The organism is Halorubrum sp. T3 (assembly GCF_000296615.1).
In the GTDB taxonomy this organism is placed as follows: domain Archaea; phylum Halobacteriota; class Halobacteria; order Halobacteriales; family Haloferacaceae; genus Halorubrum; species Halorubrum ruber.
Genome location: NZ_JH815330.1, coordinates 224463 through 280639, shown reverse-complemented (window position 1 = coordinate 280639; position 56177 = coordinate 224463). Strand labels below are relative to the sequence as shown.

Here is a 56177-nt window from a genome sequence, read left to right as displayed (position 1 = left end):
GGTAACGGGAATTCGGGTCGAGAACCTCAATAGCGATACGATATTTAAAAAGCGCGAACGGGGAAGGTGACGACTGCTTATAAACGATCGACGCGGTGGCGCGTGCCGACGAGCGCCCGGAGGGTGCGAGTCGCACGCGCGAGGGAGTCAGTCGCCGGAGCGAAGCGACGGCGACTGACGAGGCTGGGGAGGTGAGAGGTGCGGTGCGGGGTGGGACTCAAAGGGGCAGGCGCGAAGCCGCCGCAGACGACGCAAGCACCGCAGTGAGTGAGCGAAGCGAACGAACGAGGAGCGCAGCGAGTGTGCGGCGGCTTCGCGGCTGGGGCTTTGGCGGTCCTCGCCGTCGGCCTAGTAACGGCTATTTATAAGCGAGCCGTTGAGGCTTCGGCGGTGCTCGCCACCGATCCGCCGGCGTTCATTTATAAACAAATGTTTCCGCTGAGATCCTATTTTCAACAGAAACGGCCGGTTGATGAGGAGTGCGAATCAGTCACGTCGTAATTTCTTAGTTTTCCGGGCCTGGAAAGGCGGATCGTGAATGGTCCCCGTCGACACCCGAACCCTCCTACTGGGTGAGGATCGAAAACGAGCGAGACAGTGGAGTATCGGTGCCGGAATACTCTTCGTCGCGTCGATCTCCTACTTCGCGGTGGTAAGGACAGTAGGCTTTCCTCAGATCCATTTGCTGCTGTGGTGGCAGGGGTACGCCGTGCTGCTCACGGGGTTCGTTGCGGTCCAAGCGTACTCAAACGGGGGGATCGGAGTGAGTTGGTTGCTCGTGTTCGCTGCGGTCGCCGGGGTCATCCTGAACTACGGTGGTATCGCGTTAACTATGGGGAGACCGGGACTGCTACGGCTCATCGGATACGCCATCATCGGAAGCGCAGTTGCTGCGGCGATCGTGGGGACGCTCGGATTTGCCATCGGAACCGCGGTCCGACGAATTACGGGATAGGCTCTCTGTACTGAATAGTCTACGTTTGATACTTTCAGGGTTGCGCGACTGAATCGATCGCAAGACCGCGCTCGCTTCCTGATCGGTAGCGGGAGTACGTGTAGTACGTCGAGAGAGAGGCCGTTTATAAAGAGAATTGGGGCGCTTCTGTCAGCTGTTTGTTAGTTACTGACGCTACCGCGGCGAGTGCCTCCAAAGCCCCAGCCGTGAGGGCGTCGTACGCTCGCTGTCGTTCGAAAGGCGCTTCGCGCCTTTCGTGATGACGAGACGCCGAAGGCGTCTCGAACCACGCTCCTCGGTCGCTCACTCCGTTCGCTCCCTGCGGTGCTTTCGTCGCCTACGACGCCCTCACGGCTGCCCCTTTGAGTCCCGCCCCGCACAGCACCGCACAGCCTCACGCCTCCCCAGCCTCGTCAGTCGCCATCGCTTCGCTCCGGCGACTGACTCCCTCGCGGGCTGGCTCGCGGCCTCCGCTTCGCTCCGGCCGCTCGCAGGCGCGCCACCGCACCCCATTTATAAGCGCTCGTCGCCGTCGTTCGTGGTTAGTTAGATACGACATCGCGGCCGCAGATCTGCGATACCTACTCCCGAAATCGCTCGTCGCTACGTCTGTACGACCGGCGGGGGGGACGTATACCACTCACTGGAGATTTCAACGGATCCAAGTGAGCAGGTAGGCCTCAGAACCTCTCACCGCAGCACCGTCGATTATTTATAAACGACAGCGTCCAGGGAACGCCCGACCTCACTCCAGCACGATCAGCACGTCGCCCATGTCGACGCTGTCGCCCTCGCCGACGTGGACGCTCGCGACGGTGCCGCCGCGCTCGGCGACCACGTCGTTCTCCATCTTCATCGCCTCGAGGACGCAGACCACGTCGCCGGCGGCGACCTCGTCGCCCTCGTCGACGTCGACCGAGAGGATCGTCCCCTGCATCTCCGCGTCGATGGCCTCGCCGCCCTCCGCGACATCGACTCCGTCGTCGCCGCCGTCGTCGGACTTCGCCTGCGGCGGACGCTGCTGGCCGCCGCTCCCGCCGCCACCGCCGCCCTCCGGCACCGGAATCGCGGGCGCGCCGCGCTCCTCTAACTCCACGTCGAAGCGCTTGCCGTTCACCTCGACGGTGAACTCGCGCTCGGTGACCTCCTCGTCGTCGCCGTCGCCCGCGGCGGACGACTCGGTCCCCCACTTCTCCTGCGCCTCGGCGACTAACTCGCGGTCGAGATCCTCGTCGAGGTACTTCGTCGTGTGCGTCCCGTCGACGAAGCGCTCGTCGTCGAGCATGAGCCGGTGGAAGGGGACGATGGTGACGACGCCGTCGACGTCGTACTCCGCGAGCGCGCGCTTCGAGCGCGCGAGACACTCCTCGCGGTCCGGGGCCCAGACGATCAGCTTCGCGATCATCGAGTCGTAGTCGGTGACGAGCTCGTCGCCCTGCCGGAGCGCGTCGTCGACGCGGACGCCGATCCCGCCCGGCGGGTCGTACGTCTCCAGCGACCCCTCGTTGGCGGGCTGGAACTCGTTCGCGGCGTCCTCGGCGTTGATTCGGAACTCGATCGCATGACCCTCAAGCTCCACGTCGTCCTGCGAGACAGAGAGCCCCTCGCCGCTCGCGACCCGCAGCTGTTCCTTGACGATGTCGATCCCCGTCAGCGCCTCCGTAACGGTGTGTTCGACCTGAATCCGGGTGTTGACTTCGAGGAAGTAGAACGGCGTGTCCGGGCCGAGCGGCTCCGACGGGTCGCGGTCGGGGTCCTCCTCGACGAGGAACTCGACCGTCCCGGCGTTGGTGTAGTCCGCGGCGGCGACGCCCCGGCGGGCCGCCTCCCCGATCTGCTCGCGCAGCTCGTCGGAGAGCGCGGGAGAGGGCCCCTCCTCGATCACCTTCTGGTGGCGGCGCTGGAGCGAGCAGTCGCGCTCGCCGAGGTGGACCACGTCGCTCTCGGTCACCGCGGCGTCGACGTCGCCGCTTCCGCCGTCGGACCCCGCGGCCGCCGGGTCGTCGGCGACGATCTGCACCTCGACGTGGCGGGGGGTCTGGAGGTACCGTTCGAGGTACACCGAGTCGTTCGAGAAGTACGCCTCGCCCTCGCGTTTCGCGGATTCGAGCGCCTCCTCCGCCTCGTCGGCGCTCTCGACGACCTTCATCCCGCGGCCGCCGCCGCCGCCCTCGGCCTTGATCGCGACCGGGTAGCCGTGCTCGTCGCCGAACTCCGTGACGGCCTCGACGTCGGTGACCGGTTCCGTCGTCCCGGGGACGATCGGCACGTCGGCGTCGTCCATCACGCGTCGCGCGTGCGTCTTCTCGCCGAGCCGCTCCATCGCGTCGCTGGCTGGGCCGATCCACGTGACCCCCTCTGCGGCCTCGACGCGGGCCGCGAAGTCGGCGTTCTCCGCGAGGAACCCGTACCCGGGGTGGATCGCGTCGGCGCCGGCCGAGTGCGCCGCCTCGACGACGGCCTCGCCGTCGAGGTAGGAGTCGGCCGCGCGTGCGGGCCCGACGTTGTACGCCTCGTCCGCATACCGGACGTGGCCGCCGTGCTTGTCGGCGTCGCTGTAGACGGCGACGGTGTCGACGCCGAGCTCCTCACAGGCGCGCATCACCCGGACCGCGATCTCGCCGCGGTTCGCCACGAGAACCTTATCGAACATTCCTGTCGGTTCTTCCACGAACTGCTACCAAACTCTGTCGGTCCGTGCCGAGACGAGCGCCCGGTCCGTGCCGAGACGAGCGATCGGTCCGTGCCGAGACGGATAACCGGCCTATGCCGAGACGATTAAGGGGACCGCGGGCGCCACGATGAGGTATGCTCGACGCGGGAAACCCCTACGTGCTGCCGTCGGTGCTGGTCGGCGCCGCCGTCTACCTCGGCCTCACGGTCGCCACCGACGCGTCGCTGCCGATCCGGGTCGGTGCGCTCCTTGTCTTCGTGGCTGTCGTCCCGGTGGTCCTCAACCGACTGCTCGGCGACCGAGGCGAACCGAGTGACCCCGGCGACGGTGACGAGTCAGCCGCCGCGACTGCGAGGGAGGACGCCGGCGACGACGGGCCGCGCTGAGCGACCAAGAGAGACGTTACCACAGGTATATATGTCAGCGGACGTATCTCCGAACGCGCCCTGAGGCAGGGCCGGGTCGACGGCGCAGCGGTTCGACGCCGCGCTGTCGGGGGAATGTACGCGGCCGGACGCCCTCGCGTCCGGCAGCTCTGTTCGACGTGTCGAGTGCCCGACCAGCGACTGGTCGACAAGGAGAGTGTCCGAACGAAAGACGGGAGCGACGCGACCGCGACTCAGAATCGGTCGCTGCGACCGGCCGCGGTCCACGGGTCCGTCGGCGCGTCGGCGGGGACGCGCACCCGTCGGCGGTGGAGCCGGTCGATCCGGTCGGCGAGCCCCCAGCGGTCCTCCTCGCGCCCCTCCTCCCCGTCGCTCGCGGCGGCCGCGGCGGCGAGTTCGCCGTCTCGGAGGTGCGCGGCGACCGCGGCGGCGATGGCGGCCGCCTCGTCGTCGCCGGCGTCGTCCGGGATCGAGAGGCCGGCAACCGGGAGACCGCCGTCGGCGCTCTCCCCGTCGACCGCTTCGTCGTCGGCCGCCATCAGATCGGGATGTTGCCGTGCTTCTTGGCGGGCTGGTCCGAGCTCTTCCCCTTCAGCATCTTCAGGTCCTCGATCAGGCGGGCGCGCGTCTCGGTCGGCTCGATGACGTCGTCGACGAAGCCGCGGTCGGCGGCGGTGTAGGGGTTCGCGAACTCCTCGCGGTACTCGTCGATGAGCTCCTGTCTGCGCGCGTCGGGGTCGTCGGCCTCGGCCAGCTCCTCGCGGTAGAGGACGTTGACCGCGCCCTTCGGCCCCATCACCGCGATCTCCGAGGTGGGCCACGCGTAGTTGACGTCGCCGCCGATGTGTTTCGAGGACATCACGCAGTAGGCCCCGCCGTACGCCTTCCGGGTGATGACGGTCAGGAGGGGAACGGTCGCCTCCGAGAAGGCGTACAGCAGCTTCGCGCCGTGGCGGATGATCCCATTGTGTTCCTGATCCGTGCCGGGCATGAAGCCGGGCACGTCCTCGAAGGTGAGGATCGGGATGTTGAACGCGTCACAGAAGCGGACGAACCGCGCCCCCTTCTGGCTCGCCTCGATGTCGAGCGTGCCGGCGTTCACCCGGGGGTTGTTGGCGACGACGCCGATCGAGTGGCCGTCGAGGCGGGCGAAGCCGACGACGATGTTCTTCGCGAAGTTCTCGTGCACCTCGAAGAAGGAGCCCTCGTCGGCCACGCTGCCGATCACGTCCTTCATGTCGTACGGCTTCCGGGGGGCGTCCGGGACGATCTCCGCGAGCTCCTCGTCGGCGCGCTCCGGGTCGTCCCACGGCTCGACGCGCGGCGGGTCCTCCACGTTGTTCGCGGGGAGGTACGAGAGCAGGCGCGCGATGTCGTCGAGCGCCTCCTCCTCGCTCTCCTCGGCGAAGTGCGCGACGCCGGAGGTCGACGAGTGCGTGACCGCGCCGCCGAGCTCCTCGAAGCTCACCTCCTCGCCGGTGACCGTCTCGATGACGTCCGGCCCGGTGATGAACATGTGCGAGGTGTCCTTCACCATGAACGTGAAGTCCGTGATGGCGGGCGAGTACACCGCGCCGCCCGCGCACGGCCCCATGATCGCCGAGATCTGTGGGATCACGCCCGAGGCCTCCGTGTTGCGCCGGAATATCTCCGCGAAGCCGCCGAGCGAGGCGACCCCCTCCTGGATCCGGGCGCCCGCGGAGTCGTTGAGGCCGACGACGGGCGCGCCCACGTCCATCGCCTTGTCCATCACCTTGCACACCTTCTCGGCGAACACCTCGCCGAGCGACCCGCCGAAGACGGTGAAGTCGTGCGCGAACACGAACGTCTTCCGGCCGTTCACCTCGCCGTAGCCGGTCACCACGCCGTCGCCCGGGATCTGCTGTTCCTCCATCCCGAACGTGTGGTTGCGGTGGGTGCGGAACCGGTCGAACTCGTGGAAGGTGCCGTCGTCGAGGAAGTAGTCGATCCGCTCGCGGGCGGTCATCTTCCCCTTGTCGTGTTGCGACTGGATCCGGTCTTCGCCTCCGCCCTTGGCCGCCCGCTCGCGGCGCTCCCGAAGGTCCTCGATACGGTCGTCCATCGTCACGGCGGACCACCCTGAGTCATTACCTCGTCGGTCGGACAGCGGCGTCAAAAGGGTTCCCCTATCCGACGTTTTGGCGTTCGACGCGCGTCGAAGCCGAACCGCGGATCCGACGGCGAACAGACGGAACCGCGCTCGACGGCGCGACCGCCGCGGAGCGGCCCTGTCGCCGGTTCACACGGTGAGGGTCGGTTCGACGCTTTTAAACCTCCGATGGACCTCTCTCCGATGAGACAGGCTTCGCCTGTTTCACTGACCCGTAGGAGCGACCTGCGTACTACGGAGGTGAAAATGGCAGACACAATACAAGAGGCCGTAACCCTCGCACTCGACGATGCGCCCGAGCGGAACTTCCGCGAGACCGTGGACATCGCGATCAACCTGCGAGACCTCGACCTCAACGATCCGTCGAACCGTATCGACGAGTCCGTCGTGCTGCCGGCTGGAACGGGGCAGGAGACACAGATCGTCGTCTTCGCGGAGGGCGAAACCGCCGTCCGCGCAGAGGAGGTCGCTGACGAAGTGCTCGACAGCGACGACCTCGAAGACCTCGGAGACGACGACGACCGCGCTAAGGACCTCGCCGACGACACCGACTTCTTCGTCGCCGAGGCCAACCTGATGCAGGACATCGGTCGGTACCTCGGTACCGTCCTCGGTCCGCGCGGGAAGATGCCTACCCCACTACAGCCGGACGACGACATCGTCGAGACCGTCAACCGGATGAAGAACACGGTGCAGCTCCGGTCGCGCGACCGGCGCACGTTCCACACCCGCGTCGGCGCCGAGGACATGGGCGCCGACGCGATCTCGGACAACATCGACGTCATCATCCGGCGACTCGAAGCAGACCTCGAGAAGGGCCCGCTCAACATCGACGGGATCTACGTGAAGACCACGATGGGTCCCGCGAAGGAGGTGCCCGTATGAGTTCGGTCCGCAAGACCGAGACGATCCCGCAGTGGAAACGCGAGGAGGTCGCCGAGCTCGTCGAGTTCATCGACTCCTACCAGTCCGTCGGGATCGTCGGCGTGGCCGGCATCCCGAGCCGGCAGCTCCAGGCCATGCGCCGGGAGCTCCACGGCTCGGCGGCCGTCCGCATGAGCCGCAACACGCTCACGAACCGGGCGCTCGAGGAGGTCGACGACGGCGTCGAGCAGCTGACGGAGTACGTTAGCGGCCAAGTGGCGCTCGTCGGCACCAACGACAACCCGTTCGGCCTCTTCAAGCAGCTCGAAGCCTCGAAGACCCCCGCCCCGATCAACGCGGGCGAGGTGGCCCCCAACGACATCGTGATCCCCGAGGGCGACACCGGCGTCGACCCGGGGCCGTTCGTCGGCGAGCTCCAGACCGTGGGCGCGTCCGCCCGCATCATGGACGGCTCGATCAAGGTGACCGAGGACTCGACCGTGCTGACAGAGGGCGAGGTCGTCGACGACGACCTCGCGAACGTCCTCGTCGAGCTCGGTATCGAGCCCAAGGAGGTCGGCCTCGACCTGCGCGCCGTCTACTCCGAGGGCGTCCTCTTCGAGCCCGACGAGCTCGAACTCGACGTCGACGAGTACGAGGCGGACATTCGGTCCGCCGCGGCCGCCGCGCGTAACCTCTCTGTCAACGCCGCGTACCCGACGGCCGCCACCGCCGGCACCCTTCTCGCGAAGGCGTCCGGCGAGGCGAAGTCCGTCGGCCTGTTCGCGGAGATCGAGAGCCCGGACGTCGTGCCCGACCTGATCGGGAAGGCCGACGCCCAGCTGCGCGCGCTCGCAGCCCAGATCGACGACGAGGAGGCGCTCCCCGAGGAGCTCCAGGGCGTCGAGGCCGCGCCGGCACCGGAGCCGGCGGCCGACGACGCCGACGAGGAGGAGGAACAGGCGGACGACAACACGGAAGACGCCGAGGAGACCGACACCGACGACGACGCCGACGACGACGGCGACGACGGCGGCGAGGGACTCGGCGCGATGTTCGGATAACACGAGGTACACACCAATGGAATACGTTTACGCTGCGCTCATCCTGAACGAGACTGGCGAAGAGATCAACGAAGACAACGTCACCGGCGTGCTGGAAGCCGCCGGCGTCGACGTCGAGGAGTCCCGCGTCAAGGCGCTCGTCGCCGCGCTGGAGGACGTCGACATCGAGGAGGCCATCGAGACGGCCGCCGCGGCCCCGGCCGCCGGCGCGTCCACCGGTGGCTCTGCGGACGCCGACGCGTCCGCCGACGAGGCGGACGACGACGACGATGACGACGACGAGGCCGAGGCCGCCGACGAGGCGGCCGACGACGACGAGGAAGAGGGCGACGGCGGCGAAGGGCTCGGCGAGCTCTTCGGCTGAGCCGGCGCGCGACTCCCCGACGCCGACCGCGTCGACCGATCACCGATTTTTCGCGACGCGCCAGTATCCGGAGTGATAACGTCGTCCGCGATTTTATATACCGATCTCGGGAACGGAGAGTCGATGAAGATCGTCGATGGCGACAAGGCGGAGTGCGACCGGTGCGGGTCCGTGTTCCCGCTCGCGGACGTCTCCCTGTTGGAGAAGGAGACCAACCGCGACTACGAGCGGGTGCTGTGCGAGGAGTGTCTGAAGATCGTCGGCGTGCCGCGAGGGTACACCCTGCGGCGGGACATCACGCACCTCGCGACGTGAGCGCCCCGCGGGCGGGACGCCCATCGAAGTCCTTTTTTAGCGGCGACGGGAAGCCGCACTCATGGAAATCGACGCGGAGCTCCGTCGGCAGATCGCGGTCTCGCTGGCGGCGGCCGCGGTGTTCATCGTCGGGCTGATCGCCATCGGGGTCACCTTCGGCGGGTCGACGGTCCTTCCGGAGGCGGGAGCGATCGCGCTCATCGCGCTGTTGGCCGGATTCGTCCTGCTGATGGCCGGGGTCGGGACGTACCTGATGCGCGCGAAAGACGAGTCGTAGTCCGCCCGGGCCGTCGCCGCTCTCTTAAATTGTCTTCCGCGTTCGGCGCGCGGCGTTCACGCTTCGTCTGCTCTGTCAGTCTTCCTCCGCCTTCTCAGTCCTCCTCCGTTCCCTCAGTCCTCCTCCGACCCGTCAGCCTCGCGTCCGTCCCGCCAGTCGGTCACGTCGTCGGCGGCGGCCACCCGCTTCTCGTAGTACGAGAGGGGGTCAGCCGCGACCTGCATGTGGTCGTCCTCGTTGTGGCAGATCCCGTAGTTCGCGAGCGTCTCGCAGGTCGGCGGGGGGTACTGGGTCCCCCGGTCGTCGGTCAGGTACTCCGTCTGGTAGCGGATCCCCTCGGCGTCGAGGCTCGTGTCCGCGCAGAACGCGACGACCTCGTCGGGCGTCATGCCGATGCCGACGAGGAACGCCATCAGCGCGAACGACTCGGCCGCGGAGAGGGCGGCGTCGCGATCCGCCTTCTCGATCAGGTTCGTCATACACGGCGGGAACAGCGCGGGAGCGACGACGTCCGGCGGCTCGGCGTACGTCCGCTCGGAGAGCAGCCGGCGGAGGTCGGCGACCCGGGACTCCAGCGCCGCGGCGATCTCCTCGTCGGCGCCTAGTTCGAAGGGGAGCCCCTCGGCGACCCGGGCCTCGACGGCGGCCTCCAGCGCCGCGAGCAGCTCCTCGCGGGAGACCCGCACCGCGCCGTCGGCGAGCGCGCGGTTGACGAGCCGCCACGAGTCGCCCCACTCGGGGGAGGTGAGCCGGAGGTACGGGCCGACGTCGATCCGGTAGTGGTCCGGGTCGCGGTCGGCGCCGGTCGTGCTGCTCGCACCGCCAGCCGTCCCGCTACCCGCGCCGCGGACGCCGGCCGGCGCGGTCGCGTCCGGGCGCACGGCGTCCGCGAGGTCGAACTCCGCGAGCAGGTCGTCGAGCCCGACCGTCGCGGACGACACCGACCGCAGCTCGTCGTCGGTCTCGAGGTCGCGGCGGACCCGCTCCATGGCGGTCGCCGCCTCCGCGGCCGCGTACTTCTCGATGGCGGGCTCGGAGTCGAGCAGCGAGACGAGGATCCGCGCGATGGGGTACGAGAGCAGCTCCGCCTGCGTGTCGGCCGCCGACTCGCCGGGGAAATCGCCGCTCTCGGCGGCGACGGTCCCCTCAAGGAGGGCGCGTTCGACGCGCTCGCGGGCGCGCTCGACGGCCGGCGCGTCGGCCGCGACGAGCTCCGGCAGCGACACCGCGGCCTCGGCGACCGCCTCGCGGGCGCTCGCGAAGAACGGGTACTTGGCGTCGAGCGCGTCCATGTCGGCCCGAGGTAGTGAGGGCCGGCGAATAAGCGGTGCGGTCCGCGGGCGGTCGCGTCGCGGTGGCGGGGGACGCGGTCGGGTCGCGGGGGGCGGAGGCCGCGGACGGGCGGACCGCCGTCGGCCCGCGACGGGACCGAGGACTACTCCTCAGGCTCCTCGACGGCCGCGCCCGGCGCGTTCGACTTGACGCTCTCGAGCCCCTGTTTCGCCTTCTGCTTGGAGGCGTACCCCTGCCCGCTGTCGGAGATGATGTTCCCGTTCTCGTGGCGGAGCCGCCAGCGGTACTCGTCCGCGTTGTCGCGGAACAGCTCGAAGGTCGCGTCGCTGCCGCCCTCCTCGGGCGGCTCCTCGTCGCGCGAGACGTCGACGACGTGCGCGCCCGGCGCGTTCCGCTGGACGCTCTCGATCCCCGAGCGGGCGTCGCGCTTGTCGGCGTACCCCTCGCCGCCGTCGGCGACGATGTTGCCGTTGTCGTGGCGGAGCCGCCAGCGGTACTCGTCCGCGCTGTCGGCGTACAGCTCGAACGTCGCCTTGCTCGCGCTCGCGTCCTCGTCGATCGCGGCCGCCTCGTCGGGCCACTCCATCTCGACCTCGAAGTGCACCGTCCCGTCCGCGCGCTCCAGCTCGACCTCGACATCGCCAGTCGCGGCGGGCTCTACGGTCACCGTTCCCCCCTCGTCGACCGGCACCGGCTCACCCCGTCCGAGCGCTCGGGCGATCCGCCGAAGGTACGTGGCTAACCCCTGTCGGCTCCGCGACCGCCTCGACTCGTGGATGGTGTCGTCGGACATGCGCGAGAAGCGTCACCGCCGCGAAACAAAAGTGTACGCCCGAACACGGGCGTCTCGCGTGCCAGCCCGGTTGTTCGGCGTCCGACGGTCACGCCGCGGGGTCGGCCGCGTCCGGCCGCTCCGCGATGATCGTCTCGCCCGCGCGCACGCTGTCCCCCTCGGCGACCAGCAGGTCCTCGCGGCTCACGGCCGCGGGCAACACCACGTCGGCGCGGGAGCCGAACGAGACGTGGCCGACGCGGTCGCCGCGCTCGACGCGGTCGCCGGCCTCGACCGACGGGTGGATCCGCCGGGCGAACCAGCCCGCGATGACGAGCAGCTCGTACTCGCCGCAGTCGATCGCCACCTGCTCGTTGCGGTCCGACTCCTTGTCGAACGCCGGGCGGTTCGCGCCGGGGCGGTGGCGGACCTCGCGGACCTCGCCCGCGAGCGGCGCGCGGTTGACGTGGACGTCGGTGACGTTCATGAACACCCCCACGCGGAGCCGCGAGCCCTCCTCGCGGACCACGGAGACGGTGCCGTCGGCCGGAGAGACGACCGCCTCCTCGCCCGTCGGCGGGTCGCGCTCGGGGTCGCGGTGGAACCAGAGGACCCCGACCGCGAGCGCGACGAGCGCGGCGCCGACCGGCGGGACGAACGGCAGCGCGACGGCGCCCGCGAGCGCCGGGACGAGCGCGAGGTCCCACGCGGCGTCGACCACCGGGAACGGGAGGAGCCGCGAGAGCGGCGGCGCGCGGCTCACGGCGCCACCTCCGCGTCCCGCAGTTCGGGCGAGAGCTCGGTTCGGCCCGCCGCCCACGCCGCGAGCAGGTGGACGAGGTGGGTCGTGTCGTCGAGCCCGTCGGACATGTCGAGGTCTGCCTCGCCGGCGAGCGCGTGGAGCCGCGCGAGGTCGTCGCCGCCGTACTCGGAGCCGGCGCGGGCGACCCGGAGCGTCTCGCGGAGCAGCTCCCCCCCGTCGTACCCCTCGTCGAGGAGGTCGTCGAGCGTCGAGCGCGCGTCCTTCAGGTCGCCGCTCCGGGCGTCGGCGAGCGCCTCGCGGAGCGCGTCGTCGTCGCCGACCTCGCCGAGCGTCTCGTAGGCGGTCGACATGGTGATCTCGCCGCCCTCGACCGCGGTCGCCTGCGCCGAGAGGATCGCCTCGCGGAGGTCGCCGCCGGCCGCGCTGGCGACGAACTCCAGCCCGTCGCCGTCGTAGTCGACGCCCTCGCGGCCGCAGATCGTTTCGAGGACGTCGATCGTCTCGTCGGTCGTCGGCGAGCGCACGCGGACCGGGAAGCAGCGCGACCGGATCGGCGCGATGAGCTTCGAGGGCTGGCGGGTCGCGATCACGAACTGGGTGGTCCGGTGGTGCTTCTCCATCACGCGGCGCAGCGCCTGCTGGAAGTCCTCGCGGATCGCCTCCGCGTTGTCCAAGAGGATCGTCTTGTACTCGCCGGACATCGGCGCGTACGACGCCGACTCCTTCAGCACGCGGTTTATCATGTCGCGTTTCGCCATCGAACTCCGACCGGCGAGGAACCCCTCGAACCGCGGGTCCGTCCGGATCTCCTTTTTCGTGCGGCCGAAGAAGTCGGCGACGTTGATCTCGATCAGGTCGGCGTCCGGGTCGGCGTGCGACGCGTCGGCGAGCGCCCGCGCCGCCGCGGTTTTCCCGACCCCCGGCGGCCCCTGAACGACGAGGTTCATCGGCTCGTTGACGGCCCGACGCAGCCGGTCGCGGGCCTCGTCCTGCCGGATCTCGTCGAGGTCGGGCGCGTGCGTGTCTATCCACAGCGGTCCGTCCATGCCGTGTGGGTCCGGTCCGGGCGCTCAAGAATCGGTCGGTCGGCGCGCCGCCGCGGGCGTCCTACCGCCGCTTCGCGCGCTCGACGGCCCGGCCCCAGAGGTACGCGGCCACAAGGAGGCCGTACGCGAGGACGAACGTGCCGGCCAGCGGCCCGAGACGCGACAGGGTGAACAGCGCGCCGCCGACGCCGACCGTGACGACGAGCGCGGTGAACCCGAGCGTCCACCCGAAGAAGTAGGCCGCGTGCCCGGCCACCGGTCGGAGGGCCGCCGGCGAGAACGCCCGACGGAGCGACCCCTCACGGCCGTAGGTCGTCAGCGATATCGGGGCGAGGTACGTGCCGGCGATGCCGAGGAAGAGGACGGCCGTCGAGCCGGCGAGGATGCGACCGACGGGCGCGTCGGCACCGGGCTCCAGCGTGACGACGCCGTAGAGCGTCACGAGGAGGGCCGCGAACGGAACGCCGAGGAAGACTAAGCAGACGGCCGTCCCGCCCAGCGACCGGCGAACGAGCGTCCGCCCGTCCGAGAGGAACGCCGGGATCGAGTCGCCGCGTTCGCTGGCGGTCAGGACGCGGACGAGGTAGCCGACGACCGGCAGCGCCGGGAGGACCGGGACGACGACGGACAGCGCGAACAGCAGCCAGACGGCGAGGAGGGGCCGCTCCCGGGCGTCGCCGGCGATCGGGTACGTGACGGCGGCGATCGAGGGGCGCATGGGTACGCTCATCCGCCGGACCGTAGTATGCCCGTCGGTCCGACGCCGGCGGACCGGGAGTAAAGAAGTCCAATTACGCCGCCCGGCCGCACGCGACGGGGCGCTTCAGAAATAGTTCTAAAAGAATGAGTAAGTATATATGGCAATCATCCATTGTACACCGTGAAGTACCATGACAGACCAAGACAAGCGGTTATCGCGGCGACACTTCGTCGGAGCGACGGGGGCGGCGACCCTCGCGGGGCTCGCCGGCTGTTCCGGCGGCGGCGACGGCGGTGACGGAAGCGACGGCGGTGACGGGTCCGACGGCGGCGACGGTGGAAACACGCTGGAGATCCTCCACGCGTGGACCGGCGGCGACGGCGCGCGCGCCGCGGAGGCGCTCGTCGCGGCCTTCGAAGAGGAGTATCCCGACATCGAACACGAGTTCAACCCGATCGGCGGGGGCGGGAACCAGAACCTCGACGCGGTCGTCGCGAACCGGCTCCAGAACGGCGACCCGCCGAGCTCCTTCGCGAACTGGCCCGGCCCGAACCTCCAGCGCTACGAGGGCGTGCTGGGCGAGGTCGGCGACGTCTGGGAGTCCGAGGGCTTCGAGGACGTGATGGTCCAGGAAGCGGTCGATCTCCACCAGTACAACGGCGCGTACCGCGGCGTCCCGCTCGGTTCGCACCGCCTGAACTGCCTGTTCTACAACACGTCGGTCGTCGAAGAGGCGGGAGTCGACCCCGACTCGCTGACGAGCGTGTCGGCGCTGATCGACGCGCTGGAAACGGTCCAGAGCGAGACCGACGCGATCCCGATGACCCACGGCGCGAGCGGCACCTGGACGACGACCCAGCTGTTCGCCTCGACGATGCTCGGGCAGGAAGGGTACGACGCGTACATGAACTTCCTCGACGGGAGCCCCGACGAGGCGGCCGTCCGCGCGACCTTCGAGTCGCTCGCCGAGATCCTCGGGAACTACATCAACGAGGACGCCTCCTCGATCGGGCTCACGGAGTCCAACCAGAACATCATCGAGGGCAACGCGGCGTTCATCCACCAGGGGAACTGGGCGGCCGGCGCCTACCGGAACGCCGAGGACTTCGACTACGGCGAGGACTGGGGCTTCAAGACGTACCCCGGCTCGGAGGGCATGTACATGCTCCACTTCGACTCGTTCCTCTACCCCTCGGACAACCCGAGTCCGGACGCGACGGAGCAGTTCATGGCCTTCGTCGGGAGCGAGGCCGCGCAGGTCGCGTTCAACCAGTATAAGGGCTCGATCCCGACGCGGACCGACGTGGACATGAGCGAGTTCGGCCCGTACCTCCAGGAGACGCAGGAAGACTTCGCGAACGCCGACCAGCGGCCGCCGAACCTCCAGCACGGGCTGGGCGTCCCCTCGGGGACCATGACGACGCTGAACGACGTGATCTCCAGCGAGTTCTCCGGACCGTACAACGTCGACGCCGCGACGGAAGGCTTCGTCGACGCGGTCTCTAACTGACTCCGGTCCACGATGCGACCGGATTTCGGCGGTTTCGGCACACGACGAACCATATGACACGGAACACTGACACCGGCGACGACAGTGGCGACGCATTTCCCGACGGCGGCGTCGCCGAGGGCGGGCAGCGCTCCGGATTCAGCCCGATCTCGGCGCTGAACGAACGCTTCGGCAGCGACTTCGTCGAGTCGTCGCAGTTCTGGCTGCCGCCGTTCCTGCTGGTGGGTCTCTTCGTCTACGGCGCGATCATCTGGAACCTCCTGATATCGCTGACGGATTTCACCGGCTTCGGGACCCCGGACTACAGCGACTTGGACCTCGAGATGTACAGCCGCGCGTTGGCGGACAGCGGGTTCATCGACGCCGCGATCAACACCTTCATCCTGCTCGTCGGGTTCACCCTGGTGACGCTGGCGCTCGGGCTCGGGCTGGCGATCCTGATCGACCGGAACATCCGGTTCGAGAACACGTTCAGGACGATCTACCTGCTGCCGATGAGCCTCTCGTTCGTCGTCACCGCCCAGTTCTGGGCGTGGATGTTCAACTTCAACAACGGGGTCATCAACATCGTCATCACGTCGCTCGGCTTCGGCCGGGTCGACTGGATCGGGAACCCCGACATCGTCCTCTGGGCGGTCATGTTCGCACTGATGTGGCAGTTCGCGGGGTACGCGATGGTGGTGTTCCTCGCGGGCCTGCGGGCCATTCCGAACGAACACTACGAAGCGGCGAAGGTGGACGGCGCCTCGACGGTCAGGATGTACTGGCGCGTGATCATCCCCCAGCTGAAGGGGTCGACGATCAGCGCCTCGGTCGTCCTCATGGTGTTCGCGCTGAAGGCGTTCGACTTCCTGTACTCGCTCGTCGGCGGGTACCGACCGCCGAACGGGGCCGACATCCTCGCGACGAAGATGGTCCGCGAGGCGTACGCGAACCTGAACTGGGCGTACGCCTCGGCGGTCGCCATCACCCTGTTCCTGATGACGCTCGGAATCGTCGGTCCGTACCTCTACTACCAGTACAATCGGGGGAACCTATGAGCAACGACGCACGAACCGACGGCGGCACGGCATCGGCGACGGACACCGGCGCGTCAGCGGGGGCGCTCGCCGGAATCGACGGGTACCGAGTCCTCCTGTATCTCGGGCTGCTCGGGATGTTGACGTTCTTCTTGATTCCGATCGAGTCGGGGCTCGTCACCTCGTTCAAGACGTCGAGCGGCGTCTCCGGCTCCCTCCCCTTCGCCCCGCCCACGGGGAGCACGTTCACCCTCGAGAAGTGGCAGTCCGCGTTCGACGCGCTCGGACGGGGACTGATAAACAGCGCGCTGTACGCGATCCCGGCGACGGTCATCTCGGCGCTGCTCGGGAGCTTCGCCGCCTACGGGATCACGCAGTCCGACTGGAAACAGAAGTACAAGGCGCCGGTGCTCGCGCTGTTCGTCGCCGGGATCTTCATCCCGTATCAGGCCGTGCTGGTCCCGCTTTCGCAGTTCTGGTCGATGGTCTCGCTCCAGGACTGGTTGGGATTCGTGTGGGCGCTCGGGATCAACGACGACTACGCCGGCGTCGTCGAACTGATCGTCACCCACGTGGCGTACGGACTGCCGATCTGTACCGTCCTGTTCAGGTCCTACTACAAGAACATGAGCGAGGAGATGATCGAGGCCGCGCGGTTAGACGGCGCGTCCATCCGCCGGATCTACCGCCGCATCGTGCTCCCGCTTTCGGGACCGATGTTCGCGGTGGTCCTGATCTACCAGTTCACGCAGATCTGGAACGACCTCCTGTTCACGCTCGTGTTGGTCCAGACGGAGTCCAGCGCGGCGGCGCCGATCGTGTTGATCCTCGCCGGACTGGGCACGTCGCTCGAAGGACAAGACTTCGCGCTCCGAATGGCGGGCGCGTTCATCGCCGCCCTGCCGACGCTCGCGGTGTACATCGCGTTCGGCGAGGAGTTCGCCGAGGGGGTGGCGACATGAACGCCGCCGCCCGCCAGCAGCTATCCATGACTCGACAGCAACCACACAGCCGACCGGAGGTATCGCTATCAAACCGTCGCGCCGTTCCGCGGGGGCGATAGCATGGGGACGCTCGAACTCGACGGCGTGACCAAGGTGTTCCCCGACGGCGACAGCGAGGTCGTCGCCGTCGACGACGTCGACATCGAGATGCGCGACGGCGAGTTCCTCGTCGTCGTCGGCCCCTCGGGCTGCGGCAAGTCGACGACGCTCCGGATGGTCGCGGGGCTGGAGACGGTCACCAGCGGCGAGATTCGGCTCGCCGGGAACGTCGTCAACGACGTGAAACCGCAACACCGCGACATCGCGATGGTGTTCCAGTCGTACGCGCTGTACCCGCACATGACCGTCGAGGGGAACATGGCGTTCGGCTTAGAGGAGTCGACGGAGCTCTCCGACGAGGAGATCGAGACGCGCGTCACCGACGCCGCGGAGACGATGGGTATCGCCGAACTGCTGGACCGCAAACCCTCCGACCTCTCCGGCGGCCAGCAGCAGCGGGTGGCGCTCGGGCGAGCGATCGTCCGCGACCCGGAGGTGTTCCTCATGGACGAGCCGCTCAGCAACCTCGACGCCAAGCTCCGGTCGGAGATGCGGACGGAGCTCCAGCGGCTCCAGAGCGAGCTCGACGTGACGACGATGTACGTCACGCACGACCAGACCGAGGCGATGACGATGGGCGACCGGATCGCGATCCTCAACGCCGGCGAGCTCCAGCAGGTCGCGACGCCGCTGGAGTGTTACCACGAGCCGGCGAACCGGTTCGTCGCCGGGTTCATCGGCGACCCGTCGATGAACTTCTTCGACGTCGAGCGAGACGGCGACACGCTCGGCGGGTCCGTGTTCGACTACCCGCTGTCGGCGTCGACGCTCGACGACGTCGGCGACGTGACCGACCTCACCCTCGGGGTCCGCCCCGAGGACATCTCCGTCGCCGGCGACGCGGCCGGCGACCACGCGTTCTCCACGGTCGTCGAGGTCGTCGAGCCGATGGGCGACGAGAACACCGTCTACCTGCGGTTCGAGGACGCTCCCGAGGGCGAGACGTTCATCGCCACCGTGAGCGGCCTCCAGCGGATCTCGGTCGGCGACGAGGTCACCATCGAGATCCCGGAAGAGGCGATCCACCTCTTCGACGGGAACACCGGCGAAGCGGTCCACAACCGCGATATCGAAGAGTAACGCGTCGGTACCGCGGTCCGACCCGTCGGGCGGTGCCGACGGGCTCTGCGGTCACTCCCGGATTCGTTCCACTTCTCGCCGGACGCCCTCTCGTACCCTGTCGGCGACGTCGCCGCCCGGGTCGTCGACGGTCTCGGCGTCTTCGGTCTCCAAGAGGCGGTCGAGCTTGCGCTCGAACTCCGTCTCGTCGATCTCGCCGCGCGCGTAGCGCTCGCGGAGGGCGTCGAGCGCGGGGTCGCCGGTGGCGTCCGCGCGGTCGTCCGGGTCGTCGTCCGGGACCGGCTTCGTCAGGGTGTGGAGGACGGGAAGGAGGATAGCGAGCCCGAAGAACCACACGAGCGGGAGCCACCACCAGACGCCGGTGAGGAGGGGGGCGGCGACGCCGGCGCCGACGACGCAGAGGGCGAACATCCGCCGCCAGCGGTGGCGGAGGTTCCACGCGATCCGGCCGGGGAGTCCGGTCATGGTCGGGCCGACGCCTGCGAGGCTCAAAGCGGTTTCGTCGGCCGGTCACTCCTCGTCGAGGCCCTCGATCACCAGCCGGTCGCCCGGCTCGACGCCGTGGCGCTCGCTCCACCCCCGCGGGGCTTCGAGGACGTACCGCCCGGTTCCCTCGTAGCGCGTGAACGGTCGTGACTCCGGTTCCGCCTCGTGGATCCGGGTGACCGTCCCGTTCGCGTCCGCGAAGACGATGTCGATGGGGAACGCCATGTCGCGCATCACGTAGGTGCGCTCGGCGCTCTCGCCGTGGACGAACAGCATCCCCTCCCCGTCGTCGAGCGCTTCGGTCGCGGAGAGGCCGACGTACTGCTTCACGAACCCGTCGGCAACCCGTGCTTCGACGGTCGCGAGCGTCTCGCCCGTCTCGCCGTCGACGGCCTCGACCGTGGTCGTGTCGTAGCCGGTGATGAGGAGGGCCGGGTTCGTCGCGGCGACGGCGGCTCCGAGGAGGCCGACGAGCGCGAGCGCGGCCACGACCCCGACGAGGCGGCGGTTCACGGTCGGGGTTCGCGTCGCGGAAGGAAATCGTTTTCCGCTCTCGGCGGGTTCAAACGGGTGAGGGCTCGTGGTCTAGCTGGTTATGACGCGGCCTTTACAAGGCTGAGATCGGCGGTTCGAACCCGCCCGAGCCCATTTCTGGGACGAACGAAGTGAGTCACAGAAATGTCTGCGAGGGCGCGGTTCGAACCCTATCGGTCGCGCGCAGCGAGCGAAGCGAGCGAGCACGTCCGATTTCGGTTCGAACCCGCCCGAGCCCACTGTTGCTGTCGCGAGCAATTTCGCGAGCGACAGCAACGTGCGTGTTTGAGGGCGGGTTCGAAGCAGGGAACGGAGCGAGCGGTGCGAGGTGCGAGCAACGCGAGCACCTCGGCGGCGAGCGGAGTGAGTGAGGTTTGAACCCGCCCGAGCCCATCTCCTGGGCGAGCAACTTCGCGAGCTACAGGTACGGAGAGGCCGGTTGGAACGCCTGGAGAAGTTACCGGAACTGACTCCCAAGGGTTGCCTGTCCGTGACCGTCTGCGTCCCCGTCGATCGACTCGGACTCGTTGTACGGGGAGTGCGTCACGGCGTATCCGCTCTCCGTCTGCTCGACGCCGTCGATCGTATAGAGTTGGAGGGGTTTCTCCTGTTTCGTCGTGACCGGGAAGTCGTAGTTTTCGGCGTCGTATTTGAACTCCTTACCGTCTTCCAAGCGCTGCTCGACGAACTCCTCGTGGTCTCGAACCCGTTTCGACACCGTGGCGTGAGCGAGTTCCGCGACGTCGGCGACCTCCGCGTCGAACACCTCCGTGAACTTCTCTTGGAGCTCGTACCCGACGGAGTTCCGAGCGGCGATCATCGCCGCCAGCGAGGTCGTCCCGGTCCCCCAGAACGGGTCGAGCACTGTGTCTCCGTAGACGCTGTACATGTTGATGAGCCTGTACGGGACCTCCAGCGGGTACGCGGCCGAACGGTCCCTGAGCTCCGTGTCGGCGTCCGTTAGCTCCTGTGACGTTCCCCGAACGTCTTCCCAGACGTCGGAGAACCACTCGTTGCGCTCCTCCCAGAAGTACGCCGACTCGTATCGGACGTCGGTCCCGGACGGGAACTCTCGGCTCTGTTTCCCGTTACGGAAAATGAGCAGGTACTCGTGTTCGAGGGTCGCGTACGCGTTCGGTGGCATCATCCCCGACCCCATGAACTTCGCCGCCGAGTTGGCGGGTTTCCGCCAGAGGATGTCCGGGAGGGGTTCAAACCCCATCTCGTCGAAGCGCTCGGTGATACGCGCGTGGTTCTGGTAGACTCTGAAACTGTCGTCCACCTTCCGAGTCGCGTCGCCGACGTTGATACACGCGATCCCGCCGTCAACGAGGACCCGTTCGACTTCGTCCCACGTCTCGGCGAGCTCCTCGTGCATCAGGTCGAAGGCCCGCCGACCGTCGCCTTCGTCGAGAGACGTTTCGATGTCTGCGTTCAGCGAGAAGAAGAGGTCGTCCCACATCTCGATCATCGGATACGGCGGGGAGGTTACGACGAGTTCGACCTCGTTGTCGTCTAACTCCGAGAGCGAGGTCGAGTTCCCGACGAAAACGTCGTGGGCAGTCTCCATACGCACAGGCTATTCGTGCGAGCGTTTGTAGCTATTGTTGCGCCCGTCGACCCGCGCGCATCGGCCCGAAAAGCTCTACGACGGGGGCGCCTACAGGTCGTCCGCGTCGAACTTCAGCAGCCCGGCAAGCGGCGGCGCGAGCGTCCAGAACACGAGCATCGCGGCCGCCGACAGCTGCTGGTTCACGGTGTCGCCGGTGAACAGCTGCTCCGCGAGGAAGGCGTTCGACAGCGCCTCCACGGCGGTCGTTGGGTTCGAGACCCGGAGGAACACGTCGACCTGAGCCGCGGACACGGGCAGCGCGTCGACGACCGGCCCGACGGCGCCCACCAGCTGGCCGGTGAGGGGGCCCCACAGCAGGACGAAGAGGACGTATATCGCGACGCCCCCGATGAGCGCCCGGCGCTGAGTGGAGGACGCGGCCGAGCAGCCCACGGAGACGGCGACGAACACGACGCCGAGCGCGGCCGCGAACACGGTGTACCCGAGGAACGCGCCGGCGTTGAACACGACCGGCGCAGCGATCAACACCAGCGCGGGGAGCAGGAACCCGGCGAACACCGCGAGCGAGAGCGCCGCGCCGCGACCGGCGACCTTCCCCAAGACCACGTCGGCCCGCGAGTGCGGCAGCGACAGGAGCAGCTTCAGCGAGCCGGACTCGCGCTCGCCGCTCACCGCGTTGTAGCCGACGACGACGCCGACGAGCGGGACGAGCGTCGTGACGAGGAAGCGGCCGACGAAGGCGCTCAGGAGGAGTTCAGTGGCGAACTGCTCGCTCTCGCCGGTCGGGCGCACGGCGTACGCGAACGCCGAGACGAGCAGCGAGAACAGCACCACGAGGGCGATCATGCCGCGCGACTGAACCGTCTCCCGGAAGTCCTTCCGGGCGATGGCGGCGAGGCTCATCGGTCCACCTCCCCTTCCGCCGGTTCGTCCTCGCTCGACGTGGACGCGACCGCACCGGCGTCACCCTCAGCCGCGTCGGCCTCCGTGTACGCCAAGAAGAGGTCCTCCAGCGAGGCCTCGCGCGTGTGGAAGTCGGCGACCGCGACGCCGGCGTCCTCCAAGGTGGCGATCACGTCCGTCTTCGCGTCGCTGGCGCAGTCCACCACCAGTTCGTCGCCGTCGCGGGTGACGCCGGAGACGCCGTCGAGCGCGCGGACCGCCGCGACCGCGTCGTCGTCGGCGCCCGCGGCCGCGACCTCCAGGGTCTCCTCGCCGCCGACGGCCTCGCGGAGCCCCTCGACGGAGTCCTCGGCGACCAGTTCGCCGTCGCGGAGGATGCCGACGCGGTCGCAGACGGCGTCGACCTGTTCGAGGATGTGCGACGAGAAGAAGACGGTGGCGCCGCGCTCGGCCTCCGTCCGGACGATCTCGCGCATCTCCTTGGCGCCGGCCGGGTCGAGGCCGGACGACGGCTCGTCGAGGATCAGCAGGTCGGGGTCGCCGACGAGCGCCATCGCGAGGGCGAGCCGCTGGCGCATCCCTTTCGAATACTCGCCGGCTGAGCGGTCGGCCGCGTCGGCGAGGCCGACGCGGTCGAGGAGCGCGTCCGGGTCGTCGTCGGCCTCCTTCGACTCGACGGCGAACTCGACGTGTTTCCGACCGGAGAGCCGGTCGTACACCGAGAAGCCGTCGGGGAGCACGCCCGTTCGGCGGCGGATATCGACCCCGTCGGTCGCGACGTCGGCGCCGAGGACGCGGACCGTCCCCGCGGTCGGGCGGACGAGGTCTAAGAGCATGTCGATCGTGGTGGACTTGCCCGCGCCGTTCGGCCCGAGGAACCCGTACACCTCGCCGTCTTCGACGGTGAGATCGAGGTCGCGAACGGCCGTGACCTCGGCGAACTCCTTGGTCACGCCCCGCAGCTCGATGGCGGTCATGCCTTCCGGTTCCGGCGTGAGTTGATAAAGGGTTGCGGGTCGGGGCGAGCGTCGCCCGCGCCGCCGCTGCGGCTACGCGTCGCCCTCGGGGGGCCAGTCGACGCCGCGCTCCGCGAGCAGGTCGGCGAACCCGTCCTCGTCGACGACCGGCACGTCCTCCGCGGCCGCGTCGTCGCGCTTCGACCGCCCCGGGCTCTCGCCCGCGACGAGGTAGTCGGTGTTGCCGGAGACGCTCGACGTCGCGTTCGCGCCGCGCGCCTCGACGTGCGCCTGCGCGTCGCCCCGCGGGACGGACAGCGAGCCGGTGAACACGAACGTGAGGCCGTCGAGCGCGTCGGCCGCGCCGTCGCCCGCCTCGGTCTCGAACGGCTCGGGGTCGACGCCGCGCTCGCGGAGCCCCTCGATCGCGGCGCGGTTCTCCTCGTTGTCGAGGAACGTCCGGATCGATTCGGCCACCTCGGGGCCCACGTCGTCGACCTCGCGGAGGGCCGCCTCGTCCGCGTCGAGGAGCGCGTCGAGCGTCCCGAAGCCCGCGGCGAGCGCGCGGGCGGTCGTCGCGCCCACGTCCGGGATCCCGAGCCCGGCGAGGAAGTCGTCGAGCGGGGGGGTCCGGGTCGCGTCCAGCTCGCGGACCAGGTTCTCGGCGCTCGTCTCGCCCCACCCCTCCAGGTCGGCCAGCTCCTCGGCGGTCAGGTCGTAGAGGTCCGGCAGCGACTCGACGAGCCCCGCCTCGCGGAGCTGTTCGACGCGCTCGGGGCCGAGCCCCTCGACGTCGAGCGCGTCCCGTCGCGCCCAGTGTTCGACCGCGCGCTCCAGCTGGGCCGAGCAGCCGAGCCCGCCGGTACAGAAGGCGAGCGGGCCGTCGCGCTCGACCGGGGCCCCGCAGACGGGACACTCGTCGGGGAACGCGTAGGTCCCCTCGCTGCGCTTCTCGACGACCTCCGGGACGTAGGGGATCACGTCGCCGGCGCGGTAGATCCGGACGCGGTCGCCGACGTTGACGCCGAGCGCCTCGATCTCGGCGGGGTTGTGGAGCGTGGCGCGCGAGACGGTGACGCCGCCGACGTCGACCGGGTCGAGCTCGGCGACGGGCGTGAGCCGCCCGGTGCGGCCGACCTGGACCGTGACCCCCTCGACGGTCGTCGTCGCGGTCCGCGGCGGGAACTTGTGCGCGAACGCCCAGCGCGGCGCGCGCGACGTGCTCCCGAGCGCCTCCCGGTGGGCGAGGGCGTCCACCTTGATCACGACGCCGTCGACCGCGTAGTTCAGGTCGTCGCGGGCGGCGAGTATCGCGTCGCGGTACTCGATCGCGGCCTCGACGTCGTCGACTATCTCCACCCGGTCGTTTCGCCGGAGCCCGAGCGACTCGAACGCGTCGAGCGCGTCGCGGTGGCGCGCGGGGCGCTCCGGCCCCTCGTCGCCGGCCTCCCACGCGAGCACGTCGAAGAAGAAGACGTCGAGGGGGCGCTCGGCGACGACCCCGGGGTCGAGCTGGCGGAGCGTGCCGGCCGCGGCGTTGCGCGGGTTCGCGAACGGCTCCTCGCCCCGCTCGATCAGCTCGTCGTTGTACGCCTCGAAGGCGTTTCTCGGCATGTACACCTCTCCGCGGACGGCGAGTCGGTCGGGGTGATCGTCGCCGCGTAGGCGGCCCGGGATCGAGCCGATCGTCCGGACCTGCTCGGTGACGTCGTCGCCCTCCCGGCCGTCGCCGCGGGTGGCCGCGCGGACGTACTCGCCGTCCTCGTACACCACTTCGATCGAGAGGCCGTCGAACTTCGGCTCGCAGACGTACGCGAGGTCGGTGGGGTCGAAGCCATCGAGTTCGCCGGACTCGGCCGCGTCGGCAAGCCCCTCGCGGACGCGCTCGTCGAACTCGCGGACCGCGTCGGCGTCGGTCGCGTTGTCGATCGAGAGCATGGGCGCGACGTGCTCGACCGTTTCCAGCGCGTCGAGCGGCTCGCCCCCCACCTGCCGCGTCGGGGAGTTCTCCGTCGGGAGGTCGAACGCGGCTTCGAGCGCTTCGAGCCGGGCGAACAGCCGGTCGTACGCCTCGTCCGAGATCAGGGGGTCGGCCGCGACGTAGTACCGGTGGTCGTGCTCGCGGACGGCCGCCCGGAGCAGTTCGGCCTGCTCGGCGGCCGCGTCCGCGGAGAGGTCCTCGACCGGCTCGAAGTCGGTCGGGGGGTCCTCGACGTAGGGGTTCTCGTCCGGGTCCGCGTGCCGGGTCGACGACCCGGATTGCGCGCTCGTCATCGACCGACCCTTGCGTCGGCTCGGGTTAAAAGCGACCGTTCGGATCGCCTCGCGGTCGAGCCCGCAGTCGACGACGGCGAGACGGCATTTAAACATCCGCGCGACGGCGACGATTACTTATAAACGAACGCGCGGTGCGGTGGCGCGTGCCGGTGAGCGCCGCGACGCGGCGCGAACCGCACGCGCGAGGGACGCGGCGACCGAAGGGAGCCGCGAGGCTGGGGAGGCGTGAGGTGCCGTGCTGTGCGGTGCGGGGTGGGGTAGGACTCAAAGGGGCAGCCGCGAGGCGGGCGTAGACGACGTAAGCACCACAGGGAGCGAACGCAGTGAGCGACCGAGGAGCGCAACGAGTGTACGCCCGCCTCGCGGCTGGGGCTTTGGAGGTGTTCACCGCGCCGGCGACCAGTTATAAACGAGCAGCTAAGATTTTCGCCGCGCTCACCGCAGAATCGAGTTTTATTTATAAACGCCCGACCGCAACTCGGCTCGGCCGTTTATAAGAGCCGCACCAGACTGAATTCGCCTATTTCACGCGCTCGCCGCGCGCGAACACCGCCTCGGGGTCCTGCCACGCCGCGACGTCCTCGGTCGGGTCGGCGTCAAGGAGGACCAGATCCGCCACGTACCCTTCCGCGACCCGCCCGACGTCGTCGAGCCCGAGCAGGTCGGCGGCGTTGACGGTGGCGGCCTCCAGCGCCCGCTCGGGGGAGAGCCCGTAGTCGACCATGTACGCCATCTCTTGGGGAATGTCCGCGAAGAAGTTGAACGGGGTGCCCGCGTCGGTGCCCATCGCGATCGAAACCCCGGCGTCCAGCGCGTGGTCCCACGCGTCGTCGAAGCGGTCCGCGGCGTCCTCGGCCTTCGCGACGGCGTCCTCGGGGATGCCGGCCTCGACGCCGTTGTCGACGATACCGCGGAGCGCGCTCGCGGTCGGCACCCAGTAGGTGCCGCGCTCGGCCATCATCTCGGCGGCCTCGCGGTCCATGAACGTCCCGTGCTCGACGCTGGAGATGCCGGCCTCGACCGCATTCTTAATCCCCACCTCGCCGTGGGCGTGGGCTGCCGTGGGGGTGTCGGTCGGCGCGGCCGCGTCGGTGAACGCGGCCAGCTCCTCGGGCGTGAGCTCGGGGGCGCCCGTCACCGCGCCCTCGGTGAGGACGCCGCCGGTGGCCATGCACTTGAGCACGTCCGCGCCGGCCTTCAGCTGCTCGCGGGCCGCCTTCCGCACCTCCGCGGGGCCGTCGGCCTCGCGCCCGAACCAGTTGCCGTGGCCGCCGGTCATGATCACGTTGCGGCCGCACGCGAGGACGCGCGGGCCCGGGATGTCACCCGCCGCGACCGCCTCGCCCGCGTCGAGCGCGAGCGTCCCGCGGCTCCCGAGGTCGCGGACGGTCGTGACGCCGTTCGAGACAGCGGCTTCGAGGTTGCTCGCGGTCCGGTAGCTCGCGGTGTAGTCGCTGTCGGAGACCGCGGTCGAGACGTCCGGTCGGCCGTCCATCATGACGTGGACGTGCGCGTCGATCAGCCCGGGCGCGACGACGCGGTCACTCGCGTCGACGGGTTCGAGGTCCTCGTCCGGGACGTCGGCGACCGCGTCCGCGACCGTCTCCGGATCGCCGACCGCGGCGATCTCGCCGTCGACGACCGCCACGTCCGCCCGCCGTGTTCCCTCCGCGTCCGCGACTCGACCGCCGGTGAACAGGTGTGCGTCTCCGTGTGCCATGGCGATCAGAGGGGCGGACGAACGGGTAAATGGTCGGGTCGCGGTAGGGGAGACCGAAGAGATCGCGAGCGGACCGCGGGCGGATCGCGGACGGGACGGCGACCGCGTCAGGTCGCCGCCAACAGCTTCAAGCGCAGCTCGCGCTCGTCGACCTCGTACTTGAACGCCGGGTGGCCGTCGACCAGCACGTACGGGACGCGCTCGCCGTACTCCTCGGCCAGTTCGGGGTCGGTGTCGACGTCGATCACGTCGAGGTCGACCCGCACGCCGTCGAGGTCGGCGGCGACCGACTCGATCGTCTCGCGGGCGACGACACAGAGCGAGCAGTCATCGCGGGTGTAGAGGGTGACCGGGACGGTCGCGGGGGCGTCGTCGGACGCGTCGTCTCGGGCCGCGTCCCCGTCGCCCTCCTCGGCCGCCGTCGAGTCGTCCTCCCCGCTCACGGCTCGCCGTCGTCGTCGGACAGCAGCTCCTCGGCGACCGTCGCTGCGTCGAGCAGGTCGGGGTCGACCGCGAGGTCGGCGACGGTCGCGACGAACTCCGGCAGCGACCGGCCCGCGTACGTGACGATCTGGACGTCGGGGTTCAGTTCCTTCGCGACCGGGATGCCGGTGGCCTCCTCGACGTCGGTGAGGACGAACAGGTCAGCGTCGGCGACGCCGGCGTCCTCCAGCTTCGCCGCCGTGACGAGCCCCTCGATCCGGCGGATCTCGACGCCGAGCGCGGCCAGCTCCTCGCCGAGGCCGTGCTCGTCGGGGCCGGCGACGATCGCGATTTCCCCCTCGGCGCGACCGCCGTCGGGGCGGACGGGAGCTCCCGCCATCACTCGTACTCGATCGTCGCGGGCGGTTTGTGGGTCACGTCGTAGACGACCCGCGCCACGTTCTCGTTCTCGCCGGTGATCCGGCTCTGGATCCGCTGGAGCGTGCCCCAGTCGAGCTCCTGCGCGCGGGCGGTCATCCCGTCGCGGCTCTCGACGGAGCGCACCGCGACCACCCAGCCGTGGACGCGGTTGTCGCCCTTGACGCCCGTCGCCTTGCCGAGGACCGCGGCGAACGCCTGCCACGGGTCGTACTCCTCCAGTTCCTCCTCGACGACGTGAGTCGCCTCGCGGGCGACCGCGGCCTTCTCCGGCGTCACCTCGCCGACGATCCGGACGGCGAGCCCGGGGCCGGGGAACGGCATGCGCTCGGAGATGATCTCCTCGAGCCCGAGCGCTCGGGCGACCTCGCGCACCTCGTCCTTGTAGAGGTCGCGCACGGGCTCGACGATCCCCTCGAAGTCGACGACTTCGGGGAGGCCGCCGACGTTGTGGTGCGACTTGATGTTCCCCTCCGACTCGATGCGGTCGGGGTAGATCGTCCCCTGGACGAGGAAGTCGGCGTCGACGTCGCGCGCGACCGTCTCGAACTCGTCGATGAACCCCTCGCCGATGACGTGGCGCTTCTCCTCGGGGTCGGTGACGCCTTCGAGCCGGTCGAAGAATCGGTCCTGCGCCTCGATCACCCGCAGCGACTCCATGAACGAGAAGGTGTCTCGAATCTCGTCGGTCTCCCCCTTCCGCATCAGCCCCGTGTCGACGTAGACGGGGGTGAGCTGGTCGCCGACCGCCTCGTACGCGAGCGTCGCCGCGACCGAGGAGTCGACCCCGCCCGACAGGGCGATCACGGCGTTCGCGTCGCCGATCGCCTCCCGGATCTCCGCTTTCGCCTCCGCGATGAATTCCTCCGTCTCGACCATCTATAGCCTCATGTCCGCGTTCCGCTCGGTTGTGTCCGTCGATCCCAGCGCCGCCTCGACGAGCGAGACGAACGGGGGGCTCGCGCGGTCCGGGCGCGACCGGAACTCGGGGTGCGCCTGCGTCCCGAAGAAGAACGGGTGGTCTGGACGTTCGAGGATCTCCATCCGGTTGTCGGCGCGCCCGGAGAAGACGAGCCCGTCGGCCTCTAAGGCGTCGATGTACTCGGGGTTCACCTCGTAGCGGTGGCGGTGGCGCTCGGTACAGGAGTCGGCGTCGTACACCGCGGCCGCGAGGGTGTCGGGCTCGATGTCCGTCTCGTGGGCGCCGAGCCGCATCGTCCCGCCCATGTCCTCCGTCTCGTACTGGTCGGGGAGGAGGTCGATGACGGGGTGGGGCGTGTCGGGGTCGATCTCCGCGGAGTGGGCCCCGTCGAGCCCGAGGACGTTGCGCGCGTGTTCGACGACCGCCATCTGGAAGCCTAAACAGAGCCCGAGGAACGGCACGTCGTTCTCGCGGGCGTAGCGGATCGCCTCGATCTTCCCGTCCGTGCCGCGGGAGCCGAACCCGCCGGGAACGACGACGGCGTCCGCCTCGGCGAGCCGCTGTTCGTGCTCCTCCTGCGTCTCGTCGGCGTCGACCCACAGCACGTTCACCTCGGTGCCGGTCTGGATGCCGGCGTGTTTCAGCGCCTCGTGGATCGACATGTAGGCGTCTTCGAGCGCGTACTTGCCGACGAGCGCCACGTCGATCTCCTCGTCGCGGTCACGGGTGACGAGGTCGCGCCACTCCGTCGAGCGCTCTTCCTTCGGGAGCGCCTCGTCGACGAGGCCGAGCCGCTCCATCACGTACTCGTCTAACCCCTCGTCTTCGACCATCAGCGGGACGTGGTAGATGTCCTCGACGTCGGGGTTCGAGAAGACGGCGTCCGTGGGCACGTCGCAGAATAAGGCGATCTTTTCTTTCGTCTCCGGGTCGAGCCGGTCCTCGGAGCGCCCGACGAGGATGTCCGGCTGGAGCCCGATCGAGCGCAGCTCCTTCACGGAGTGCTGGGTCGGCTTCGTCTTCTGCTCGCCGTTCTTCGAGTAGGGTACGAGCGTGACGTGGGTGAAGAGGATGTCCTCGTCGTCCTCCTCGTGGGCGAACTGGCGGAGCGCTTCGAGGAACGGCATCGACTCGATGTCCCCCACGGTCCCGCCGATCTCGACGAGGCAGACGTCGGAGCCCTCGGCGGCCTCGCGGATGCGCCGCTTGATGTCGTCGGTGACGTGCGGGATGATCTGGACAGTCTTGCCGAGGTAGTCGCCGGCGCGCTCGCGCTCGATGACGTGCTGGTAGGTCTTCCCCGTGGTGACGTTGTGGTCGAACGTCATGTCGGTGCCGAGGAAGCGCTCGTAGTTGCCGAGGTCGAGGTCGACCTCGCCGCCGTCTTTTAACACGTACACCTCGCCGTGCTCGTACGGGTTCATCGTCCCGGCGTCGACGTTGAGGTAGGGGTCCACCTTGACGGCGGTGACGTCGAAGCCCGCGTTGGCGAGGAGGCGCCCGGTGCTGGCGGCCGTGATGCCCTTGCCCAGCCCGGACATCACACCGCCCGTGACGAACACGAACTTCCGACCCAGCGAGGGGTCGTACCCCGTGTCGGGATCTGCTGGCATATCGACCGTCCGGCAGGGGCCGGCAAAACCGTTTCGGACCCCGCGTTTCGCTGGACGTTCGTGACTATTTGCCGACGCACCGCCCGACCGCCCGACAGCGGGGCGGCCGGCTCACTCCGGCGCGGCGAGCCGGTAGCACATGCCGGGTTCGTCGGTGTTCTCCGGGGCGCGCTCGGTGTAGTAGACACCGTCGTCGGTGACGAACGGCGCGCTGGTCACCTCGCCGTTGCCCTCGACCGCCCAGGTCACCGAGCCGTCACCGCGATCGAGCGCGTAGAGGTGCTCGTCGTACGAGCCGACGAGGACGTGGCCGTTCGTCACGGTCACGTTCCCCGTGATCCACCCGTCGGTCGGGGTCGACCACAGCTCCTCGCCGGTCGCCAAGTCGATCGCGTAGACGTTCGTGTCGTGGCTCCCGACGTACACCGTTCCGTCGTGGACCGCCGGCGCGCACATGACGCCGCCCGTGCGGATCGGGTCGGGCTCGGCCGACGGCGACACGGAGTCGTCCGTCTGGAACTCCCAGAGCCCGGAGCCGTCGCTGACGTCGACGGCGGTGACGGTGCCGGCCCACGACGGGACCACCGCGATCCCGCGGCTGACCGCGATCGGCGCCTTGACGTCGCCGCCGGTGTCGAACGTCCACGCGCGCTCGCGGTCGACGAAAGACCACGCGTAGACGCGGCCGTCGTTGGCGCCGAACAGGAAGCGGTCGCGGTCGAGGTCGACCGCGACGGTCGAGTGCGGGTGGTCGGTCGGCCGGCCGTCGCGCCACACCTCGTCGCCGCTCTCGGCGTCCAGCGCGACGACGGCGCCGCTCGGCGGCGAGAACTCGACGGCGACGTACAGCGTTCCGTCGTGGTACGTCGGGCTGGCGGCGGCCGCGTCACCGATATCGGTCTGCCACTCGATCTCGCCGCTCGCGACCGAGACCGCGGAGACGACGCCATCGTAGGTGCCGACGTACGCCAAGCCGTCGGCGATCGCGGGGGTGCCGTGGCTCCCCCACTTGGCGTCGGAGAGGTCCGTCTCCCAGTTCGTCGTCCCGTCGACCGCGATCGACTGGATCCGGCCCGTGTCGTCCGCGACGAGCATGTCGCCCGCCGGCGTCGGCATCGGACTGCCCTTCGAGGCGGAGTGCTCGCCGCGGTTCGCCGGCACCGACCACCGCACCTCGACGGTCTCGGGTATCGTCGCGTCGATGTGGCCGTGGTTCCGGAGCCCCTGCCGGAACTGCGACGCGAGTCCGTCCGACGACTGCGGTCGGGCGTCGAGGTCCAGCGGCAGGTCGACCTCGTCGAACCCCGATCCGGCGGTGGCGGCGGGCGAGTCACCGTCGCCCGACGAGTCGCCGCCGAGCGAGCTACAGCCAGCGAGTCCCGTGACGCCGACGCCGCCGGCGACGCGGAGCAGGTCGCGACGCGTCCGTTCGGTCATAACGCCCGATTCGGGGGAGAGAATAAAAAGCCATACCGCTCGGCTGCGCGGCGGCGGGGCGGTGGCGCGGCGGCGAGCGGCCGGTCCGTAGGAGCGACGGCGCTCACCGATTCGAGTCTGGGCCGGGAGAAACAGTACCCAGAGGAACGACGACTCGCGCTCAGACCTTTTCCGCGCGGATGAACGACTGATAGCCGTCGATCGAACGCCTCTCGACGGAGAAGCCGCGGGATGCGAGAAAGTCTGACACGTCGGAGACGGAGTACCCCTGAGAGTCGAGCCGGTCCTCGTGGACCTCGCAGTAGACGAGCCGACACTCGGGGCGCGACAGGGTCGAGTCGAGGCCCTGTAGGACGTCCATCTCCGTTCCTTCGACGTCTATCTTCAACGCGGTCGGCGGCGGTGCGCGCTCCTCGGCGACGAACTCGTCGCCTCGCAGCTTCGTGACCGGGACCGATTCGGACTCCTCCTCGTAGTACTCCGTGAGGAGCGTGTGCCCGGCGGACCCGAGGTTATCGGGTCCGAACCCGGGCGAGAGCTTCATCTGTGCGCTTCCCGACGAGGCGGCCAGGGCGACGCGATGAACGGCGACCTTCGACCCGTTCAGTTCGGCGTTCCGTGCGAGCCGGTCGGCGTTCTTCGGATGGGGTTCGAACGCCACGATCGTCGTGTCGAGGACGTCAGCGGCGAGACAGGCGTACAGCCCGAGGTTCGCACCGAGGTCGTAGAAGATGTCGTCGGGCCGCAGATCCGAGAGCAGCTCTTCGAGGATGCCCCGCTCCGGGAGCCGCGCGAAATCGAGATATTCGCTTTTCGACAGCGCGTAGAGGTCCGCCTCCGCACTGCCGACCGCCACTCGGTAGGTGTCGCTCCGGAGCCGGTGCTGTTTGTACCTGAGGTCCTCCCACAGCCGCGTGGCGCGTTCGATGAACGATTGAACACGGAGCTTGGTCGTCAGTTCGGTCTCCGGCCCGGGATTGTGACTCATCGTCGCATCATGACGGTAGCGGTACATGGTTATGGACCGTCTTACGGGTGTCGCGAGCTTATGTCCCGGTTTCAGAGCTGAGGAGCGCCCCGGAATGGACTGCTTACTAACGCCTGCCGCCGGGGCAACGGCCGACGAGACCGACACCGATTCGATGTGGCGGGCTCCGCGTCCGGGCCTTGCCCCGGTCGCGGGAGCCGGTCGAAGCGCCGCGGCGACGGGGTTCGATGAGAGCGCCGCGGCTACGAGAGTCGACTGAGGAATTTTTGCGAGGGAAGAGCGCTCCGAGAGCGTCTTCCGCATCACGGGGGGGGGACCCCGGCGATGCGAGGGGAGGGATTTGAACCCACGGACCACCGCGAGACGGTCCGGCTCGCTTCGCTCGCCGGCTGCGACTCGCGTGCTCTCGTTCGCTCGCGTCGCTCGCTCACGAGACCTCTACAGGAGCGGAGCTTGAATCCGCCGCCGTTTCCGGGCTTGGCGATACCGGGGGCTCTGCGTGAGTCGAGTGAAGTTTTGCGAGGGAAGAGCGCTCCGAGAGCGTCTTCCGCATCACGGGGGGTGGACCCCGGCGATGCGAGGGGAGGGATTTGAACCACGGTCGCGCCAGAGGCGCTCCCTGATTCAAATCCTCCCCCCTGATGCATTCGCGCGTTGTGGACGCGCTCATGCGAGGGGAGGGATTTGAACCCACGGACCTCTACAGGAGCGGAGCTTGAATCCGCCGCCGTTTCCGGGCTTGGCGATACCGGGGGCTCTGCGTGAGTCGAGTGAAGTTTTGCGAGGGAAGAGCGCTCCGAGAGCGTCTTCCGCATCACGGGGGGTGGACCCCGGCGATGCGAGGGGAGGGATTTGAACCACGGTCGCGCCAGAGGCGCTCCCTGATTCAAATCCTCCCCCCTGATGCATTCGCGCGTTGTGGACGCGCTCATGCGAGGGGAGGGATTTGAACCCACGGACCTCTACAGGAGCGGAGCTTGAATCCGCCGCCGTTTCCGGGCTTGGCTACCCTCGCACGCGGACTGGCGTTGGCTCGGCCCCCCCTTTATTTCGTCGATTTCGCACCGGCCAGCGTCGCGCGGAACCCGCCCTCGGCCGACTCGCCGATCTCGAGCGTCCAGCCGTGCGCGGCCGCGACGCGCTCGACGATGGCGAGTCCGATGCCTGTGCCCCCCTCCGGCGAGACGCCGAAGTCGGTCAGTTCCGCGCGCGCCTGCTCGTCGTCCGGAAGCCCCGGTCCGTCGTCGGCCACGTACACCCCTCGGTCGTCGACGCCGACCCGGACCGTAGGCTCGTCGCCGCCGTGGTCGAAGGCGTTGCCGATGAGGTTGCTGACGGCGCGCCGGAGCAGGGTCGGGTCGCCGGCCACCGGCCCGGGGTCCTCGACGACGAGCTCGGCGTCGGCCGGGCAATCGCCGACGTCGCCCGACTCCAAGCAGTCGGCGGCGAGGTCTCCGAGGTCGACCGCGGCGTCCGCGGTCTCCACCTCGTTCGGGTCGCGGGCCATCACCAGCGCCTCGTCGATCATCGACTCGATCCGGTCGAGCGCCTCCTCGGCGGCCGCCAGCCGCTCGGTGTCGCCCGTCTCGCGGGCGAGCTCGACGTAGCCGCGGGCGACCGACAGGGGGTTCCGGAGGTCGTGCGAGAGGAAGCCGGCGAGCCGTTCGAGCCGCTCGTTGAGCCGCTCTAACTCTCGTTCGCGCTCGACGCGGTCCGTGACGTCGCGGATCACTCCGACCGCGCCGACGACCGAGCCGTCGCGCTCGATCGGCGTCAGCCGGGTCTCGGTGGTCACCTCGCCGCCGTCCGCGAGCGTCGTCGTGAGCTGGACGCGCTCGTCGTCCGTCTCGCCCGCGAGGACGCGCTCAACGGCCGCCCGGTAGCGCTCGCCGGTCTCCTCGGACCAGTACCCCTCCTCAACGAGCCGTTCCGGGTGTTCGTCGTGGAGGACGTCCTCATCGAACCCGGTCACCTCGCGGAGCCGGTCGTTGACGAACACGCGAGTCCGGTCGGCGCCGAGGACGTACGCGCCGTCGCCGAGCGCGTTCACGATCGACTCGGCGTGGTCAATCGGGCTCGACTCCGGCGAGGAGTTCATACGATCGATACGGGCCGAACGGGCAAGTGTCTCTCGGGTAGCGGCAGGCGTGACGGTCGAGGTGGGCGGCGGCTCCTCCCGCGCGCCGTCCGTCCCGCGCGCCGCCTCAGCCCGCGATCATCGCGACGCCGACCACCGCGAGGACGGCCGCGACGAGCCGGAGCCGGAAGTGGCGCTCGCCGAGCAGCACGCCTCCGAGGACGACCGCGACGATCGCCTGCGTGTTGATCACCGGGGAGGCGACGCTCGCGGGCAGCGCCGCGAACGCGACCGTCGTCAGGTGCTCGCCCAGCGCGACGAGCGCGCCGGCCGCGAGGAACTTCGGAACGTCGTCGCGGCTCGCCTCGATCGGGTTCCGGATCGCCGCGGGGAGCAGCACGACCGCGACGCCGACGAGCAGCAGCGGCACCCAGAGCGTGCCGGGAATCGCGAGCTCCTGGAGCGCCACCCGCTTGCCCACGTCCGCGACCGCGTAGCAGGCCGCGCTCGCGAGCGCCAGCTGCGCGGGACGCGAGCGGGCGGCCCGCGCGAGCGGCGCGAAGAAGCTGCCCGGCTCGTAGTTCGCGACGTACACCGCGAGCGTGGTGACGACGACGCCGGCGACCTGGATCGGCGCCAGCACCTGCCCGAGCAGCCCGACCTCCAGCGGGAGGACGAACATCGGGACGACCTTGTTGATCGGCGCGACGTACGACACCGCCCCGTTCTCGATGGCGCGCAGGAAGAGGACGAACGCCGCGGCCGTCGCGAGGCTCGTGACGGCGACGACCGCGAACCGCCGCGGGACGACGAGCCCGGACAGCCCGGCCGCGGCGTCGCCGAAGCCGACCGTGAGCCCGGTCGCAGCGAGGAACCACCCGAGCGCCGCGGCGTTTATCGCCACCGTCAGCGCGGCGGGGGGATACTCCGAGAAGGCGCGCTTCAGGACGAAGAGGTACGTCCCCCAGACGACGGCGGCGGCGAGCGCGAAGAGGAGTCCGGCGTCCATTCGTTCGCCCCGAGCGCGACCGGAGGAAAGAAGGGTTCGATCCGGCCCCGAGCCGGTTCATCCCCCTCCCCCGCGAAACGGTTAGGTCGCTCCCGCGTGAACGGCCCGGACATGGACGACCACACCCGCGACCCGGGCGTCGCCCCGCCGCTCGGGAACCCGACCGGGTGGCACGCGGGCGACCGACCCAACTCGTCCGGGGCAGGTGAGGAGGACGAGTCGTCGGGCGGCCCGCCGGACGCGCGGGCGGTCGGCGGCTACTGGGAACACGCGACGCTTCGGCGCGCGACCGAACACGGCGTGCGGCTGTTCAACGACGGCGCCTACCACGAGAGCCACGACTGCTTCGAAGACGAGTGGTATAATTACGGCAGCGGCACCGCAGAGAGCGCCTTCCTCCACGGGATGGTTCAGGTCGCGGCCGGCGCGTACAAGCGCGTCGACTTCGAGAACGACGCCGGGATGCGGTCGCTGTTCGAGACGGCCCTCCAGTACCTCGACGGCGTCCCGGGCGACTTCTACGGGGTCGACGTCGACGACGTCCGGGAGACGCTCCGCGCCGCGCTCGACGACCCGAGCGCGGTCGACGGCTGGCGGATCGCCCTCGACGACGCGCGGCCCCCCGCCTACCCGGCCGACTACGAGTACGCGGATCAGGTGGACGAGGGCCACTGAGCGCGTCGACGAGGGGCACTAAGCGCGTCGACGGGGGGCACTGAGCACGTCGACGGGAAACCGAGGGCGACGCCGCCGATTCGGCCCTCCGTCTCCGATCCGAACGCCACTTATCCGCCGCGCGTCTGCGGGACGTATGGAAGTTCACGATCTGGGCGACGGGGAGCCCGAGGTCGCCGTCGTCGGCGCGATCCACGGCGACGAGCCCTGCGGCGCTCGCGCCGTCGAGCGCCTGCTCGACGCCGACCTCGCCCCCGAGCGCCCGGTGCGGCTGATCGTCGCCAACGAGGAGGCCCTCGCCGCCGGCGAGCGGTACCTCGACGCCGACCTCAACCGGGTGTTCCCGGGCAACCGCGACGCGGCGGCCCACGAGGTGCGGCTCGCGGCCGACCTCGTCGACGCCGTAGAGGGGTGTACGACCCTCGCGATCCACTCGACGCAGTCGTACGCCGAGCCGTTCGCCGTCATCGACTCGATGGACGAGGTGACGCGCGCGGTCGCGCCGCATCTCCCGGTCGACGCCGTGATCCAGACCGACGCGTTCACCGAGGGGCGCCTCATCGAACACCCGCACACGCTCGAAGTGGAGGCGGGACTTCAGGGCTCGGAGGCCGCCGCGGACAACGCCTACTGGCTGGCGCGGGCGTTCCTCGCCGCGACCGGCGCCGTCTCCGCGCCCGGCGCCGACGACGTGCTCGACGTCGGCGGCCGCGAGGACGTCCCGGTGTTCAGGCTCCGGGAGCGGATCCCGAAGCCGGAGGCGGAGACGTACGAGGTGTTCGCGCGCAACTTCGAGCGCGTCGAGTCCGGCGAGCGGTTCGCGGCCGCGGACGGCGAGCCGCTCCTCGCCGACGAGCCCTTCTACCCCGTGCTGCTGTCGCCGAACGGCTACCGCGACCAGTTCGGCTACGTCGCCGACCGCGTCGGCACGCTGGAGTAGTCGGCGGGCCCGGACCGGGACAGTCGAATTGCTACTCGACGAGTTCGATCGTATCGTCGCCGTTCGGCACCGCGCAGATGAACGCGCCGGGCTCGTCGCCTTCGTTGCGGTACCAGTGTTCGACGCCCGCGGGGATGAGGAGCGCGTCGCCGGGCGAGACGGTGTGCTCCTCGTCCCCGATCCCAACGACGTACTCGCCGGCGAGGACGTACTGCTCGTGTTCGACCGCGTTGGTGTGTCGGGGGACCTCGGCGCCCGCCGCGAGTTCGAACCGGCGCATCGCGAAGTTCGGGGCGCCGTCGGACTCGTCGAGGAGGACGCCCTTCGAGAGTCCCTCGGCGGCGTCGACGGGTTCGTAGCGGATTTCTTCGCCGCGCTTCACGACCGGGTCGGTGTGGGCTGCGTCGCTCATGGGCGTCTGTGACGGGAGCCGGGTATTTAAGCCATCACCGACCGGACCGTGCGAGCGGTCCGATCGCTTCCCGGACCCCGTGACTTAACCGGTCACCACCCGAACTCGATGGCATGCGTGGAATCAAGGTCGGGAGCGCGTTCGGCATTCCGATCCGCCTCAACTGGACCTTCCTGATCGTTTTACCGCTGTTCGCGTACCTCATCGGCGGACAGGTGGGAGAGATCGCCGGAGTGATGAACGAGGTCGCCGGGCTCGGGATCGACGCGGGCGCGGTCGCGGCCGGCAACACCCCGTGGCTGCTCGGGCTGACGGCCGCGGTGGGGCTGTTCGTCGGGGTGTTGCTCCACGAGTTCGGCCACTCGCTGGTCGCGATGCGCTACGGCTACGAGATCGAGTCGATCACGCTGTGGCTGCTCGGCGGGCTCGCCAGCTTCAAAGACTTCCCCGAGGACTGGAAACACGAGTTCTGGATCGCGATCGCCGGCCCGCTCGTCAGCGTCGCGGTCGGGGTCGCCTGCTACGGGGTCGTCCTCGTCGGTGCGGGCGGCTCCGACGCCCTCCTCTTCGTGTTCGGCTACCTCGCGCTGTTGAACGTCGTCCTCGCGGTGTTCAACATGCTCCCCGCGTTCCCGATGGACGGCGGCCGGGTCCTCCGGGCGCTGCTCGCGCGGAACCAGCCGCACGCGCAGGCGACCCAGCGGGCCGCCGCCGTGGGGAAGGTGTTCGCGTTCCTGATGGGGATCATCGGCCTGTTCACGTTCCAGCTGCTTCTCATCGTGCTCGCCTTCTTCGTCTACATCGCCGCCTCCGGCGAGGCGCAGCAGACGACCCTGAAGGCCGCCTTCGAGGGCGTCACCGTCACGGACATCATGACGCCCCGCGATGACCTCCACACGGTGTCGGAGGACACCTCCGTCGCCGACCTGATGAGCCGGATGTTCGAGGAGCGCCACACCGGCTACCCCGTCCTCGACGGCGACGAACTCGTCGGGATGGTCACCTTAGAGGACGCCCGCTCGGTCCGCGAGGTCGAGCGCGACGCCTACCGCGTCGACGACGTGATGGCGACCGACCTCGTCGCGGCCGACCCGAACGCCGACGCCCTGACCGCGCTCCAGACCATGCAGGAACACGGCGTCGGGCGACTGCCCGTGGTCGACGCCGACGGCGAGCTCGTCGGCCTCATCTCGCGGTCGGACCTGATGACCGCGTTCAACATCATCCAGACCGGCGGAACGCCCGGGATCATCAGCGGCCGGCAGCAGGGGGCGGGCGACGAGCCGCGGATCCTCTGAGGGCTCGTCAACTTAGCGCCGATCCGCTGACCGCCCGCCGATTCGACATCGATCCACCGACCGCTCACCAACTCGCCGGCGAGGAATCGTCTCCCCCGGCGTGGGGTATATACGCGGCAACGACCTACCTCGGGCCGTGACAACCCGGACCATCCGCGCCCGCGACCGGCCGGTGTTCGGCGTCGACGTCCACAGCGGCGACGTCCGCGGCGACAGCCCCTCCTACGCGCTCGTGATACTCGATCCGGTCGACGAGGACGACCCGGACGCCCCGGACGCAGACGGGCCGATGGCGCGGGTCACCCGCGACGTGGTCTCCTTCCGGAAGCTCTGCCGGCTGATCGACGACCGCGAGCCCCTCTACGTCGCCACCGACAACGCCTACGAGCTGGCGGCCGACAAGGGGGAGCTCGTCAACTTCCTCCGGTCGCTCCCGGACGGTACCCGGCTCGTTCAGGTGACCGGCGCGGAGCGCCCGGAGCCGCTCTCGCGGGTCGCCTCCCGCCACGGGATCCCCTACGGGAAGGAGCCGATGAAGGAGGCGGAGGCGGCCGCGCGGCTCGCCGCGGCCAACGTCGGCCACGAGGTTACCGCCTTCACCGACGAGACGCGGGTGAAGGTGTCCCGCGGGCGCTCGACCGGCAAGGGCGGGTGGAGCCAGGACCGCTACACCCGACGGATCCACGGCAACGTGAAGAAGCGGACGCGGCAGGTCCAGTCGAAGCTGAAGGAGGCGAACCTCGACTTCGAGCGCGACGTGACCGAGAAGTACGGCGGCTACGCGAACGCGACGTTCACGGTCGAGGCGCGCCCCGAGGACATCCCCGTGTCGAACTCGCGGGCCGGCGACGTGCGCGTCGAGGTCGAGCGCGAGCGCCGCGACGGCATCGAGTACGAGCCGCTCGTACAGCGGCGCGACCGCGTCATCGTCGGGATCGACCCCGGGACCACCACCGCGGCCGCGGTCGTCGGGCTCGACGGCACCGTCCACGCGCTCTACTCCTCGCGGACCGGCGACACCGCCGAGGTGACCGAGTGGATCGTCGAGCAGGGCCGCCCGATCATCGTCGCCGCCGACGTGGAGCCGATGCCGGAGACCGTCGAGAAGTTCCGGCGCTCGTTCGACGCCGCGGGGTGGAAGCCCACCACCGATCTCCCGGTCGACGAGAAGCTCCACCGCACCCGCGAGGCGAGCTACGACAACGACCACGAGCGCGACGCGCTCGCGGCCGCGCTGTACGCCTACGACGACCACGAGGACCAGTTCGAGCGGATCGCGGCGAAGACGCCGCCCCGGCTCGACCGCGAGGCGGTGATCGCCGGCGTCGTCGCGGGCGAGTCCTCGGTCGAGGCCGTCATCGACGACCTGAGCGAGGACGACGGGAGCGGCGGTGGCGGGAGCGGCGACGGCGACGGCGACGAGTCGGACCCCACGGAGCCGGAGCGCACCGAGGAGGAGGAGACGATCCGGCGGCTCCGCGAGCGCGTCGACCGGCTGGAGTCGCACGCCGAGTCGCTGGAGGAGGACTTAGAGGAGCGCGACGACCGGATCGCGGAGCTTGAGGGGGAGTTAGAGGAGGCGAAACGCGAGGAGCGCATCGAGGCCCGCGAGCGTCGGGCGGTCTCGCGGCTCGAACGCGAGACGGACCGGTTGGAGCGCGAGCGCGACGAGGCACAGGAGCGCGTCGCGGACCTCGAACGGAAGGTGGAGACGTTGAAAGAGCTGTGGCGGCTCGACCACTCGAACTTCGGCGACGTCGCGGAGGAGCGGGGGCTCGTGAGCGTGAAAGTCGTCGAGCAGTTCACGCTCGACGCGCTCGACGCCGCGGACGAGGCGTACGGGCTCGTCGCCGGCGACGTGGTGTTCCTCCGGGACGCGTCCGGCGCCGGCCGCCGGACCGCCGAGCGCCTCGCGGAGACGGAGCCGCGAGCGGTGATCCGCGGCGAGGGGAACCTCTCGGACGTCGCGGACGCGGTGCTGTTCGAGCGCGGGGTGCCGGTGGTGCCCGCGGACGCCGTGCCGGTCCGCGAGGTGGACGAGCTGGCGGTCGCGAGCGAGGAGGACCTCGTCGCGGCCGTCGAGGAGTGGGAGGAGGAGGCCGAGGAGCGGCGGCGCGACCAGAAGGCCGAGCGGATCGACCGGATCATCTCCGAACACCGGGCGGGGCGGACGCTGCCCGAGACGGAGGAGTAAGGGCGGCGGGGTCGCCTCGAACCCGAAGAGCGAGCGCCCGACGGCCGCGCTGGCGGCGCTCCGCGTGATCCGTCGGCACGCATCCAGAAGTCATATGTCCGGTAACGCACAGTCGGACGTATGGACGCTCACGAGCTGATCACCCGGAACGCGGCCGAGGTGGTCACCGAGGCGGAGATCGAGGCGCTGGCCGACGACCCCGAGGGTAAGCGGGCGTACGTCGGCTACGAGCCCTCGGGCGTGCTCCACATCGGTCACATGCTCACCGCGAACAAGCTCATCGACCTCCAGGAGGCGGGGTTCGAGGTGACCGTACTGTTGGCCGACGTACACGCGTACCTCAACGACAAGGGGTCGTTCGAGGAGATCCGCCACACCGCGGAGCGGATGCGCGACCAGTTCATCGCCTACGGGCTCGACGAGTCGAACACGCAGTTCGTCCTCGGCTCCGACTTCCAGCTCGACGACGACTACACCCTCGACCTCCACGCCCTCGAACTGGAGACCACGCTCGCCCGCGCTGAGCGGGCGATGGCCGAGATCACCTCCGGCGACTCGGTGAAGGTGTCGCAGGCCGTCTACCCGCTGATGCAGGCGCTCGACATCCCGTACCTCGGCGTCGACATCGCGGTCGGCGGGATGGAACAGCGCAAGGTCCACATGCTCGCGCGCGACGTGTTACCGAGCATCGACCGCGAGCCGCCGACGAGCCTCCACACGCCGCTCATCGCCGACCTCGGCACCGGCCGCGGGAAGATGTCCTCCAGCGAGGGCGTCACCATCTCGATGGAGGACTCCCGCGAGGACATCGAGTCGAAGGTGAACGACGCCTACTGCCCGCCCACCGCCGACCCCGAGCCGGCGGACGACGGCACGGCCCGCGACAACCCCGTCCTCCAGGTGTTCGAGTACCACGTGTTCCCGCGGTTCGACGCGGTGACCGTCGAGCGCCCGGAAGAGTACGGCGGGAATCTTGAGTACGACGCCTACGACGACTTGGAGGCGGACTTGGAGTCCGGCGAGCTCCATCCCGCGGACGCGAAGGGCGCGCTCGCGGAGTACCTCGACCGCCTCATCGCCCCGGGCCGCCAGCAGCTCGCGGAGTAGCCCGGTCGCGTTCTCCGGCCGCTACGCGTCGTTCGGTCTCTGTTCTTCCGACTCTCTACCCGCCGCGTGTCCGTCGAGCGGGCAGGTGCCGTCCAGACAGCCCAGCCCGGCGGCCGTCTCGAAGACGGGGAGCCCGCAGTCGCACTCGTCGACGACGACGCCCGCCGGGAACGAGAAGGTGGTCTCGCAGTCGGGGTAGTTCTCGCAGCCGAGGTAGACGCGGCCGGGCGCGGAGCGCACCCGGAGGTCGCCGTCGCAGTCCGGGCAGTCCCAAACCCCGTCAAAGCGGTCGCTGACGGCGTCCTCCATCGGGTCGCAGGCGGGGTCGAGACAGAGGTGGAACGGCTCGCCGCGCTCGACGCGAATCTTCGGGAGCCCGCAGTCGTCGCAGGTCGCGTCCGTCACGCTCGCGCCCGCCGGGAGCCCCCAGCGTTCCTCGCAGTCGAGACAGACCACGTCGCCGCGCGAGCGCACGAGCGGCCCGCCGTCGTCCGGGCAGGTCCCGACCGGAACGCCCGCCTCGGTGACGGGGAGCGCGCGGCTCGCGGTCGCCTCCTCGGCGACGACCCGGAGTTGTCGAGAGCCGTCGCGGGCGGTGACGGTGAACCCGTCGCCGTCACCCTCGACGACGACGCTCTCGGGACGGGTGAGCCACGCGACGGGCTGGTAGCCGTCGGCGTCGTGGACGAGCGTCGTGTCGTCGGGCTTTATCAAGACGACGACGCGCCCGCGGTGGGTGCGGGTGCGGTCGCCGCGGTCGGTCACTACGCAGTCGCCGGCCAGCACGCGGAGTCGTTGCGGCATGCGTCGGGTGGCCGCGGTATGGGTGAAAAGCGCTCGTTGCGGGGGTTTATGTGGGATACGTGGCGGGTCGCGGTGACTACTGGTGGAGCGACGAGGTGGCGAATCGCTCGGACGCTCCGGTCGTTTATTTATAAATGGTCGCTGTCAGATCGGCGGCGAACACCGCCAAAGCCCCAGTCGCTCGTTTATAAATAGCTGTTAGCAGAGCGCCGGCGAACACTCCCAAAGCCCCAGCCGCGAGGCGAGCGCACGCTCGCTGCGCGCCTCGCTCAGTCGCTCGCGCTGCTCGCTCCTTCGCTGCGGTGCTTACGTCGCCTGCGCCCCCCTCGCGGCTGCCCCTTTGAGTCCCGCCCCGCACGGCACCGCCCCGCGCCTCACGCCTCCCCAGCCTCGTCAGTCGCCTCCGCTTCGCTCCGGCGACTGACTCCCTCGCGCGGTGCTGTCTCGCGGCCGCCGGTGGCGGCCGCTCGCAGGCACGCGCCACCGCCTCGTTTATTTATAAGCTATCGGCGCCACCGGTGTTGGCATTTAAATACCCCATCGCTGACAACAGTTCGCAAAATCGGATTCGGACGCCGGCTCGCCTACTCCACGCGAACCGTCCGCGTCGCCGTGACCGGAAGCAGCGGCAGGTCCGGGAAGACGACCTCGACAACGAACTCTAACTCGTCGGCGTCGGGGGTTCCGAACACGCCGACTGGGACGGTCACCTCGCCGTCGAGGTACGTCGTCGTCGCGGTCATCTCCACGTCGTTGACGGTGACGCGGATCCCCGCGCGGGCGCTCCCGGAGACGGCGGTTACGGCGACCTCGCACATCTCGTTTTCGCCGACCGCGATGGTCTCGGGGAACTCGCCCCAGTCGACGTCGATCCGGGGACAGTCGCGCGCGGCGTCGACGATGCGCTCCGCGACGGAGCCGCTCATGCCGGCGTTTTCGAGCTCTTTCGCGCCGGCGTCGACGACGTCGGCCGGGGAGGTGAGCCCGGCGTCCGCGAGGCGCTCGGCGCGACCGGAGCCGACCCCTTCGATGGCGGTGAGCGCGACCGCCTCGCGGGAGACGCCGTGTTCGACGCGCGCCTCGACGCGGCGGGCGAGGTTGGCGGCGCGCGGGCCGGCGAAGCGGTCGAGGAACTCCGCGAGCGCGGCGAGCAGGCGGAGGGCGTTCTGCCGGATCACCCACGCGTCCGATCGGAGGTCCGAGGGGATCGAGTCCGCCATCCCCGCCAGCAGGATGGCGAACACCTTGCGGTGGCCGTCTTCGAGGTCGGTGTCGCGCCCGTCGAGGATCCGGTCGATCGCGTCCGACTCGGCCGAGCGCGCCGAGACGGAGTCGAACTCGCCGGCCGACGCGACGGTCTCAAGCACGAAATCGACCGTCAGCGTCTCGCGGTCGGCGAGGCGCCGGAAGCGGCGCGCGGTGTCCAAGCGGAGGTAGTACTTCGAGGCGAGGCGCCCGAGGGCGGTCGGTTCGATCGCGAGATCGTCGTCGGCCGCGACGAACCCGTCGTCGACGAGCGATTCGAGCGTGTCGCGCACGCGGTCGCGGAGCGTCGGGAAGTCGTACTGCTCCGGCTGCGACTTCGCGCGGACGTAGTAGAAGGTGGTCTCTAACCACGCCATCACGTCTTCGAGCCCGCGGATCGTCCCCATCGCGATCTCGGCGTTGAGATGGGATTCGAGGTCGGCGGCGAGCCGCGACTCGATCTCCTTGCCGTCGCGGAGCAGCTTGCGGTACTTGTCGGCGTCCGCGCGGTCGCAGACCACCCAGCCGTACCCCACGTCGTCGTACTCGGGGCGGCCGGCGCGGCCGAGCATCTGGAGCACGTCCAAAGGCGAGATGTCCGTCTCCCCCTCCAGCGGGTCGTGGTACTTCGTGTCGCGGATGACGACGCAGCGGGCGGGGAGGTTCACCCCCCACGCGAGCGTCGACGTCGAGAAGAGGAACTTGATCTTCCCCTGCTTGAACCACTCCTCGACGCGGTCGCGGTCGTCCTTGCCGAGGCCGGCGTGGTGGAAGCCGACGCCGTCCGTGACCGACTGGCGGAGGGTGTCGTTGGTGAGCTCCGTCGCCTCGTTGTGGAAGTCGTAGTCGTCCCGCGAGTCGATCGGGATGTCGCGCTCGGTGATCTCGTCACGCGCCTTCTTCGCGGCCTGGACCGTGTCCTGCCGCGAGGAGACGAACACCAAGGCCTGCCCGTCCTCGCGGACGTGCGGCTCGGCCAGGTCGAGCGCGCGGTAGAGCCGGCGGTACTTGTCGGCGAACGCGTTCGACCCGTGCGAGTACGTCTTCACGCCCGTTTCGAGGTCGACCGGGCGGTACTCGTCGCCGAACGCGTACGTCGTCTCCGCGGGCGCGTCGAGCCACTCCGCGACGTCGTCGATGTTCGGCATCGTCGCCGACAGCGCCACGACGCGCGGGTCCTGGAGCCGACGAAGCCGCGAGACGGTCACCTCCAGCACCGCGCCGCGCTTCTCGGAGTCGAGCAGGTGGACCTCGTCGATGACGACGCAGTCCACGTCGGTGATAAAGGAGTAGCGGGCGGAGTCGTGCTTCCGCGTCGCGCTGTCGGCCTTCTCGGGGGTCGTCACCAGCACGTCGGCGCGCTCGGCGCGGCGGGGGTTGAGGTCGCGCTCGCCGGAGACGACGTAGACGGAGTAGCCCAGCTCCTCGAACCGCTCCCACTCGCTCTCCTTCTCGTTGGTGAGCGCGCGCAGGGGGGCGACGAAGAGGGCCGTCCCGCCCTCGGAGAGGGTCTTACAGATCGCGAGCTCGGCGAGCGCCGTCTTCCCGGAGGCCGTCGGCGCCGACGCGACGACGTTGTGGTCGGTCTCTAAGATGCCCGGGAGCGCCTCCCGCTGCATCCGGTTGAACTCGTCGAACCCGAAGGCGTCAGCGAACTCCGGCACCGCGTCCGCGACCTTCACGGCACACCACACCCGGACGCGTGTCGTCGGGAACCGCGGCTGTGTCGCATCGGATCGAGAGGGGGGCTTCGAGGGCAAAGGCGTTTCTCATGCGGGCGCGAGGAGAATCGGACCGTCGAGCGGCGGGAGCGCGAGGCCACGGGGCGCCGACGCGGGGTCGCGGACCCACATCGTTTAGGTGACCGCGGTCGACCGCACGGGTATGATCCCATCGTCACCGGTCGTCGTCGGCATCGCCGTCGCGGTCGCGCTGCTCGCGCTGTTCGTGCTCGCCCGACGGCTCCGCGGGCCGTCCGCCGACGCGCGCGAGTCGAAGCGCGCCCACGACGCGGCCCAGGAGCGCGACCCGCCGGTCGAGATCGGCGAGACGTACGAGTTCGGCGTCACCGAGCTCACCGACCACCACTCCGGCGAGGAGGTCGCCGTCGGCAAGGTCGAGGGGTTCGTCCTCTTCACCGAGGATATCCCCGGCGGCCTCGAACCGGGAGACGTGATCCGCGCGAAGGTACTCTCCTTCAACGAGGGGCGCACCTCTGCGGACGCGACGTTCGTCGGACGCGCGTAGCCGCGCCGAGACCGCCGTCGGGGGATGCCGCGTCCGGGCGTCCGACCACGTCCGCTCCGAACCGGAGGTTCATACGTGATGCCGACGAAGTGGTGTCGCAATGGCTCAGGCCGGCACCCAGGACCTCACGGAGCGGTTCATTCAGTTCTATCGCAACTACTATCGGGAGGAGATCGGGCAGCTCGCGCAGCGGTACCCCAACGAGCAGCGCTCGCTGTACGTCTCCTACGACGACCTCTTCCAGTTCGACCGCGACCTCGCCGAGGACTTCCTGAACAAGCCGGAGCAGATGCGCGAGTACGCCGAGGAGGCGCTGCGACTCTACGACCTCCCCGCCGACGTCAGCCTCGGCCGCGCGCACGTCCGCATCGAGGACCTCCCCGAGAGCGTCGACATCCGCGGCATCCGCGTCCACGACGACCACATCGGCAAGCTCGTCTCAATCCAGGGCATCGTCCGGAAGGCCACGGACGTCCGCCCCAAGGTGACCGAGGCCGCCTTCGAGTGCCAGCGCTGCGGCACGATGACGTACATCCCGCAGTCCGACGGCGGCTTCCAGGAGCCCCACGAGTGCCAGGGCTGCGAGCGGCAGGGCCCGTTCCGCGTCAACTTCGACCAGTCCGAGTTCGTCGACTCCCAGAAGCTCCGCATCCAGGAGTCTCCGGAGGGACTGCGCGGCGGCGAGACGCCCCAGTCGATCGACGTCGACATCGTCGACGACATCACCGGCGAGGTGAGCCCCGGCGACCACGTCACCTGCGTCGGCGTCCTCCACATCGAGCAGGTCGAGCAGGGCAACGAGAAGTCCGCCATCTTCGACCTCTACATGGACGGCGTCTCCATCGCCATCGAGGACGAGGAGTTCGAGGACATGGACATCACGGAGGCGGACAAACGCGACATCATCGAGCTCTCCGAGCGCGACGACATCTACGAGGCGATGGTCGGCTCCATCGCGCCCGCCATCTACGGCTACGAGGAGGAGAAGCTCGCGATGATCCTCCAGCTGTTCTCCGGCGTCACCAAACACCTCCCCGACGGGTCGCGGATCCGCGGCGACCTCCACATGCTCCTGATCGGCGACCCTGGTACGGGTAAGTGTCAAAAATATGATACAGAGGTGACACTTGCTGACGGAACGGAACGGGCACTCGGGGATATAGTAGAGTCAAACCTCGAAGACCCGATAGAGGTCGACGACGGGGTATACGAACCGGTAGATGTCGGCGTTCAAACAGTAACCGAATCGGGGGCCGTCGAGACTGGGACCGCGACAAAAGTCTGGAAACGAGAAGCGCCGGATAGGATGCACAGAATTTTGATGGCATCGGGGCGCGAAGTAGAAGTAACACCGTCGCACCCGTTGTTCAAACAGTTGAACAGAGGATTGTCTCCCCGACGGGCAGATCAATTGGCGGAAGGAGACCTCATTGCGGTCCCCGGAAACATCGACGCCGATTGGGATGATTCGCTTGATGTTTCGTTCCAGCAGGTCGAAGCCTACAACGCGAATTCGTTCACGCCGCCCACCCGAGTCGATCCCACTCTGGCTCGACTCCTCGGTTATATCATCGCAGAGGGCCACACCTATCTCTCGGGATCGAGTGCTGCTACCGAGGTTACGAACGTCGACGAAGAGATACTGACGGACGTGGAGAACTGCTTCCGCGAGTTGGGCGTTCGGTGGTCCCGTCTAGAGAAATGGGATCATGAGACTGCCGAAATCGTCCGCTGTTCCTCGTTGGAGTTCGTCCGGTTCCTCAGAGAACTCGAACCGGCAATTCTCAAAAACTCTGAGAATCAACTCGTCCCCGATTGTCTCAAACGGGCGAGTCCGGAGAACAAGAAGGAATTCCTACAGGCGTACGTTGACAGCGAGGGGACAGTCTCACCCAAAGAACGCGAAATCACGGTTTCCTCGATGAGTAGAGAACTGCTGACCGGAGTACAGACGTTACTCCTCGCGTTCGGGATCCAGAGCCATCTTCGGAAACGACACAACGACAGCCACCGACTGCGCATCAGTGGACGGGATTTCGTCAAATACGTCGACGAAATTGGATTCGTCACCGATCGCAAAGCGACGGCCTCGAAAGCGTTCGACGACGTTCCAGAGAACACAAACACGGATGTGATTCCGGGACTAAGTGACGATCTCCGGCAGATCCGCGAGGCGCTCGCGTTGTCACAGTTCGATATCGGACTGCCGCGTCCGACGTATCAACACTACGAACGCGGCGACAGAAATCCGAGTAGAGCGAGTCTGAGAGCGGTTGTCGACACGTTCGAAACCCGCTTAGACTGGCTTCGGGAGAAGCGCGGAGAGCTGCTGGACGGTGACTGGCAGGCAGTCGAGACGCTACGAGAGGAACTGAACATCTCTCAGAAGGTACTCTCGGAGGGTATGGACGTCTCTCAAACCGCGATCAGCTACTATGAGCGGAACGACGTCGCTCCAGACGGTGGACAGACCGCGGATGCAAAGGACGTGATTTTGGATCGTCTCGACGAGGCATTATCCGTCAGCCAAGACATCTCCGAACTCGATCGTCTGTGTACGAACGACGTTCACTGGGACCGGATCGAGTCGATCGAATCGGTCGATCCGGATTACGAGTGGGTCTACGATCTCGAGGTCAGAGACACGCACACGTATCTCGGAAACAGCGTCGTCTCTCATAACTCCCAGATGATTTCGTACGTCGAAAACATCGCACCTCGCTCGGTGTACACGTCCGGGAAGGGGTCGTCCGCGGCGGGCCTCACGGCGGCGGCCGTCCGCGACGATTTCGGCGACGGCCAGCAGTGGTCGCTCGAAGCCGGCGCGCTCGTGCTCGCGGACAAGGGGATCGCCGCGGTCGACGAGCTGGACAAGATGGACTGCGTCACGGGCGACACGCTGGTCTCGCTCGCCGACGGGCGCGTCGAGCGCATCGACGAACTGGCGCGGGAAGCGGCCGAAGACGGCGACATCGAGGAGCTCTCGAACGGTCGCCGCGTCCGCGACGTCGACCTCGACGTCTGGTCGATGGACGGGGACGGCAACCTCGTCGAGCGCCCCGTCTCCGCGGTCCACGAGTACGACGCGCCGTCGGAGTTGACCCGGGTGACGATGGAGACCGGCGAGTCGCTGACCGCGACCGCCGACCACCCGTTCTTCGTCCTCGACGACGGCGAGCGCGTCGAGCGCGAGGCGGCCGCGCTCGACGACGGCGACTGGGTGTACGTCCCCCGCGAGATCCCGACGAAGGCGGCGGACGGCGGAGCGGTGGCGGCGAACGGCGGAGACCGACCGGTAACCGAACCGGTCGACAGCGAGAGAATCGACACTGACGGCGTCGACCCCGCGATGGCGAGCGTCCTCGGATACCTCTCCGGCGACGGGAACGTCTACTACGACCGCGACGAGGGCGTCTACGGCGTCCGGTTCACCAACGCAGACGACGAGCTCTTGGACGACTTCGAGCGCGCGGCGCGGGCGGCGTTCGACGCGGAGCCGACCCGTCCGCCGAGCGAGAAGCGCGACGACGGCGTCGAGACGGTCCGCGTCACGGGGAAGGAACACGCCGACGCCGTCCTCGACGCGGGAATGAACCTCGGTGGGTACGACGAGAAGTGCTTCCCGACCCCCGTTTCGACCGGGAGCCGCGCGGCGAAGGCCGCGTTCATCCGCGCGCTCGCGGACAGCGAGGGGCACGTCGACGAGTCGGCCGGCAACGTTCGGATAGCATCTGCGAGCCGAGACCTGCTCCGAGGCACGCGGAACCTCCTCTTAGGGTTCGGCGTGTCGAGTCAGCTCCAGCGGCGCGAGCGGAACGAGGGCCGCGACGTGTACTACCTCACGGTGACCGACGCCGACTCGCTCGCGGCGTTCCGGCGGTACGTCGGATTCACGGCCACGCGGAAGGCGGCGGCGCTCGACCGCGTCGTCGATTCGGCAGGCGGCGGTCGCACGATCCTCGACGTAGTCCCAGAGGTCGGCGACGTGCTCGCGCGGTGTCGCGACTCGCTCCGGCTCCATCAGCGTGAGTGCGGACTCGAAGCGGTCACGTACCACGACTTCGAGAGCGGCGGTGCGAACGTCTCGCTCCACCGCGCCCGCCAGGTACTCGTGGCGTTCGAGGAACGGCGAGAGGCGGCCACCGAGGACCGGCGCCGACTCGACGAGAAACCGACGTGGGAGATGTTCTCGGAGCTGCGGGAGCGGTACCACGTCTCGCAGTCCGAACTCGCGGACGGGACGACGCTGTCCCAACAGCAGATCTCCCGCGAGTGGGGCGAGAGCGAGGAGGTCCGTCGGACGGTGACCGAGCGGCTGCGAGAGATCCTCACCGGAGTCGCGGAGACCGACTTCGACGACCTTCGCGAGTTCGTCCGCGGCGACGTGAAGTGGCGTCAGGTCGAGTCGGTCGAAACGGTCCCCCCGGAGTCGACCGAACACCGCGGCGAGGTGCTCCGACAGCATCTCGCAGACGTCATCGGTGGGCCGGTCGACACGGCGGAAACGCGCGCTCGCGAACTGCTCGACCGCGGTCCGGTCGGCGAAACGCGATCGGAGCTGTCGGCGGCGCTCGACGCCTACGGGGTTAGTCAGGCGGATGTGGCGTCGAGGCTCGACGTGAGTCAGGCGACCGTATCTCGGTGGCTGTCGGGCGCTGTCGAGACCGACCGGCTCGGCGACGTGCGTGAGGCGGTCGCGAGCGAGGTGACCGCCGTCAGAGAGGATCTGCGGTCGATACTGACGCGGATCGACGACGGGGAGCGACCGCGGGTGTACGACCTGACCGTAGAGGGGACGCACAACTTCGTCGCGAACGGGCTCGTCGTCCACAACTCCTCTGACCGCTCCGCGATGCACGAGGGGCTCGAACAACAGAAGATCTCGGTCTCGAAGGCCGGGATCAACGCCACCCTCAAGGCGCGCTGTTCGCTGCTCGGCGCGGCGAACCCGAAGTACGGCCGGTTCGACCAGTACGAGCCGATCGGCGAGCAGATCGACTTGGAGCCCGCCCTCATCTCGCGGTTCGACCTGATCTTCACGGTGACGGACAGTCCCGACCCGGAACACGACTCCCGGCTGGCGAAACACATCATCAAGACGAACTACGCCGGCGAGCTCAACACCCAGCGCGAGGAGCTGGCGAGCTCGGAGTTCACGTCCGAGCAGGTTGCGGAGGTGACCGAGGAGGTCGCGCCGGAGATCGACTCGGAGCTGCTGCGGAAGTACATCGCCCACGCGAAGCGGTCCTGCTTCCCGACGATGACCGACGAGGCGAAGGAGCTCATCGAGGAGTTCTACGTCGACCTCCGCTCGAAGGGCGCGGACGAGGACGCGCCGGTACCGGTCACCGCCCGGAAGCTGGAGGCGATGGTGCGGCTCTCGGAGGCGAGCGCGCGGGTCCGCCTGTCGGATACCGTCGAGCGCGAGGACGCCGACCGCGCGACCGACATCGTCGAGTCGTGTCTCAAAGACATCGGCGTCGACCCCGAGACGGGGCAGTTCGACGCGGACGTGGTCGAAACGGGCACCTCGAAGAGCCAGCGCGACCGCATCAAGAACATCAAGGGGCTCATCGCCGACATCGAGGAGGAGTACGAGGAGGGCGCGCCGGTCGACGAGGTGCTCGACCGCGCGGGCGAGATCGGGATGGACCCGGGGAAGGCGGAACAGGAGATCGAGAAGCTCCGGACGAAGGGCGAGGTGTACGAACCCAAGCAGGGCCACCTCCGAACGACGTAGATGGACCGCATCTCCGCGATACGGAACGTCGAGGACGCGCTCCGCGAGTTCGAGAACGGCGACGCCGACCTCGCGGCCACCGAGCGGCGCGTGGCGGCCGTACTCCGGACGTACGCGACCGAGTTCGACGGCGACGGTGACGTGTTCCGCGCGGTCGGCGACGACCCCGTCGACGGCACCGTCGTCGTCGCGCCCTCGGAACCGGCCGCCCGCGAGCGCGTCCTCGCCGCCAGTGACCTCGACGAGGGGGACCCGGAGGGTGACACCGATCCCGAGTTCGACGTCGAGCGGTTCTAACGTCCGACGGCGGGCGGTTCCGACCGCCGACAGCGGGCCGACGAAGGGCGGAACCGACCCGCCGTCGCTGAAGGCGGCTGAAACGTTCCGGTCCGGAACGGATAAATTTCAAAACCGACCACCGGCGGGCGTGCTGCTGGTCGTGACGTATTCGGCGGCCGCCCGAACCGGCCTCCGGAACCTGTGTCGTCGCCACGAGTCGGTCGTCGCCCGGCGGTTCGGCCGCGCCGCGCTGTTCGACGAGACGGTGTACGCCGCCTTCCTCGCGCTCCGGCTGCGGGAGTCACACGGCGGAGACGTCCAGATAGAGCGCACCGAACCGTTCAACGAGTTCGTCGCCGTCGACGAGCCGGTCCGGAAGGCCGCCGCGGCCTACGCGGACCGGTCCGCGGAGTCGACGCCGTACACCGCCTTCGCGGCGGGGACGGAGCATCCGGACCCGGACGCCATGCGCGACCGGGAGCTGTGACCGGGGCGATGTCGGTCCCGCCGGATTCCGACGATGACAGCGAGGTGGACGGCTCCGTCGGCGTTGAGGAGCGTCCGGAACCGAGCGCGGTGCTCGGGCGGCTCCCCACCGAGGCGGGACTCCGGCGACAGCTCGCGGCGGCCGCGCGCTCGCGGGGACGGACCGCGTCGGTCGCGCCCGAGATCGACGAGATCGAGGCGGAACTCGCGGCGATCGAGATCGAGCCGGTGGACCTGACGGCGGCGCGGCGGCGGGTCGCCGAGACGACCGGAGAGACCGAGCGGTTGAAGGAACGAGTTGCGGCGCTGCGCGGCGACGCCCGAGCGCGCCGCGCGGTCGACGCCGAGGCTGACGAGACGCTCGGCGACCTGGAGGAAGCGGCCGCGGAGCTGTCGGCCGCGCAGACGGAGGCGATCGCCGCCGAGCAGGCGCTCGAGCGCGCGCGGGCCGAGGCGGCCCGGAACCGGGACGAGCGGCGGCGACGGCTGCGGCTCCGCGACCGGCTCCGAAACCGGCTGCGGACCGCCCGCCGCGAACTCGCCGAGGCGGTCTATCCGTCGTTCCGCCGCGCGCTGGGGGTCGTCCCGGGCGGCGATCCAAGCGCGGCCGGCGCGGCGCCGGACGACTACGACGGGGACCCGGTCGCGGCGTCGCTCGCGGCGGTCAGGGTCGCGGCGCTCGACAGCCCTGTCGAACTGCGCGGCGACGCGGCCCGAGCGGTCGCGGCGTCCGAGCGGAGCGCGCGGTCGCTGCTCCGGACCGCGGCGGTCCGCGTGGGGTCCGACCCCGACACTTAAATGCGATTCCGCGGCACCCGACGCATGGAACTCGACTGGTCCGTCGACCGCGAAGGGGACGCGTCGCTCGTCGGCGTCCGAGTGCGCAACGACGGGGCGGTCCCGCGGCGCGTCCGGATCGAGAGCCGGCTGGACGGCCCCGTCCTTCCACCGCGGCGCGGCGGCATCCCCGAAGCCGGGTGGGACGCCGGGGGCGTGACCGCGGTGATCGACCCGGGCGACCGTGCGGCGTTCGGGTTCGCAGCGCTCGCCGACCCCGTCGATCCGCCGGTCGAAATCGCGAGCGTCGAGCCCGCGGACGCGGAGGACGATCGCACGGCGACCGAGGACGGCTCTGACCTCGCGCGGGCGGTGGTGCGCGACCTCGAATCGCATCGCCCCCCGCGGCGTGCGGTCGCCGGAGCGGAAGCTGGCGACGCCGTCAACGAGGTGGGCGGTGACACGGACGACGGTGACGGCGAGGAGGGCAACGACGTCAACGGGAGAGCGGCCGACGGCGAGGAGAGCGACGGCGACGCGGACCGGTCGGCGGCTCCCGATCCGCCGCCGAGCGCAGCGGGGTCCGACGAGATCGACGCGTGGTTCGCGGCCGTCGAGGCGCGGATTGAGCGGGGGGAGCGACTCGACGACGCCGACCTCGCGACGGCGACGGCGGTCGTCGAGGAGGTCGGCGGCCTCGACGCGGTGGAGGGACTCGACGAGCGCATCGCGACCGACGCCGAGCGCCTGAAGGCGGTCCGCGACCGCGCCGCGGCGCTGGCCGAGCGGGCGGAGGAGAGCGAGGTCCCGACCGAGGCGCTGGAGGCGCTGGCGTGATCCTCGCGGTGGCGGGCGGGAAGGGCGGCGTCGGGAAGACGACGCTCGCGTACAACGTCGCCGCCGAGCTCGACGGGGTCGTCGTCGACGCGGACCTCGGGATGGCGGACCTGCCTGACGGCCGCGGCCCCGACCTCCACGACGTGCTCGCCGGCGCGGCGGACCCGATAGAGACGGTCCGGTCGGGGCCGGTCGATATCGTCCCCTGCGGGCGGACCTTGGCCGGCGCGCGCGCCGCGGACTTGACCCGGCTGAAGGGGGCGGTCGCCGCGGTCGAGCGCGAGTTCGGGACCGTCGTCCTCGACTGTCCCGCGGGACGCCGCGCCGACGCCGGCGTGCCGCTGGCGGTCGCGGACGCCTGCCTCCTCGTCGTCTCGCCCCGGGCGTTCGCGCTGGCCGACGCGATCCGCACCCGGGAGCTCGCCCGCGAGCTCGACGCCGGCCTGGTCGGCTGCGCGGTCAACCGCGTGACCGAGCCGCCGCCAGTCGAACCGATCGGCGACGCGCTCGGCGCGCCCGTCGAGGTGGTCCCGACCGACCCGCGAGTCGGTCGGTCCGTCGCGACGGAGCGGCCGATCGTGAGCGCCGCGCCCGACAGCGAGGCCGCGGCGGCGGTCCGGGCGCTCGCGCGGCGCGTCCCGGAGTGAAGAGGGCGGGACAGGTGAGATGCGCAAGACGGGTGAGATGCGCGAGACGGGAAAACCGGGAACGCGTCGCGACACCGCGCCTTTTTACTCCGGTCGTCCCGTCAGCGAGAGCGATGATCGGAGTCGCGTTCGTCGTCGGCGTCGGCGTCATCTCCGCGCTCGCGGTCTCGGTGGGACCGCTGTACGCGGCCGACCGCTACCGGGACTTGCGGCCGCCGACGGATGCGGAGCGCGCGCAGATCGCGGCGCTGGCAGATCCCGGCGGACTCGACATCGAGCGGGTCGCGATCGAGTCCGTCGACGGGGCGGGGAGCGGCAACGGCGCAAGCAACGAGGGAGGGTCGGCGACCGGTCCCGCCGAGGTCGCCGTCCGCGGGCCGCCCCGGCGTCGGGTGCTGTTCCTCACGGGGGACGTGTTGACCGACCTCGACGAGGAGGTCGCGGTCGGGCTGCTCGCGGCGGAGGCCGGGCGAGTCGCGGCGTACTACGCGGAGTTCCGCGCCGTCGCGGTCGGCGCCGTGCTGGCGACGCTGGCGGCGGTCGTCACGACGCTCGTCCCGTTCGAGTCCGGCTTCGCCGCCGTCATCGCCGTAGGGATCGCTTCCTTCTGGGCCGGCCGGCGGGTCCAGTACGCGGCGGACGCCCGCGCCGCGGACGCGGTCGGCGCGGACCGCGTCGCCGACGCGTTCGAGTGCATCGCGGAGCGCCGCGGGGTCGAGCCAGAGACCGGCGACTGGTCGACGTGGTTCGAGGTCCAGCCGCCGCTCGGCGATCGGATCGCGCGGCTCCGCGAGCGGGCGGCAGACGGGGAGTAGCG

At 69.5% G+C, this 56177-nt stretch carries 52 protein-coding genes and 2 tRNA genes (1 of these 54 only partly in view); 27 read left to right on the top strand and 27 right to left on the bottom strand.

Annotated features, from left to right (window positions below; translation table 11 throughout):
• Positions 1 to 5 carry the end of a 3-keto-5-aminohexanoate cleavage protein gene (locus tag B378_RS0110390; RefSeq protein ID WP_017343732.1) on the top strand. The gene continues 838 nt to the left of window position 1, outside the view, so 5 of the gene's 843 nt are visible here — the last part of the coding sequence; the start codon falls outside the window, past its left edge; it ends in the stop codon at positions 3 to 5.
• A gap of 533 nt (positions 6 to 538) precedes the next feature.
• Positions 539 to 955, top strand: a complete 417-nt coding sequence (locus B378_RS0110385) for a hypothetical protein (protein WP_017343731.1) — start codon at positions 539 to 541, stop codon at positions 953 to 955.
• Positions 956 to 1700: 745 nt separating this feature from the next.
• Here B378_RS0110385 and B378_RS0110380 read toward each other — a convergent pair.
• Positions 1701 to 3608: a biotin carboxylase N-terminal domain-containing protein gene (locus tag B378_RS0110380; RefSeq protein WP_017343730.1), complete on the bottom strand. Its 1908-nt coding sequence runs from the start codon at positions 3606 to 3608 to the stop codon at positions 1701 to 1703.
• 155 nt (positions 3609 to 3763) lie between these two features.
• Here B378_RS0110380 and B378_RS0110375 point away from each other — a divergent pair, with 155 nt between their 5' ends.
• Positions 3764 to 4015, top strand: a complete 252-nt coding sequence (locus tag B378_RS0110375) for a hypothetical protein (protein WP_017343729.1) — start codon at positions 3764 to 3766, stop codon at positions 4013 to 4015.
• A gap of 233 nt (positions 4016 to 4248) precedes the next feature.
• On the opposite strand, the gene B378_RS0110370 is transcribed toward B378_RS0110375, so the two are convergent.
• The gene (locus tag B378_RS0110370; RefSeq protein WP_017343728.1) at positions 4249 to 4554 is read right to left on the bottom strand and encodes a hypothetical protein; all 306 of its coding nucleotides are present in this window, start codon (positions 4552 to 4554) and stop codon (positions 4249 to 4251) included.
• The gene (locus tag B378_RS0110365; RefSeq protein WP_017343727.1) at positions 4554 to 6098 is read right to left on the bottom strand and encodes an acyl-CoA carboxylase subunit beta; all 1545 of its coding nucleotides are present in this window, start codon (positions 6096 to 6098) and stop codon (positions 4554 to 4556) included. The genes B378_RS0110370 and B378_RS0110365 overlap by 1 nt, the downstream gene beginning before the upstream one ends.
• 294 nt (positions 6099 to 6392) lie before the next feature.
• On the opposite strand from B378_RS0110365, the gene B378_RS0110360 reads away from it, so the two are divergent.
• The 5 genes from B378_RS0110360 to B378_RS0110340 all read left to right on the top strand — a co-directional run bounded on the left by B378_RS0110360 (position 6393) and on the right by B378_RS0110340 (position 9030).
• The gene (locus tag B378_RS0110360; RefSeq protein WP_017343726.1) at positions 6393 to 7031 is read left to right on the top strand and encodes a 50S ribosomal protein L1; all 639 of its coding nucleotides are present in this window, start codon (positions 6393 to 6395) and stop codon (positions 7029 to 7031) included.
• Complete coding sequence (locus B378_RS0110355) at positions 7028 to 8074, top strand: 50S ribosomal protein L10 (protein WP_017343725.1); 1047 nt, start codon at positions 7028 to 7030, stop codon at positions 8072 to 8074. The genes B378_RS0110360 and B378_RS0110355 overlap by 4 nt, the downstream gene beginning before the upstream one ends.
• 16 nt (positions 8075 to 8090) lie before the next feature.
• Entirely contained in the window at positions 8091 to 8438 is a 348-nt protein-coding gene (rpl12p, locus tag B378_RS0110350) for a 50S ribosomal protein P1 (RefSeq protein WP_017343724.1), read from the top strand.
• Positions 8439 to 8561: 123 nt separating this feature from the next.
• Positions 8562 to 8753, top strand: a complete 192-nt coding sequence (locus B378_RS0110345; RefSeq protein ID WP_017343723.1) for a hypothetical protein — start codon at positions 8562 to 8564, stop codon at positions 8751 to 8753.
• 61 nt (positions 8754 to 8814) lie between these two features.
• Positions 8815 to 9030: a hypothetical protein gene (locus B378_RS0110340; protein WP_017343722.1), complete on the top strand. Its 216-nt coding sequence runs from the start codon at positions 8815 to 8817 to the stop codon at positions 9028 to 9030.
• 113 nt (positions 9031 to 9143) lie between these two features.
• Here B378_RS0110340 and B378_RS0110335 read toward each other — a convergent pair whose 3' ends face one another.
• The 5 genes from B378_RS0110335 to B378_RS0110315 all read right to left on the bottom strand — a co-directional run bounded on the left by B378_RS0110335 (position 9144) and on the right by B378_RS0110315 (position 13622).
• Complete coding sequence (locus tag B378_RS0110335) at positions 9144 to 10322, bottom strand: DNA primase (RefSeq protein WP_017343721.1); 1179 nt, start codon at positions 10320 to 10322, stop codon at positions 9144 to 9146.
• 143 nt (positions 10323 to 10465) lie between these two features.
• Positions 10466 to 11116, bottom strand: coding sequence for an HVO_2922 family protein (locus tag B378_RS0110330; RefSeq protein WP_017343720.1), 651 nt, complete (start codon positions 11114 to 11116; stop codon positions 10466 to 10468).
• A gap of 88 nt (positions 11117 to 11204) precedes the next feature.
• Entirely contained in the window at positions 11205 to 11858 is a 654-nt protein-coding gene (locus B378_RS0110325; RefSeq protein ID WP_017343719.1) for a protein sorting system archaetidylserine decarboxylase, read from the bottom strand.
• On the bottom strand, positions 11855 to 12904 hold the full coding sequence (locus tag B378_RS0110320; RefSeq protein ID WP_017343718.1) for an AAA family ATPase: 1050 nt from the start codon (positions 12902 to 12904) through the stop codon (positions 11855 to 11857). The genes B378_RS0110325 and B378_RS0110320 overlap by 4 nt, the downstream gene beginning before the upstream one ends.
• Positions 12905 to 12965: 61 nt before the next feature.
• Positions 12966 to 13622, bottom strand: coding sequence for a DUF4013 domain-containing protein (locus B378_RS0110315; protein ID WP_017343717.1), 657 nt, complete (start codon positions 13620 to 13622; stop codon positions 12966 to 12968).
• Positions 13623 to 13794: 172 nt separating this feature from the next.
• Between B378_RS0110315 and B378_RS0110310 the strand changes: the two genes are divergently transcribed.
• The 4 genes from B378_RS0110310 to B378_RS0110295 all read left to right on the top strand — a co-directional run bounded on the left by B378_RS0110310 (position 13795) and on the right by B378_RS0110295 (position 18316).
• On the top strand, positions 13795 to 15114 hold the full coding sequence (locus tag B378_RS0110310; RefSeq protein WP_017343716.1) for an ABC transporter substrate-binding protein: 1320 nt from the start codon (positions 13795 to 13797) through the stop codon (positions 15112 to 15114).
• 53 nt (positions 15115 to 15167) lie between these two features.
• Complete coding sequence (locus B378_RS0110305; protein WP_017343715.1) at positions 15168 to 16154, top strand: carbohydrate ABC transporter permease; 987 nt, start codon at positions 15168 to 15170, stop codon at positions 16152 to 16154.
• A complete protein-coding gene (locus B378_RS0110300; protein ID WP_017343714.1) occupies positions 16151 to 17095 on the top strand; it encodes a carbohydrate ABC transporter permease in 945 nt (314 codons plus the stop codon). The genes B378_RS0110305 and B378_RS0110300 overlap by 4 nt, the downstream gene beginning before the upstream one ends.
• Before the next feature lie 102 nt (positions 17096 to 17197).
• Positions 17198 to 18316, top strand: a complete 1119-nt coding sequence (locus B378_RS0110295) for an ABC transporter ATP-binding protein (protein WP_017343713.1) — start codon at positions 17198 to 17200, stop codon at positions 18314 to 18316.
• A gap of 51 nt (positions 18317 to 18367) precedes the next feature.
• Here B378_RS0110295 and B378_RS0110290 read toward each other — a convergent pair whose 3' ends face one another.
• Together B378_RS0110290 and B378_RS0110285 are read right to left on the bottom strand one after the other, a co-directional pair.
• Positions 18368 to 18781: an SHOCT domain-containing protein gene (locus B378_RS0110290; RefSeq protein ID WP_017343712.1), complete on the bottom strand. Its 414-nt coding sequence runs from the start codon at positions 18779 to 18781 to the stop codon at positions 18368 to 18370.
• Between the two features lie 45 nt (positions 18782 to 18826).
• Positions 18827 to 19315 carry a DUF192 domain-containing protein gene (locus B378_RS0110285; RefSeq protein ID WP_017343711.1) on the bottom strand — a complete coding sequence of 163 codons (489 nt, stop codon included), beginning with the start codon at positions 19313 to 19315 and terminating at the stop codon, positions 18827 to 18829.
• 61 nt (positions 19316 to 19376) lie between these two features.
• Here B378_RS0110285 and B378_RS0110280 point away from each other — a divergent pair.
• Positions 19377 to 19450 (top strand) — tRNA-Val (locus B378_RS0110280).
• Positions 19451 to 19793: 343 nt separating this feature from the next.
• On the opposite strand, the gene B378_RS0110275 is transcribed toward B378_RS0110280, so the two are convergent.
• The 4 genes from B378_RS0110275 to ligA form a co-directional block, all read right to left on the bottom strand.
• A complete protein-coding gene (locus tag B378_RS0110275) occupies positions 19794 to 20906 on the bottom strand; it encodes a site-specific DNA-methyltransferase (RefSeq protein WP_017343710.1) in 1113 nt (370 codons plus the stop codon).
• Between the two features lie 90 nt (positions 20907 to 20996).
• Entirely contained in the window at positions 20997 to 21812 is an 816-nt protein-coding gene (locus tag B378_RS0110270) for an ABC transporter permease (RefSeq protein WP_017343709.1), read from the bottom strand.
• A complete protein-coding gene (locus tag B378_RS0110265) occupies positions 21809 to 22789 on the bottom strand; it encodes an ABC transporter ATP-binding protein (RefSeq protein WP_017343708.1) in 981 nt (326 codons plus the stop codon). The genes B378_RS0110270 and B378_RS0110265 overlap by 4 nt, the downstream gene beginning before the upstream one ends.
• A gap of 72 nt (positions 22790 to 22861) precedes the next feature.
• Positions 22862 to 25042, bottom strand: coding sequence for an NAD-dependent DNA ligase LigA (ligA, locus tag B378_RS0110260; protein WP_026046256.1), 2181 nt, complete (start codon positions 25040 to 25042; stop codon positions 22862 to 22864).
• Positions 25043 to 25368: 326 nt separating this feature from the next.
• Here ligA and B378_RS16810 point away from each other — a divergent pair, with 326 nt between their 5' ends.
• The gene (locus B378_RS16810) at positions 25369 to 25542 is read left to right on the top strand and encodes a hypothetical protein (protein WP_155118211.1); all 174 of its coding nucleotides are present in this window, start codon (positions 25369 to 25371) and stop codon (positions 25540 to 25542) included.
• A gap of 23 nt (positions 25543 to 25565) precedes the next feature.
• On the opposite strand, the gene B378_RS0110255 is transcribed toward B378_RS16810, so the two are convergent.
• From B378_RS0110255 to B378_RS0110205, 10 genes are all read right to left on the bottom strand, one after another.
• Positions 25566 to 26765, bottom strand: coding sequence for an amidohydrolase family protein (locus tag B378_RS0110255; RefSeq protein ID WP_017343706.1), 1200 nt, complete (start codon positions 26763 to 26765; stop codon positions 25566 to 25568).
• Positions 26766 to 26872: 107 nt separating this feature from the next.
• Positions 26873 to 27208 carry a glutaredoxin family protein gene (locus B378_RS0110250; RefSeq protein ID WP_017343705.1) on the bottom strand — a complete coding sequence of 112 codons (336 nt, stop codon included), beginning with the start codon at positions 27206 to 27208 and terminating at the stop codon, positions 26873 to 26875.
• Complete coding sequence (locus B378_RS0110245) at positions 27205 to 27588, bottom strand: hypothetical protein (RefSeq protein ID WP_017343704.1); 384 nt, start codon at positions 27586 to 27588, stop codon at positions 27205 to 27207. The genes B378_RS0110250 and B378_RS0110245 overlap by 4 nt, the downstream gene beginning before the upstream one ends.
• Positions 27588 to 28505 carry a glutamine-hydrolyzing GMP synthase gene (gene guaA, locus B378_RS0110240; protein WP_017343703.1) on the bottom strand — a complete coding sequence of 306 codons (918 nt, stop codon included), beginning with the start codon at positions 28503 to 28505 and terminating at the stop codon, positions 27588 to 27590. The genes B378_RS0110245 and guaA overlap by 1 nt, the downstream gene beginning before the upstream one ends.
• Positions 28506 to 30161 carry a CTP synthase gene (locus tag B378_RS0110235; RefSeq protein WP_017343702.1) on the bottom strand — a complete coding sequence of 552 codons (1656 nt, stop codon included), beginning with the start codon at positions 30159 to 30161 and terminating at the stop codon, positions 28506 to 28508.
• A 111-nt stretch (positions 30162 to 30272) separates the two neighbouring features.
• Positions 30273 to 31598, bottom strand: a complete 1326-nt coding sequence (locus B378_RS0110230; protein WP_017343701.1) for a PQQ-binding-like beta-propeller repeat protein — start codon at positions 31596 to 31598, stop codon at positions 30273 to 30275.
• A 160-nt stretch (positions 31599 to 31758) separates the two neighbouring features.
• Positions 31759 to 32889: an FkbM family methyltransferase gene (locus B378_RS15890; RefSeq protein WP_155118210.1), complete on the bottom strand. Its 1131-nt coding sequence runs from the start codon at positions 32887 to 32889 to the stop codon at positions 31759 to 31761.
• 628 nt (positions 32890 to 33517) lie between these two features.
• Positions 33518 to 33601, bottom strand: a tRNA-Leu gene (locus B378_RS0110215).
• A gap of 30 nt (positions 33602 to 33631) precedes the next feature.
• The gene (locus B378_RS0110210; RefSeq protein WP_017343699.1) at positions 33632 to 34684 is read right to left on the bottom strand and encodes a PAS domain-containing sensor histidine kinase; all 1053 of its coding nucleotides are present in this window, start codon (positions 34682 to 34684) and stop codon (positions 33632 to 33634) included.
• A 106-nt stretch (positions 34685 to 34790) separates the two neighbouring features.
• Complete coding sequence (locus B378_RS0110205; RefSeq protein ID WP_017343698.1) at positions 34791 to 35672, bottom strand: EamA family transporter; 882 nt, start codon at positions 35670 to 35672, stop codon at positions 34791 to 34793.
• 111 nt (positions 35673 to 35783) lie between these two features.
• Between B378_RS0110205 and B378_RS0110200 the strand changes: the two genes are divergently transcribed.
• Together B378_RS0110200 and B378_RS0110195 are read left to right on the top strand one after the other, a co-directional pair.
• Positions 35784 to 36347 carry a DUF309 domain-containing protein gene (locus B378_RS0110200; RefSeq protein WP_017343697.1) on the top strand — a complete coding sequence of 188 codons (564 nt, stop codon included), beginning with the start codon at positions 35784 to 35786 and terminating at the stop codon, positions 36345 to 36347.
• A 136-nt stretch (positions 36348 to 36483) separates the two neighbouring features.
• The gene (locus tag B378_RS0110195) at positions 36484 to 37287 is read left to right on the top strand and encodes a succinylglutamate desuccinylase/aspartoacylase family protein (protein ID WP_017343696.1); all 804 of its coding nucleotides are present in this window, start codon (positions 36484 to 36486) and stop codon (positions 37285 to 37287) included.
• A 31-nt stretch (positions 37288 to 37318) separates the two neighbouring features.
• Here the strand turns inward: B378_RS0110195 and B378_RS0110190 are convergent, their stop codons facing one another.
• Positions 37319 to 37699 (bottom strand): cupin domain-containing protein, encoded by a 381-nt coding sequence (locus B378_RS0110190; protein WP_017343695.1) that lies wholly within the window; start codon positions 37697 to 37699, stop codon positions 37319 to 37321.
• Positions 37700 to 37812: 113 nt separating this feature from the next.
• Between B378_RS0110190 and B378_RS0110185 the strand changes: the two genes are divergently transcribed.
• The 3 genes from B378_RS0110185 (at position 37813) to B378_RS0110175 (ending at position 42298) form a co-directional block, all read left to right on the top strand.
• Entirely contained in the window at positions 37813 to 38997 is a 1185-nt protein-coding gene (locus B378_RS0110185) for a M50 family metallopeptidase (RefSeq protein ID WP_017343694.1), read from the top strand.
• A 136-nt stretch (positions 38998 to 39133) separates the two neighbouring features.
• On the top strand, positions 39134 to 41191 hold the full coding sequence (locus B378_RS0110180; RefSeq protein WP_017343693.1) for a DUF460 domain-containing protein: 2058 nt from the start codon (positions 39134 to 39136) through the stop codon (positions 41189 to 41191).
• 120 nt (positions 41192 to 41311) lie between these two features.
• Positions 41312 to 42298: a tyrosine--tRNA ligase gene (locus B378_RS0110175; RefSeq protein ID WP_017343692.1), complete on the top strand. Its 987-nt coding sequence runs from the start codon at positions 41312 to 41314 to the stop codon at positions 42296 to 42298.
• Positions 42299 to 42319: 21 nt separating this feature from the next.
• Here the strand turns inward: B378_RS0110175 and B378_RS0110170 are convergent, their stop codons facing one another.
• Both B378_RS0110170 and B378_RS0110165 read right to left on the bottom strand, forming a co-directional pair.
• Entirely contained in the window at positions 42320 to 43102 is a 783-nt protein-coding gene (locus B378_RS0110170) for a topoisomerase DNA-binding C4 zinc finger domain-containing protein (protein WP_017343691.1), read from the bottom strand.
• Positions 43103 to 43686: 584 nt separating this feature from the next.
• Positions 43687 to 46029: a DEAD/DEAH box helicase gene (locus tag B378_RS0110165; protein WP_017343690.1), complete on the bottom strand. Its 2343-nt coding sequence runs from the start codon at positions 46027 to 46029 to the stop codon at positions 43687 to 43689.
• Between the two features lie 202 nt (positions 46030 to 46231).
• Between B378_RS0110165 and B378_RS0110160 the strand changes: the two genes are divergently transcribed.
• From B378_RS0110160 to B378_RS0110125, 8 genes are all read left to right on the top strand, one after another.
• Complete coding sequence (locus B378_RS0110160; protein ID WP_017343689.1) at positions 46232 to 46594, top strand: TRAM domain-containing protein; 363 nt, start codon at positions 46232 to 46234, stop codon at positions 46592 to 46594.
• 100 nt (positions 46595 to 46694) lie between these two features.
• Positions 46695 to 52334, top strand: coding sequence for an LAGLIDADG family homing endonuclease (locus B378_RS0110155; RefSeq protein ID WP_017343688.1), 5640 nt, complete (start codon positions 46695 to 46697; stop codon positions 52332 to 52334).
• Positions 52335 to 52631, top strand: coding sequence for a hypothetical protein (locus tag B378_RS0110150; RefSeq protein WP_017343687.1), 297 nt, complete (start codon positions 52335 to 52337; stop codon positions 52629 to 52631). It abuts the gene before it with no gap.
• Positions 52632 to 52761: 130 nt separating this feature from the next.
• The gene (locus B378_RS0110145) at positions 52762 to 53100 is read left to right on the top strand and encodes a hypothetical protein (RefSeq protein ID WP_017343686.1); all 339 of its coding nucleotides are present in this window, start codon (positions 52762 to 52764) and stop codon (positions 53098 to 53100) included.
• On the top strand, positions 53097 to 53897 hold the full coding sequence (locus B378_RS0110140) for a hypothetical protein (RefSeq protein WP_026046252.1): 801 nt from the start codon (positions 53097 to 53099) through the stop codon (positions 53895 to 53897). The genes B378_RS0110145 and B378_RS0110140 overlap by 4 nt, the downstream gene beginning before the upstream one ends.
• A 24-nt stretch (positions 53898 to 53921) precedes the next feature.
• Positions 53922 to 54713: a hypothetical protein gene (locus B378_RS0110135; RefSeq protein WP_017343684.1), complete on the top strand. Its 792-nt coding sequence runs from the start codon at positions 53922 to 53924 to the stop codon at positions 54711 to 54713.
• Entirely contained in the window at positions 54710 to 55360 is a 651-nt protein-coding gene (locus B378_RS0110130) for a chromosome partitioning protein ParA (RefSeq protein ID WP_017343683.1), read from the top strand. The genes B378_RS0110135 and B378_RS0110130 overlap by 4 nt, the downstream gene beginning before the upstream one ends.
• A 113-nt stretch (positions 55361 to 55473) precedes the next feature.
• Positions 55474 to 56175 (top strand): hypothetical protein, encoded by a 702-nt coding sequence (locus tag B378_RS0110125; RefSeq protein ID WP_017343682.1) that lies wholly within the window; start codon positions 55474 to 55476, stop codon positions 56173 to 56175.
• Positions 56176 to 56177 lie beyond the last annotated feature (2 nt).

Bases quoted from the DNA above. Each gene is read 5' to 3' on its own strand.
- B378_RS0110385 (WP_017343731.1), top strand. From the start codon at position 539: ATGGTCCCCGTCGACACCCGAACCCTCCTACTGGGTGAGGATCGAAAA.
- B378_RS0110380 (WP_017343730.1), bottom strand. From the start codon at position 3,608: ATGTTCGATAAGGTTCTCGTGGCGAACCGCGGCGAGATCGCGGTCCGG.
- B378_RS0110375 (WP_017343729.1), top strand. From the start codon at position 3,764: ATGCTCGACGCGGGAAACCCCTACGTGCTGCCGTCGGTGCTGGTCGGC.
- B378_RS0110370 (WP_017343728.1), bottom strand. From the start codon at position 4,554: ATGGCGGCCGACGACGAAGCGGTCGACGGGGAGAGCGCCGACGGCGGT.
- B378_RS0110365 (WP_017343727.1), bottom strand. From the start codon at position 6,098: ATGGACGACCGTATCGAGGACCTTCGGGAGCGCCGCGAGCGGGCGGCC.
- B378_RS0110360 (WP_017343726.1), top strand. From the start codon at position 6,393: ATGGCAGACACAATACAAGAGGCCGTAACCCTCGCACTCGACGATGCG.
- B378_RS0110355 (WP_017343725.1), top strand. From the start codon at position 7,028: ATGAGTTCGGTCCGCAAGACCGAGACGATCCCGCAGTGGAAACGCGAG.
- rpl12p (WP_017343724.1), top strand. From the start codon at position 8,091: ATGGAATACGTTTACGCTGCGCTCATCCTGAACGAGACTGGCGAAGAG.
- B378_RS0110345 (WP_017343723.1), top strand. From the start codon at position 8,562: ATGAAGATCGTCGATGGCGACAAGGCGGAGTGCGACCGGTGCGGGTCC.
- B378_RS0110340 (WP_017343722.1), top strand. From the start codon at position 8,815: ATGGAAATCGACGCGGAGCTCCGTCGGCAGATCGCGGTCTCGCTGGCG.
- B378_RS0110335 (WP_017343721.1), bottom strand. From the start codon at position 10,322: ATGGACGCGCTCGACGCCAAGTACCCGTTCTTCGCGAGCGCCCGCGAG.
- B378_RS0110330 (WP_017343720.1), bottom strand. From the start codon at position 11,116: ATGTCCGACGACACCATCCACGAGTCGAGGCGGTCGCGGAGCCGACAG.
- B378_RS0110320 (WP_017343718.1), bottom strand. From the start codon at position 12,904: ATGGACGGACCGCTGTGGATAGACACGCACGCGCCCGACCTCGACGAG.
- B378_RS0110315 (WP_017343717.1), bottom strand. From the start codon at position 13,622: ATGCGCCCCTCGATCGCCGCCGTCACGTACCCGATCGCCGGCGACGCC.
- B378_RS0110310 (WP_017343716.1), top strand. From the start codon at position 13,795: ATGACAGACCAAGACAAGCGGTTATCGCGGCGACACTTCGTCGGAGCG.
- B378_RS0110305 (WP_017343715.1), top strand. From the start codon at position 15,168: ATGACACGGAACACTGACACCGGCGACGACAGTGGCGACGCATTTCCC.
- B378_RS0110300 (WP_017343714.1), top strand. From the start codon at position 16,151: ATGAGCAACGACGCACGAACCGACGGCGGCACGGCATCGGCGACGGAC.
- B378_RS0110295 (WP_017343713.1), top strand. From the start codon at position 17,198: ATGGGGACGCTCGAACTCGACGGCGTGACCAAGGTGTTCCCCGACGGC.
- B378_RS0110290 (WP_017343712.1), bottom strand. From the start codon at position 18,781: ATGACCGGACTCCCCGGCCGGATCGCGTGGAACCTCCGCCACCGCTGG.
- B378_RS0110275 (WP_017343710.1), bottom strand. From the start codon at position 20,906: ATGGAGACTGCCCACGACGTTTTCGTCGGGAACTCGACCTCGCTCTCG.
- B378_RS0110270 (WP_017343709.1), bottom strand. From the start codon at position 21,812: ATGAGCCTCGCCGCCATCGCCCGGAAGGACTTCCGGGAGACGGTTCAG.
- B378_RS0110265 (WP_017343708.1), bottom strand. From the start codon at position 22,789: ATGACCGCCATCGAGCTGCGGGGCGTGACCAAGGAGTTCGCCGAGGTC.
- ligA (WP_026046256.1), bottom strand. From the start codon at position 25,042: ATGACGAGCGCGCAATCCGGGTCGTCGACCCGGCACGCGGACCCGGAC.
- B378_RS0110255 (WP_017343706.1), bottom strand. From the start codon at position 26,765: ATGGCACACGGAGACGCACACCTGTTCACCGGCGGTCGAGTCGCGGAC.
- B378_RS0110245 (WP_017343704.1), bottom strand. From the start codon at position 27,588: ATGGCGGGAGCTCCCGTCCGCCCCGACGGCGGTCGCGCCGAGGGGGAA.
- guaA (WP_017343703.1), bottom strand. From the start codon at position 28,505: ATGGTCGAGACGGAGGAATTCATCGCGGAGGCGAAAGCGGAGATCCGG.
- B378_RS0110235 (WP_017343702.1), bottom strand. From the start codon at position 30,161: ATGCCAGCAGATCCCGACACGGGGTACGACCCCTCGCTGGGTCGGAAG.
- B378_RS0110230 (WP_017343701.1), bottom strand. From the start codon at position 31,598: ATGACCGAACGGACGCGTCGCGACCTGCTCCGCGTCGCCGGCGGCGTC.
- B378_RS15890 (WP_155118210.1), bottom strand. From the start codon at position 32,889: ATGCGGAAGACGCTCTCGGAGCGCTCTTCCCTCGCAAAAATTCCTCAG.
- B378_RS0110210 (WP_017343699.1), bottom strand. From the start codon at position 34,684: ATGAACTCCTCGCCGGAGTCGAGCCCGATTGACCACGCCGAGTCGATC.
- B378_RS0110205 (WP_017343698.1), bottom strand. From the start codon at position 35,672: ATGGACGCCGGACTCCTCTTCGCGCTCGCCGCCGCCGTCGTCTGGGGG.
- B378_RS0110200 (WP_017343697.1), top strand. From the start codon at position 35,784: ATGGACGACCACACCCGCGACCCGGGCGTCGCCCCGCCGCTCGGGAAC.
- B378_RS0110195 (WP_017343696.1), top strand. From the start codon at position 36,484: ATGGAAGTTCACGATCTGGGCGACGGGGAGCCCGAGGTCGCCGTCGTC.
- B378_RS0110190 (WP_017343695.1), bottom strand. From the start codon at position 37,699: ATGAGCGACGCAGCCCACACCGACCCGGTCGTGAAGCGCGGCGAAGAA.
- B378_RS0110185 (WP_017343694.1), top strand. From the start codon at position 37,813: ATGCGTGGAATCAAGGTCGGGAGCGCGTTCGGCATTCCGATCCGCCTC.
- B378_RS0110175 (WP_017343692.1), top strand. From the start codon at position 41,312: ATGGACGCTCACGAGCTGATCACCCGGAACGCGGCCGAGGTGGTCACC.
- B378_RS0110170 (WP_017343691.1), bottom strand. From the start codon at position 43,102: ATGCCGCAACGACTCCGCGTGCTGGCCGGCGACTGCGTAGTGACCGAC.
- B378_RS0110160 (WP_017343689.1), top strand. From the start codon at position 46,232: ATGATCCCATCGTCACCGGTCGTCGTCGGCATCGCCGTCGCGGTCGCG.
- B378_RS0110155 (WP_017343688.1), top strand. From the start codon at position 46,695: ATGGCTCAGGCCGGCACCCAGGACCTCACGGAGCGGTTCATTCAGTTC.
- B378_RS0110150 (WP_017343687.1), top strand. From the start codon at position 52,335: ATGGACCGCATCTCCGCGATACGGAACGTCGAGGACGCGCTCCGCGAG.
- B378_RS0110135 (WP_017343684.1), top strand. From the start codon at position 53,922: ATGGAACTCGACTGGTCCGTCGACCGCGAAGGGGACGCGTCGCTCGTC.
- B378_RS0110125 (WP_017343682.1), top strand. From the start codon at position 55,474: ATGATCGGAGTCGCGTTCGTCGTCGGCGTCGGCGTCATCTCCGCGCTC.